This window comes from Verrucomicrobiota bacterium (genome assembly GCA_037139415.1).
Lineage (GTDB): Bacteria > Verrucomicrobiota > Verrucomicrobiia > Limisphaerales > Fontisphaeraceae > JBAXGN01.
The window spans coordinates 1-57,671 of the sequence record JBAXGN010000004.1 but is presented as its reverse complement, the minus strand read 5'-3'; the positions used below and the strand labels follow the sequence as shown (position 1 = coordinate 57,671).

Annotated in this window: 44 protein-coding genes and 1 pseudogene (1 of these 45 running past the window's edge); 28 read left to right on the top strand and 17 right to left on the bottom strand. The window is 57.0% G+C overall.

The window, feature by feature from the left end:
• The 7 genes from WCO56_01445 to WCO56_01415 form a co-directional block, all read left to right on the top strand.
• Window positions 1–900, top strand: partial view of an arylsulfatase gene (locus WCO56_01445; protein MEI7728202.1) — the 3' portion only. Its footprint begins 684 nt before the window's first position; the window shows 900 of its 1,584 coding nt (coding positions 685–1,584); the start codon falls outside the window, past its left edge; the stop codon is at window positions 898–900.
• Between the two features lie 76 nt (window positions 901–976).
• Window positions 977–2,434, top strand: coding sequence for a hypothetical protein (locus tag WCO56_01440; protein ID MEI7728201.1), 1,458 nt, complete (start codon window positions 977–979; stop codon window positions 2,432–2,434).
• Window positions 2,435–2,436: 2 nt separating this feature from the next.
• Window positions 2,437–3,351, top strand: a complete 915-nt coding sequence (gene miaA, locus WCO56_01435) for a tRNA (adenosine(37)-N6)-dimethylallyltransferase MiaA (protein MEI7728200.1) — start codon at window positions 2,437–2,439, stop codon at window positions 3,349–3,351.
• Window positions 3,352–3,680: 329 nt separating this feature from the next.
• Entirely contained in the window at window positions 3,681–5,249 is a 1,569-nt protein-coding gene (gene cimA / locus WCO56_01430) for a citramalate synthase (GenBank protein ID MEI7728199.1), read from the top strand.
• Window positions 5,250–5,284: 35 nt separating this feature from the next.
• Window positions 5,285–5,743, top strand: a complete 459-nt coding sequence (locus WCO56_01425; protein MEI7728198.1) for a hypothetical protein — start codon at window positions 5,285–5,287, stop codon at window positions 5,741–5,743.
• Window positions 5,740–6,147, top strand: a complete 408-nt coding sequence (locus tag WCO56_01420) for a PIN domain-containing protein (GenBank protein MEI7728197.1) — start codon at window positions 5,740–5,742, stop codon at window positions 6,145–6,147. Before WCO56_01425 ends, WCO56_01420 begins: the two co-directional genes overlap by 4 nt.
• A gap of 64 nt (window positions 6,148–6,211) precedes the next feature.
• The gene (locus WCO56_01415) at window positions 6,212–8,884 is read left to right on the top strand and encodes a valine--tRNA ligase (protein MEI7728196.1); all 2,673 of its coding nucleotides are present in this window, start codon (window positions 6,212–6,214) and stop codon (window positions 8,882–8,884) included.
• On the opposite strand, the gene WCO56_01410 is transcribed toward WCO56_01415, so the two are convergent.
• On the bottom strand, window positions 8,881–9,891 hold the full coding sequence (locus tag WCO56_01410; GenBank protein MEI7728195.1) for a LacI family DNA-binding transcriptional regulator: 1,011 nt from the start codon (window positions 9,889–9,891) through the stop codon (window positions 8,881–8,883). The genes WCO56_01415 and WCO56_01410 overlap by 4 nt on opposite strands.
• Window positions 9,892–9,951: 60 nt before the next feature.
• Complete coding sequence (locus WCO56_01405) at window positions 9,952–10,650, bottom strand: hypothetical protein (protein ID MEI7728194.1); 699 nt, start codon at window positions 10,648–10,650, stop codon at window positions 9,952–9,954.
• A 64-nt stretch (window positions 10,651–10,714) separates the two neighbouring features.
• Between WCO56_01405 and WCO56_01400 the strand changes: the two genes are divergently transcribed.
• The 7 genes from WCO56_01400 to WCO56_01370 all read left to right on the top strand — a co-directional run bounded on the left by WCO56_01400 (window position 10,715) and on the right by WCO56_01370 (window position 19,086).
• Entirely contained in the window at window positions 10,715–12,769 is a 2,055-nt protein-coding gene (locus WCO56_01400) for a PAS domain S-box protein (protein ID MEI7728193.1), read from the top strand.
• Between the two features lie 199 nt (window positions 12,770–12,968).
• Window positions 12,969–14,021, top strand: coding sequence for a phosphate acyltransferase (locus tag WCO56_01395; protein ID MEI7728192.1), 1,053 nt, complete (start codon window positions 12,969–12,971; stop codon window positions 14,019–14,021).
• Between the two features lie 116 nt (window positions 14,022–14,137).
• Window positions 14,138–15,274 (top strand): AAA family ATPase, encoded by a 1,137-nt coding sequence (locus WCO56_01390; GenBank protein MEI7728191.1) that lies wholly within the window; start codon window positions 14,138–14,140, stop codon window positions 15,272–15,274.
• 48 nt (window positions 15,275–15,322) lie between these two features.
• Window positions 15,323–15,796 (top strand): acetolactate synthase small subunit, encoded by a 474-nt coding sequence (gene ilvN, locus WCO56_01385; protein ID MEI7728190.1) that lies wholly within the window; start codon window positions 15,323–15,325, stop codon window positions 15,794–15,796.
• A gap of 150 nt (window positions 15,797–15,946) precedes the next feature.
• Window positions 15,947–17,380, top strand: a complete 1,434-nt coding sequence (locus tag WCO56_01380; protein ID MEI7728189.1) for a hypothetical protein — start codon at window positions 15,947–15,949, stop codon at window positions 17,378–17,380.
• Complete coding sequence (locus tag WCO56_01375; protein ID MEI7728188.1) at window positions 17,367–18,956, top strand: tetratricopeptide repeat protein; 1,590 nt, start codon at window positions 17,367–17,369, stop codon at window positions 18,954–18,956. Before WCO56_01380 ends, WCO56_01375 begins: the two co-directional genes overlap by 14 nt.
• 25 nt (window positions 18,957–18,981) lie before the next feature.
• Window positions 18,982–19,086: a hypothetical protein gene (locus tag WCO56_01370; protein MEI7728187.1), complete on the top strand. Its 105-nt coding sequence runs from the start codon at window positions 18,982–18,984 to the stop codon at window positions 19,084–19,086.
• Window positions 19,087–19,273: 187 nt separating this feature from the next.
• Here WCO56_01370 and WCO56_01365 read toward each other — a convergent pair whose 3' ends face one another.
• The 12 genes and pseudogenes from WCO56_01365 to WCO56_01310 all read right to left on the bottom strand — a co-directional run bounded on the left by WCO56_01365 (window position 19,274) and on the right by WCO56_01310 (window position 32,790).
• Window positions 19,274–19,927 (bottom strand): response regulator transcription factor, encoded by a 654-nt coding sequence (locus WCO56_01365; protein MEI7728186.1) that lies wholly within the window; start codon window positions 19,925–19,927, stop codon window positions 19,274–19,276.
• Window positions 19,928–19,936: 9 nt separating this feature from the next.
• Entirely contained in the window at window positions 19,937–21,652 is a 1,716-nt protein-coding gene (locus WCO56_01360) for an MASE1 domain-containing protein (protein ID MEI7728185.1), read from the bottom strand.
• Window positions 21,649–22,422 (bottom strand): class I SAM-dependent methyltransferase, encoded by a 774-nt coding sequence (locus tag WCO56_01355; GenBank protein ID MEI7728184.1) that lies wholly within the window; start codon window positions 22,420–22,422, stop codon window positions 21,649–21,651. Before WCO56_01355 ends, WCO56_01360 begins: the two co-directional genes overlap by 4 nt.
• A 133-nt stretch (window positions 22,423–22,555) precedes the next feature.
• Window positions 22,556–24,742 (bottom strand): hypothetical protein, encoded by a 2,187-nt coding sequence (locus WCO56_01350; GenBank protein MEI7728183.1) that lies wholly within the window; start codon window positions 24,740–24,742, stop codon window positions 22,556–22,558.
• Window positions 24,735–25,742 (bottom strand): NAD-dependent epimerase/dehydratase family protein, encoded by a 1,008-nt coding sequence (locus WCO56_01345; protein MEI7728182.1) that lies wholly within the window; start codon window positions 25,740–25,742, stop codon window positions 24,735–24,737. Before WCO56_01345 ends, WCO56_01350 begins: the two co-directional genes overlap by 8 nt.
• Window positions 25,733–26,848, bottom strand: coding sequence for a glycosyltransferase family 2 protein (locus tag WCO56_01340; protein MEI7728181.1), 1,116 nt, complete (start codon window positions 26,846–26,848; stop codon window positions 25,733–25,735). Before WCO56_01340 ends, WCO56_01345 begins: the two co-directional genes overlap by 10 nt.
• A gap of 4 nt (window positions 26,849–26,852) precedes the next feature.
• Window positions 26,853–27,437 carry a hypothetical protein gene (locus WCO56_01335; protein MEI7728180.1) on the bottom strand — a complete coding sequence of 195 codons (585 nt, stop codon included), beginning with the start codon at window positions 27,435–27,437 and terminating at the stop codon, window positions 26,853–26,855.
• 301 nt (window positions 27,438–27,738) lie between these two features.
• Complete coding sequence (locus tag WCO56_01330; protein MEI7728179.1) at window positions 27,739–28,365, bottom strand: YceI family protein; 627 nt, start codon at window positions 28,363–28,365, stop codon at window positions 27,739–27,741.
• A 54-nt stretch (window positions 28,366–28,419) separates the two neighbouring features.
• Entirely contained in the window at window positions 28,420–29,823 is a 1,404-nt protein-coding gene (locus tag WCO56_01325) for a Gfo/Idh/MocA family oxidoreductase (GenBank protein MEI7728178.1), read from the bottom strand.
• Between the two features lie 364 nt (window positions 29,824–30,187).
• A complete protein-coding gene (locus WCO56_01320) occupies window positions 30,188–31,921 on the bottom strand; it encodes a matrixin family metalloprotease (GenBank protein ID MEI7728177.1) in 1,734 nt (577 codons plus the stop codon).
• Complete coding sequence (locus tag WCO56_01315; protein MEI7728176.1) at window positions 31,918–32,478, bottom strand: hypothetical protein; 561 nt, start codon at window positions 32,476–32,478, stop codon at window positions 31,918–31,920. Before WCO56_01315 ends, WCO56_01320 begins: the two co-directional genes overlap by 4 nt.
• 60 nt (window positions 32,479–32,538) lie before the next feature.
• Window positions 32,539–32,790 (bottom strand): annotated as a pseudogene (locus WCO56_01310) (DUF933 domain-containing protein).
• A 570-nt stretch (window positions 32,791–33,360) separates the two neighbouring features.
• Between WCO56_01310 and WCO56_01305 the strand changes: the two are divergent.
• From WCO56_01305 to WCO56_01270, 8 genes are all read left to right on the top strand, one after another.
• Complete coding sequence (locus WCO56_01305) at window positions 33,361–36,606, top strand: family 78 glycoside hydrolase catalytic domain (GenBank protein MEI7728175.1); 3,246 nt, start codon at window positions 33,361–33,363, stop codon at window positions 36,604–36,606.
• Between the two features lie 252 nt (window positions 36,607–36,858).
• The gene (locus tag WCO56_01300; protein ID MEI7728174.1) at window positions 36,859–40,254 is read left to right on the top strand and encodes a hypothetical protein; all 3,396 of its coding nucleotides are present in this window, start codon (window positions 36,859–36,861) and stop codon (window positions 40,252–40,254) included.
• A gap of 234 nt (window positions 40,255–40,488) precedes the next feature.
• On the top strand, window positions 40,489–41,679 hold the full coding sequence (locus WCO56_01295) for a Gfo/Idh/MocA family oxidoreductase (GenBank protein ID MEI7728173.1): 1,191 nt from the start codon (window positions 40,489–40,491) through the stop codon (window positions 41,677–41,679).
• A 271-nt stretch (window positions 41,680–41,950) separates the two neighbouring features.
• Entirely contained in the window at window positions 41,951–43,087 is a 1,137-nt protein-coding gene (locus WCO56_01290) for an Lrp/AsnC family transcriptional regulator (GenBank protein MEI7728172.1), read from the top strand.
• Window positions 43,088–43,180: 93 nt separating this feature from the next.
• Window positions 43,181–43,975 (top strand): adenylate kinase, encoded by a 795-nt coding sequence (locus tag WCO56_01285; protein MEI7728171.1) that lies wholly within the window; start codon window positions 43,181–43,183, stop codon window positions 43,973–43,975.
• Between the two features lie 175 nt (window positions 43,976–44,150).
• Complete coding sequence (locus WCO56_01280; GenBank protein MEI7728170.1) at window positions 44,151–44,987, top strand: vWA domain-containing protein; 837 nt, start codon at window positions 44,151–44,153, stop codon at window positions 44,985–44,987.
• Window positions 44,988–45,047: 60 nt separating this feature from the next.
• Window positions 45,048–45,806, top strand: coding sequence for a hypothetical protein (locus tag WCO56_01275; GenBank protein MEI7728169.1), 759 nt, complete (start codon window positions 45,048–45,050; stop codon window positions 45,804–45,806).
• Window positions 45,807–45,811: 5 nt separating this feature from the next.
• Window positions 45,812–47,254: a hypothetical protein gene (locus WCO56_01270; protein ID MEI7728168.1), complete on the top strand. Its 1,443-nt coding sequence runs from the start codon at window positions 45,812–45,814 to the stop codon at window positions 47,252–47,254.
• A gap of 11 nt (window positions 47,255–47,265) precedes the next feature.
• Here the strand turns inward: WCO56_01270 and WCO56_01265 are convergent, their stop codons facing one another.
• Window positions 47,266–48,543: a nucleoside transporter C-terminal domain-containing protein gene (locus WCO56_01265; GenBank protein MEI7728167.1), complete on the bottom strand. Its 1,278-nt coding sequence runs from the start codon at window positions 48,541–48,543 to the stop codon at window positions 47,266–47,268.
• 92 nt (window positions 48,544–48,635) lie between these two features.
• Window positions 48,636–50,006 (bottom strand): hypothetical protein, encoded by a 1,371-nt coding sequence (locus WCO56_01260; protein ID MEI7728166.1) that lies wholly within the window; start codon window positions 50,004–50,006, stop codon window positions 48,636–48,638.
• 119 nt (window positions 50,007–50,125) lie between these two features.
• Between WCO56_01260 and WCO56_01255 the strand changes: the two genes are divergently transcribed.
• From WCO56_01255 to WCO56_01245, 3 genes are all read left to right on the top strand, one after another.
• Window positions 50,126–52,282 (top strand): prolyl oligopeptidase family serine peptidase, encoded by a 2,157-nt coding sequence (locus tag WCO56_01255; GenBank protein MEI7728165.1) that lies wholly within the window; start codon window positions 50,126–50,128, stop codon window positions 52,280–52,282.
• Window positions 52,283–52,317: 35 nt separating this feature from the next.
• Window positions 52,318–53,658, top strand: a complete 1,341-nt coding sequence (locus tag WCO56_01250; protein MEI7728164.1) for a POT family MFS transporter — start codon at window positions 52,318–52,320, stop codon at window positions 53,656–53,658.
• Window positions 53,659–54,011: 353 nt separating this feature from the next.
• Window positions 54,012–54,305, top strand: a complete 294-nt coding sequence (locus WCO56_01245) for an HU family DNA-binding protein (protein MEI7728163.1) — start codon at window positions 54,012–54,014, stop codon at window positions 54,303–54,305.
• A gap of 94 nt (window positions 54,306–54,399) precedes the next feature.
• Here WCO56_01245 and WCO56_01240 read toward each other — a convergent pair whose 3' ends face one another.
• Window positions 54,400–54,936 (bottom strand): shikimate kinase, encoded by a 537-nt coding sequence (locus WCO56_01240; GenBank protein ID MEI7728162.1) that lies wholly within the window; start codon window positions 54,934–54,936, stop codon window positions 54,400–54,402.
• A 219-nt stretch (window positions 54,937–55,155) separates the two neighbouring features.
• Between WCO56_01240 and WCO56_01235 the strand changes: the two genes are divergently transcribed.
• From WCO56_01235 to WCO56_01225, 3 genes are all read left to right on the top strand, one after another.
• Window positions 55,156–56,310 carry a tyrosine-type recombinase/integrase gene (locus WCO56_01235; GenBank protein MEI7728161.1) on the top strand — a complete coding sequence of 385 codons (1,155 nt, stop codon included), beginning with the start codon at window positions 55,156–55,158 and terminating at the stop codon, window positions 56,308–56,310.
• A 17-nt stretch (window positions 56,311–56,327) separates the two neighbouring features.
• Window positions 56,328–56,918, top strand: a complete 591-nt coding sequence (locus WCO56_01230; GenBank protein ID MEI7728160.1) for a hypothetical protein — start codon at window positions 56,328–56,330, stop codon at window positions 56,916–56,918.
• 414 nt (window positions 56,919–57,332) lie between these two features.
• The gene (locus WCO56_01225; protein ID MEI7728159.1) at window positions 57,333–57,509 is read left to right on the top strand and encodes a hypothetical protein; all 177 of its coding nucleotides are present in this window, start codon (window positions 57,333–57,335) and stop codon (window positions 57,507–57,509) included.
• Window positions 57,510–57,671 lie beyond the last annotated feature (162 nt).

Below are 57,671 nucleotides of genomic sequence, written 5' to 3'. Positions count from 1 at the left end.
CGCATTGGCTGGATGACCGGTGGCAAGGCGGCACGCTGGAAGGATGAAGACATGGCCGATACCTATACCCAAAAGGCGATCAGCTTTATTGAAAATAACTCACAAGGACCGTTTTTCCTCTACCTGGCCACCCATAATATTCACGTGCCACGCGTTCCCCACCTGCGGTTCAAGGGCGTCAGCCCATCCGGCACGCGCGGCGATGCCATCCAGGAACTGGACGCCATCGTCCAACGGGTGCTGGACACCCTGGACCGGCTGAAATTATCCGAGAACACCCTGGTCATTTTCACCAGCGATAACGGCGGCGTCATGGACGACGGCTACGAGGATGTCGGCAGCTTTAACTATCACCCCAACCAACCACTGCGCGGCTATAAAGGCTCCATCTGGGAAGGCGGGCACCGGGTGCCATTCATCGCCCGCTGGCCCGGCAAAATCAAACCCGCCAGCGCCTGCGACGCGCTTATCGCCCACTTGGATATGGCGGCCACTTTCGCGGCGATCACTGGCGTGAACATTCCCGCCGGACAATGCCGTGACAGCTTCAACGTGTTGCCAGCGTTGCTGGGGGAAAAGACCGACCGGCCGGTACGACCTCACTTCGTCGCCCACAATGGCGGAACTACGGGACCGTTTGCCATCCTGGCTGGGGATTGGAAATATCTGGAAATTGCCCAACCGCTGCGGGCGGCGGATACTCGGGAAATCCCGGGCGTCGGCAAAGAGCCCGCCCCCATGCCCAAAGCCAAGGGCAAAGGCGGCAAGGCACCGCCCGTGCTGATTCACCTATCGGAAGACATTTCCGAGGCGCACGACCTGCTGGCCAAGGAACCGGCCAAGGCCGGTGAGTTGAAGGAATTGCTGGAAAAAATCCGTGCCGGCACCCGCTCCAATTAACCTGTATGCGAGTGGTGACAGGCATCTCCTAGCGCCGCCACTCCTCGCTGACGAGCGCCCGGGTTCCCCATCGCTCGTGCCTCGGGATACTGGTGTCTTTGTCTTCAATCCTTTTGCCGAGGGGTACCTTGCCCAAGGCACGGCCTTTACCCCGGTAAAGCACCAGGCGATGCTGGCCGGGGACTTGGCCAACCTGCCGCAATTCCTCTGCCGCCCGGATGACGTCGTGCTGTTGGCGAAACGACCGTCGGTGGACTTTCTCGAAAGCCTCCAGCAAGCCGGATTTCCGCCGCCGGAGTTCGTCGAGTTTCGCGAAGGGCGGCTCGATCTGGCCCACCAGCTCGCGCAGCGGAAGCTGGGCGGTTTGCGCCCTTGGGCTTGGGGCCCCGATAGCCTCAAACTGCTCGCCCCGCTCTTTGCCCAGGTGGCCGAGGGACCGCGCAGCGCCGACCGATATTTCAACGATGGCATCGCCCGGCTCTATTCCAAGGCTTGGAGCGCTGGCTTCCTGCGGCAAGTCCTGGCGCACGGTGGCACAGGGGACGCTGCCTGGCTTTGTTCCGAGCAGGAAGTCGGCACCCCGGTGGACACCCTGACAGACGCGCTTGCGGCCATTGCCGCCATTCGCGGTCGCGGCCACCATCGGGTGGTCGTCAAAACCGCCTACGGTTTGGCGGGCCACAATGCCATCCGGCTCTGGGAACCCGAGCTGTTGCCAGCCCAGCGCCAGTGGCTGATCCATACTTTGAGCCACGGCCAGTTATTGGTGGTTGAACCGTGGTTGGAGCGCGTGTTGGATTTTTCCATCCAGTTGGAAATGGGGCCGCGCGGCCTCGACCTCTGCGGCTACACCGGCCTGGTCAATGATCGCAAGGGGCAATTCCTGGCCAACTGGGCGGCGGACGATTACACCCGAAGCCTGCCCGCAGCCGTGGCGGGTTTATTTTCCTCACGCCCGGACATTTCCACGCACCTCCACCGGCTTTACAGCGAAATCTTCTCGTTGCTCGCCGAGGAACTGCAACGCGTCGGCTTTGTCGGCCCGATCAGCCTCGACGCGTTCGTGTATCGCACGCCTCAGGGTGACTGCCGGCTGAAGCCCGTGGTCGAAATTAACCCTCGCTACACCATGGGCCGCCTGACCGTCGAGCTGATGCGCCATGCCAGTCCTGGAACCTGCGGGCTGTTCCGCCTCGTCAACCACGCCCAGGCGCGCGCCGAGGGTTGCGCCGATTTTTCCGCCTACGCCCGGTTCCTAACCACGCGCCTCCCGCTGCGCATCGAAGCCGAACCCGGGGCTGAATCGGTTTCCAGTTCCGCGCGTGGCACCGACGTCCCGTCGGCGAGTTCACTGGACGTCCCGCCCGATGTTTCGCTTCCGCGCGCCCGTGAAATCCCATTAAGCATTCGCCACGGAGCCATCTGCTTGAATGATCCCGCGCAGGCCCAGGTGTGCCTGGCCACCTTTGAAGTCGGCCCCACGCTGACGCTGCCCGCTTCGTTGCGCGGCAATGCCCTTCAGCGCTTCCTTTAACCATGCAAAAGCTTGTCGTCATCCTCGGAACCAATGCCTCCGGCAAGAGCGAACTCGGCATTCGCTTGGCCGCCCACTTCGGCAGCGAAGTCGTCTCCGCCGACTCCCGCCAAGTCTATCGCGGTCTGGACCTGGGCAGCGGCAAGATCACGCCCGCCCAAGCGGGCAAGGTTAAACATCACCTTATTGATGTCGCAGACGTGGCCGAGTACTACTCCCTGGCGCAATACCAACAGGCCGCGTACCGCTCCATTGACTCGCTGGCGGCCGCCGGAAAACTGCCCTTCCTGGTGGGCGGCACCGGCCTGTACATCAACGCGATCGTGGAGGGGTATGAATTGGTGGATGTGCCGCCGAACGACCTGCTGCGCGCCGAGCTGGAAACCCTTTCACCCGCGCAATTGGTCGAACGGCTGCAAAAAGCCGACCCGGAGGCTGCCCGCCAGACCGACCCAAACAACCCGCGCCGGCTCATCCGCGCGCTTGAAATCGCCGCCGCCGGCCACGCCCACTCTGCCGCCCGCAAACACTCCCCGCGCTACAACTGCCTCCAGTTGGGCTTGACCTGGCCGCGGGAAATCCTCGAACAAAGAATCGAACACCGCCTGCGCGAGCGCCTGGCCAACGGCATGATTGAGGAAGTCGCCGGCCTCCGCGCCCGGGGCGTATCCGACCTCCGGCTCGAAAAACTCGGCCTGGAGTACCGCTATGTCACACGGTACCTCTGCGGCGAACTGGCCAGCCTCGACGACCTGCGGCTGCAACTCGGCATCGCCATCCGCCAATTCGCCAAAGACCAACTCACCTGGTTCAAGCGCGACCGCCGGATTATCTGGCTGGACCCCTTTAGCGATTATTTCCAAGCCGCCTGCGCCCGCATCCGCGAATGGCAGGAAGACCTCCCATCGGCACGCTGACCGGCGTTCGACTACCGGTGTAGCGCATTACGTTAGTGACAGTTTCCTGGTATCTCTGCGGTTTATGAGGCACGCCGTCGAAGAGTCCACCCGGCAAGGACAACGTTATTCGCGCAGGCTTAAGGAGCGGCAGCGAAGTTCCCGTGGCCGACCTTCCCTTGCGATTCTGCCTGAGCACGTTCCTTGTTTTCAAAACCGGTTAAACGCAGTTTGGCAACCGATCTGACGTTGGTTTTTAGGCTTCGTCGAATTGACTGATTTGTTTTTGGAGTTTGCATCGTTTGAGCGGATGGAGTAAAAGTGTTCTTCCCGCCGAGGCGGGTGAAACTATGAAAACCGTGAGACCCAAAGTCGAAATCTACGATACCACCCTGCGCGATGGCAGCCAGGGTGAAGGCATCAATTTCTCGGCCATGGACAAGTTGCGCATTGCCGAGCGTTTGGACGCTTTTGGGGTGCATTATATTGAAGGCGGCTGGCCGGGCAGTAATCCCAAGGACATGGAGTTCTTTAAACAGGCCAAGCGGCGTCGTTACAAAAACGCAAAGATCGCGGCTTTTAGCATGACGCGGCGCAAGGGTATTCCGGTGGAACACGATGAACTGATGCTCCAGATGCTTGAGGCTGGAACCCCGGTGATCACCTTGGTGGGCAAAACCTGGTTGTTGCATGTGACCGAAGTGCTGCGGGTGACGCCGGATGAAAACATCGCCATGATCGCGGATAGCGTCCGGTTCTTCAAAGATCACGGGAAAATCGTATTTTACGACGCGGAGCACTCGTTTGACGGCTTTAAGAATGAGCCTGAGTATGCCTTGGCAACCTGGCAGGCGGCGGAAAAAGCTGGGGCCGATTGCATCGTGCTTTGCGACACCAATGGCGGCTGCTTGCCGAGGGAGATTGCGCGTATCACCTCCGTGGCCAAAGGCAAATTAAATACCAACGTGGGCATTCATACCCACAACGATTGCGGTTTTGGCGTCGCGAATGCCATTGCGGCAGTCGAGGCTGGCGCCACCCAAGTGCAGGGGACGATCAATGGCTACGGTGAACGCACGGGAAACTGCAACTTGATCAGCGTCATTCCTTCACTGCATTTTAAACTTGGCTTGAGCAATGTGCCGGCAAAGTCCATGCCCAAGCTCAAGGAACTGTCACAGTTTGTGGATGAGATTGCCAACCTCAGGCCGGATACGCGCCAACCATGGGTGGGAGCAACTGCCTTTGCGCATAAAGGCGGGATGCATGTTCATGCGGTGGAACGCGTGGCGCAGAGCTACGAACATATTAACCCGGAGACCGTGGGTAACGCGCGCAAGGTGTTAGTCAGCGATATGTCCGGGCGCTCGAACATCTTTTGGAAAGCGCGCGAGTTGGGATTCAATATTTCTCAGGATACTCCCGAATTGAAAGCCGTGCTGGTCCAGATCAAAGAACTGGAGAGCCAGGGGTATGAATTCGAGGCGGCTGAGGCGTCCCTGGCCTTGCTGATTCGCAAGCATCTCAAACATCAGGACTATCCCTTCAAGGTGGAGGGATATCATGTATCAATTCGGGGCAATAATGGCCACTCGGTGTGCGAGGCCACCGTCAAAGCACGCGTGGGGGATAAAACCTCCCATACCGTCGCTGAAGGCGATGGTCCGGTAAATGCCTTGGACGGCGCGCTCCGAAATGCACTCGCGGAGTTCTTTCCGCAACTGAAAAACATCAAACTGATTGATTACAAAGTACGCATCATTGATAGCGGCACTGGGACGGCGGCGAAAACCCGGGTGTTGATCACGTCCAGTGACGGACACCGGGAATGGGGCACGGTGGGTGTCAGCGAAAACATCATCACGGCTTCCCTGAAAGCGCTGGTGGACAGCATGGAATATGCGCTTATGAAAAAATAATTTGACACACATACAGCATGATGTATATTGGGTGTGTGAAAACTAAAAAAATACGATACAACTTGCCACTGTCATCCAGCGAGCCCTTGGAGATGAGAGAGCAAATGATGCCCGTGATGGATGCGGTCGGGGCTGCGGAAGCCATGGTGCGCACGCAGATATATCTGAGCCGTGGCGAACATGAGTTTTTGCAAGTGGAAGCGTCGCGGCGCAGCGTTTCCATGGCGTCGGTTATTCGCACGTTTATTGAAGAAAAAATGGCGCCGCCAAACGAAGCTTGGGAAAATAATCCATTGCTGGATGCGCCTGCTGACCCTGAATTCACCGGACCAGAGGACGGGGTTATTAACCATGACCATTATGTTTATGGGAGCCCTAAGAAATGGGTCAAGCAAGGGAAGGCATGGACAGAGGCACCGCCCCTTCCAGATGACTATTTTACCAAACAAGACAGTGGTTGCGGCAACGAACGCATCGCCCGGGGAAAAATATGAATCAGCGTGTACTGCTTGACGCTTCCTTCTGGATTGCCTTGCGAGATCGCCGCGAACCCTGGCACAGTCGGGCGCGTGGTCTGGCCAGGCAATTGCTGGCCAACCGCCACGGGCTCGTTTTCACCAGCCTGATTCTGGCGGAAACGCACGCGTATTTCTCCCGTTCGGAACTGATCCGGAACCAGGTGCTGGACGACGCGCAAAACAATCCGGTGCTGCAATGGGAACCAGTGAGCCATGCCGATGAGACGGAGGCCATTCGCGTGTTGCGGTTGCACAAAGACAAATGCTATTCGCTTTGTGACGCTATTTCTTTCGTGGTAATGCGCCGGCTTGGGCTACGCAAGGCGGCTACCTTCGATGAGCATTTTCGGCAATTTGGTGAGTTTGAAATCATTACTTAGCCGTTTTCGGAGAAAACGTGGTGGGTTGACGGAATCATTTGGTTATTCATAACAAGAACATTTTATGCGTGAAATCTCAAAGGCATACGAGCCACAGTCGGTGGAAGACAAATGGTATCAATTTTGGACGCAAAACCGATGTTTTGTGGCGGACGAACACTCCAGCAAACCAGCCTACTCCATTGTTATCCCACCCCCGAATGTCACCGGGGTGCTGACGTTGGGCCATGTGCTTAATAACACCATTCAGGACATCCTGGCGCGCAAGGCGCGCATGGATGGGAAGGAAGTACTTTGGCTGCCGGGCACGGATCACGCCGGGATTGCCACCCAGACGGTTGTTGAAAAAACACTACGCAAACAGAATGTCATCAGGCATCGTGACGATCTGGGGCGCGATAAATTTCTGGAGAAGGTCTGGGAATGGAAAGACAAGCATGGGGGGATCATCATTCAGCAGCTCAAGAAGCTGGGGGCGTCCTGTGATTGGACGCGTGAGCGATTCACGATGGATCCGGAATATTCAAAGTGTGTGCAGCGCGTGTTTGTGGATCTCTACAAAAAGGGGCTGATTTATCGCGGCAAACGCATGGTGAACTGGGACCCGGCGGCGCGCACGGCCTTGTCTGACGAAGAGGTGAACATGATTGAGGAGCGCGGGCATTTGTGGCATTTGAAATATCCGATGCTGGATGAGCAAGGCAACCCCAAAGCGGATGAATTCCTAGTCGTTGCCACGACCCGTCCGGAGACGATGCTCGGCGATGAGGCGGTCGCGGTGAATCCCACAGACGAGCGTTATAAGAGCATCATCGGGCGCAAAGTGCTGTTGCCGCTGCAAAACAGGCCCATACCCATCATCGCCGATGAACTGGTGGATCCGAAATTCGGGACTGGCTGTGTGAAGGTGACACCCGCGCACGATCTGGCTGACTACCAGATGGCTTTGCGTCACAATTTGCCATTTACCGTTGTCATTGGCCCGGATGGAAATATGACTTCGGAGGCGGGTGAGGATTTTGCCGGCTTGGATCGCATGGAGGCGCGCAAGGCCGTGGTGGAAGAACTCGAAACGCAGAAGTTGCTCTTCAAGATTGAAGATTACGTGCATAACGTGGGTTATAGTGAACGCAGCCACGTGCCGATTGAACCGTATCTTAGCGAGCAGTGGTTTCTCAAATATCCGAGCCAGGAAAATTCCCGTGGAGTGGTTGCCACGGGAGCCATGAAATTTTATCCGGATCGGTGGGCCAAAGTCTATGACCATTGGATGGGTAAACTGCAGGATTGGTGCATCAGTCGCCAGTTGTGGTGGGGGCATCGCATCCCGGTTTGGTATCACAAGCAGACTGGAGCGGTGCATTGTGATGTGACGCCGCCACCGGATGCTGATAACTGGACGCAAGATTCCGATGTGCTCGACACATGGTTCAGTTCCTGGCTTTGGCCATTCGCCACCATGGGCTGGCCGGACTCCACCGCGACGGTCAAAAAGTTTTATCCCACCACCGACTTGGTCACCGGGCCGGACATTATTTTCTTCTGGGTCGCGCGCATGATCATGGCGGGTTACGAGTATATGGGCGAGATGCCCTTCAAGAATGTTTATTTTACCGGCATTATTCGCGATAAACTCGGACGTAAGATGTCCAAAAGCCTGGGTAATTCACCGGACCCGCTGGACCTGATTGCCAAATTTGGCGCGGACGCATTGCGGTTCGGCATCATGCGTTCCGCGCCGCAGGGCCAGGACCTGTTGTTTGATGAGCAGGCCGTCGAGCTGGGCCGTAATTTCTGCAATAAGCTGTGGAATGCCTGTCGGTTCCGCCAGATGCAGGGCGGGGAGACCGAAGGTGAAATCAATCCGGCTAAACTTACCACCGATGATCGCTGGGTTCTGGGGCGGCTGGATCTCGCCATCCGTGAAGTCACCACCGCGCTGGAAGACTACAAGTTCAATGAAGCTGCCCAAGTGTTGTATCGTTTCTTCTGGAACGAATATTGCGATTGGTACATTGAAAGCACCAAGGCCGTCCTGCAAGGTCAGGACGCGGGAAGCAAGGCCAACACGCTGGCGGTGATTGACTTTGTTCTCTCAAATACCATGCGGTTGTTCCATCCGTTTTTGCCTTTCATTACGGAGGAACTCTGGCAGGGAATGGGCTTCAATCAAGAGTTGCCGGCGGGGCAGGGTGGGCAGACCATCATGTATGCCAACTGGCCCAAGCCATTGGATGAGGACTTCAACTCGCACTATGGTCTGCTGCCTGAGATTGCCGAATTTAATGAGCAAAAGTATGAACTGGTGCGGTTGGGGCGCAACTTGCGCCGGGAAGCTGGTATCCAATCCGGAAAGAAAGTGCGTTTCATTTTCAAACCGGTGGCAACGCTTGGCGATTATGAAGTCGAAGTGCTGAAAATCCTGTTGGCGGCTGAGACGCTGGAACTCGACGCAAATTATCAGGCAAAGAAGGGCACGCCATCCGCCCGTTCACCGTTGGGAGAGCTTTTCCTGCCGCTGGAAGGCCTGATTGATGTGGACGCTCAAAAGGCCCGTCTCAATAAGGAATTGGAAAAGATCAACCTCGAGATTGAGAAAGTTCGACAAAAACTCAACAACCCGAGCTTCACGTCGAAGGTGCCGTCTGCCGTTTTGGAGGAGCACCGTCGGCGTCTTGAAGAGTGGCTGGGTAAACAAGCCCAGGCGCTAAATGCGCTCAAGGCGTTGGAAGCTTAAAGCGGTGGCGCGGCCACACTTTGCCGGACGAGCGGTTCCGAGGGTAGGCGTTTGGATCCCGGCACCTGGCCAGCCAGGAGATTGAGCATCGCTTCAAAGGCTGCGGTGCCTAATCGGTATTTGGGCTGGCTGGTGGTGGTGAGCGGCACTTTGAAGTATTCTCCGACCATAAAGTTGCCAAAGCCAGCCACGCTCAAATCATTTGGAACGTGGCGGCCGGCTTTCGTAAAGGCATTTATGGCGCCAATGGCCACCAAGTCGTTCACGGCCAGCACCGCGGTGGCCTGGGTGGATTCTTGTAACATCGCGGCAGCGGTTTTTTCACCTTCTTCAATGGTCATGCCCGCTTCAAATATCAGGCGGTCATCCAGCTCCAAGCCCGCATCACGCAAGGCGTGCCGGTACCCTTCCATGCGTTCTTGGGCGATAGGCGAGAGGGAGGGGCCGGCAAAGAACGCGATGCGCCGATGCCCCAAGCCGATCAGGTGCTGGGTTAGCTTGATGCTGGCGGTCAGTTCATCGGTCTCCACGCCGCAAAACTGACTGCAGAACGGCGCACGATGCCCCAAGATAACTGTCGGGACTTGCCGCGTCTGGATTTCGCGGTATGCCGGGGCGCTGTTGCCGAAACGGTACACCGGCGCAATGAAGATGCCGTCCACTCGGCGGGCCAGCAAGCGGCGGATAACCGCCTCTTCCCGTTCCGGCAACCCCAGAGTGTGAGTGATCAATAGGTCATATCCGGCATCAAACGCCTTTTCTTCGAGCGCCAACACCAACCGAATAAAACCTGGATGGGTAATCGTTGGAATGGCGAGTCCAAACAGTTTCGTGGTTCGGCTTCGCAGGCTGCGGGCCATCGTGTTGGGAACATATCCCATTTGCTGTGCCAGGGCGCTTACGCGCGCTTTGGTTTCGGTGGAAATGTCAGGAGCATCATGCAAGACTTTGGATACCGTCATGATGGAGACGTCCGCTTTTTCCGCAATATCCTTTAACGTTACCATGTGGCGGTGACTTTAATGCAGTCCATGAAAACTTACCATGAGAAAGTCATGCGGCCCAATTCATCGTGGTGGCTCGACTACTTGGGGTGCCGATGGATTGGTGGACATCATCATGTAGGGGCGAAAACTGGACGGAGTGCGCATGGGGCGTTGGAAATTCATCGGCGGCGCGGTCCCGTTTGGATTCTCGGGATTGACCGCTCCTGGGACGGGCGCCGCACCGGGGTTGGCGGGCTGTCCAGGCGGTGCGGCGGGTGGCACGATTTGCCCGGGGATTGGAATACCGGGCGCAGGCTGGGGTTGGGTTGTCGGTTGGGGCGGGGCAGGGGGTGTCTTCACGCCATCCTTGACCATGTTCAGGGTTACCTCTTGGTCGCCGTTTTTGATTTTAACGGTACCTTCATCCGGGTCAATGGCCAGTACCTCAACCGGGCCGGAAGTTTGCTGTTCCGTAAGCACTTTGGATTCTGGCTGTTTACCCTGCTCCTGAATCAGCAGCACGGCCCGCCGGTTATTATTGAGTTTGATGATGCCGGTCAACTTGACGGTGGTGGTGGGGGCCGGTGGTGGTGGGGGCGGCGGCGGCTCCGGTGGCGGTTTTAACCCAAACGCGTTACGCTGGGAGATCGTATTATAGCGTTCTTCCTGGGATTCCGCCCCGAAAGCGACTAAACCCACTGACAGCCATCCGATGGCCATCCACCTTCGCGTCCATGTTCCAGTCCATTGCACAACATCACTATAACGTTGCTGTTTCAAAAAGACCACCATATTTTCACTCGTGCCTTGACGCATTATCAGTATGGCGTGCATAGTACAACCCATGGTTAGTGCCACCGAAACCGGCGAGAATGCCAGCCTGCAAACGCAGGTGGAATCGGTGCTGCAAAAAAGCGAGGAGCAATTCCGCGCTCTCTTTGAGAACGCGCCGATCGGTATCGGCATTGTGGATGCGGCAGGCAATCTGTTGGTTTGGAACGCCGCGCTGTTGGAACCCGGCGGTTACAGCCGTGAAGACCTTCGGCGGATTGGCAACCTCGCCGCGCTTTATCACGATCCCAAGCAGCGCGAGGAGATATTAGGACGTTTCCATAAGCAGGGTGTGTTCAAGAATTATCCGGCGCAGTTCAAACGCAAGGATGGCTCCCCCTATGATGCCCTGCTTTCCATGACTCGCACGATTTTCAACGGGCAGCCGTGTAACCAGGTGATGATCGTGGACATCACTGAGCACAAAGGGATTGGAGAAGTTCAAACCTTTTTGGCTCAAACCAGTCGAGGGACCACCGAGGAACCGTTCTTCAACGCGTTGGCCCGTTATCTGGCCAAGAGCCTAGGCATGGACTTCGTTTGCATTGACCATTTGGAGGGGGATGGATTGAATGCCCGGACGGTGGCGCTCTGGCACGATGGCCATTTCGAGGACAATGTGACCTATGCCTTGAAAGATACTCCTTGCGGCGATGTGGTGGGCAAGGAGGTCTGTTGTTTCCCGGCCAGCGTGTGCCAATTCTTTCCGCGCGATCAGGTCCTGTGGGATTTGCACGCGGAGAGCTATGTCGGCGTGACCCTCTGGGGCCATACCGGTCAACCGATCGGTTTGATTGCGGTCATTGGACGAAAGCCGTTGGCGAACCGCTCGCTGGCCGAAGCCATGCTGAAAATGGTGGCTGTGCGCGCCGCTGGCGAACTGGAACGGTTGGCGAGCGAGGAAGCGCTGCGCGAGAGCGAAAACTTACTCAGAGAATCGCAGGTCATCGCGGGTCTGGGCAGTTACGTTTTAAATGTCGCCACTGGCTTGTGGAAAAGTTCGGAGGTGCTGGACAAGTTGTTTGGGATAGATAAGGCATACGACCGCTCGGTGGCTGGCTGGACAGCACTGATTCATTCTGAGGATCGTTCCATGATGTTAGATCACTTTAAGAATGAAGTGCTTGGCCGGGTGCGGCCTTTTAACAAGGAATACCGTATCATCCGGCACAATGATCAGGCCGAACGCTGGGTGCATGGATTGGGCAGACTGGAATTCGATGCTCAGGGGCGTCCCCTGAAAATGCACGGCACGATTCAAGATATCACTGAGCGCAAGCAGGCTGATGCGGAGAAGGAAAAACTGGAAATCCAAAACCGTCAGTTTCAGAAGTCTGAAAGCTTGGGTCGCATGGCTGGGGCCATTGCCCACCATTTCAACAACCAACTCCATGCGGTGATGGGATACCTGGAGATGACCATGAGCGAGCTGCCTCGTGACTCGGAATTCTACGATAATTTGAACGAAGCCATGCAGTCTGCCCGGAAAGCGGCGGAAGTGAGCCGTGAGATGGTAACCTACCTTGGGTTGACACCGGTCAATCGGACGCGGCTGGATTTTTCCGAGGTTTGTCAGCGGCATTTGCCGGTGTTGCGGTTCAGCCTGCCGCAAGGCATGATTTTGCAGGCCGTTTTGGCCTTGCCCGGTCCTGCCATCCAGGCCAATGCCAACCAGATGCAGCAGGTGCTGACCAACCTGGTCGTTAATGCGTGGGAAGCCATGGGTGACGCCCGAGGAGTAATTTGTCTGACCGTCAAGACGGTTTCCGCAGCGGATATTCCGGCCGCTGGCTGTTTCCCCATAGACTGGCAGCCGCAATTCACGACTTATGCCTGCTTGGAAGTGGCGGACGCGGGTTGCGGAATTGCGGATCAAGATATCGAAAAGCTTTTCGACCCGTTTTTCTCCAGCAAATTTGCTGGCCGGGGGATGGGGTTGGCGGTGGTGCTGGGGATTGTGCGGGCCCATAACGGGGCGATTACGGTTGAGAGCAAACTGGGCCAGGGAAGTGTTTTCCGGGTGTTTTTGCCACTGTCCGAAGAAGCAGTTGTCCAGCCGCCACGCTAGCTGCGCTGGAGATAACGCGGGGGAACTCTCTGAGACGTGGTGCAGTTCAGCTTATCCAACTGATGGTTTCCCATGTTCTGGCGCTTCATTTCTGCAAAATTTTGGGATGCACTACGCTTGTTCTGGTTTTAGCCTGCCTCCCGTTTTATTATAACCTTGGCTTGCAGTTTCCCGTGGGGGACCGCATACTTACGACGTTATGAGATTCATTGGGAGCATGATCGAGAAGCTGCAGCGGCACCCCAAGCGGATTGTCTTCCCGGAAGGGACGGAACCGCGGGTGTTGCAAGCGGCCAGGCAATTCCATTCCTTGCGATTGGGCGCCCCCATTCTGTTGGGCGAACGCACGCGCATCAAAGAGGCGGCGGAGCGGTTGAACGTCAAATTGGACGGTATTCGCATCATTAACCCCGAGGAGAGCGAGGAACTGCCCGGTTTCGCGCAACGGTTTGAGATGTTGCGCCGCTCCAAAGGCATCAAGCTGCACGAGGCCCGCGAGGCCATGATGAAGCCGAATTATTTCGGCGCGATGATGGTGGCGATGCATCAGGCCGATGGCTTGGTGTCGGGCACCAATGAGATTTCCGGCAGCGTGCTCCGGCCCCTGTTTCAGATTATCAAGGTGGCGCCCAACACCACCACCGCCTCCAGTTGCATGGTCATGGAGGTCGAGGATACCCGGTTTGGCGATCAGGGCGTGATGTTCATGGCGGATTGCGGTGTCATCCCCGAGCCGGATGTGGATCAACTCTCGGATATTGCCGTGACCACGGCGCAACTGGCCCAGAAGCTGTTGGGCACCCGGCCCCGCGTGGCCTTTCTATCCTTTTCCACCAAAGGCAGCGCCTCCCATCCCTCGATTGGCAGAGTGCAGGCCGCTACCGCGCTGGCTGAGCAAAAGGCCAAGGCGAAAGGTTTGGAGGCGGATTTCGATGGTGAATTGCAGTTGGACGCCGCGTTGGTGCCTGAGATCGCCATGCGCAAACTGCCGGAAAGCCGCGTGGCTGGCCGAGCCAATGTGTTGGTTTTCCCCGACTTGAATTCGGGGAACATCGCCTATAAATTCGTGCAGCATGTGGCGCGTGCCAATGCGTATGGGCAAATCCTGATGGGACTGGGGCGTCCGGCAGCGGATGTTTCGCGCGGTTCCAATGCGCACGATATTCTTGGTGTGGCGGCGATTGTCGGGGTGGAAGCCATCGAGTTCAGAAAACTGTATCCGGAAGCGGAGGATACACTTCCGGGGGAATAAGCCCGCGGTTGGCGGTTGCGTTTGAACGCTGTATCCCAAGCCGTACCGGGTTGGCTTGGTGCATAAGTGGTGGGAACCCGGCGGCCATAAACCCAGGCTGACAACCATTATTTTACATGACTGACAAGAACGGAAATCATAACAGTAAATCCGGGCTGAAGAATCTTTCCACGCCTCGGGTGTTCATTGCCGCCACGCGGCAGAACGACGGCAAAACGACCGTCTCCCTGGGGTTGCTGGCCGCGCTGAAAAAGCATTATCCCCGCGTGGGCTACATCAAGCCCGTCGGCCAGCGTTTCGTCGAGATCGCTGAGCATAAGATTGATGAAGATACCGTCCTGATGGACAGCGTCTATAAGCTCAATTGCCCCTTGGTGGATATGTCGCCCATTGCGGTGGAGCCGGAATTCACGCGCCGTTACCTCGAGGCGGAGAACAGCGGCGAGTTGACCGGTAAAATCCAGCGCGCCTTTGATCGCGTGGCGTGGGAGCGCGATTTCGTGCTGTGCGAAGGCTCGGGTCATGCGGGCGTGGGGGCGGTGTTTGATCTCTCCAACGCGCAGGTGGCCAAGGCGCTCGGGGCCAAGGTCATCATTGTCGCGCGCGGCGGCATCGGCAAACCGATTGACGAAGTCACCCTCAACCAGGCGCTGTTCGAGAAGGAAGGCGTCGAAATCATCGGCGTGATCATCAATAAAGTGTTACCGGAAAAGCTCGGTTACATCACCGAGTTCACCCGGCGCGGGCTCAAGCGCAAAGGGCTGAACCTGCTGGGAGTGCTGCCATACCTGCCCATCCTGACGCGGCCCTCTTTGGGTTCCCTTCAGGAGGAACTTCACGCGGAGTCCTTGAACCAAAGCCCGCAGATGAATAATCTGGTGACGGATATTGTCATTGGCGCCATGAGCGTCCACCAGGCGTTGCCCTGCTTTCAGCCGGGCGTCCTGGCCATCGTTCCGGGCGACCGCGAGGACATCCTGCTCTCCACCGCCGCCGCCATTGGCACGGGTGGCATCGCCGGGTTGGCGGGGCTGATCCTCACCGGCAATGAACGGCCCGGCCCGTACCTGATGGGCCTCATTGCCAAACTGCCGTTCCCGGTGCTGCTCGCCCGGGGCGACAGCTACGAAGTGACCTCCCGCGTGCATGACCTCACCGTCAAGACCCGCCCGGACGACACCGAGAAAATTTGCGCCATCCGCGACCTGATCGCCGAGCATGTGGATGTCCCCAAAATTCTCGCGTCGCTGTGAAAATCATAATTGCCCCGCCTCCGGATCGCTGGTAACCTACTGCACGTTATGCGACATACGATCTCAGTGCTCATGGAAAACAAATTCGGCGTGCTCACCCGCGTGGCCGGCCTCTTTAGCGGGCGCGGTTACAACATTGACACGCTGAACGTGGCGCCCACCTCCGACCCCAAGGTCTCCCGGATGACCATCGTCACCCGGGGCGACGACGCCACCATGGAGCAAATCACCAAGCAATTGGATAAGCTCGTCAACGTCATCAAGGTCACCGACTACCGCGAGGGCGAATACGTGGATCGCGAACTGGTCCTCGTCAAAGTGGGTGTGAACTCCGAGACCCGCTCCGAGGTGATGCAGATCACCGACATCTTCCGCGCCAAGATCGTCAACGTCGAGCCCCAGAGCCTCACCATCGAAATCACCGGCGGAGAAGTCAAGGTGGACAAATTTCTGGACCTCATGAAAGCCTTCGGCATCCAGGACCTCACCCGCACCGGCAAAGTCGCCCTCCCGCGGCATTAATGGGTTAGCTGGCCCGCCCGGCCGCTGTTTGGTTGATGACGGGCCGAAGTTTTGAAGCCTTTTTTGCCATTGCCTTTGCGGTGATTGGAATATAGCTTGGCTCATGTGCCGTGTTGGTAAACAAACAAAGGCAATGCGGTATCAGTGATTATGTTTACGACCGCGACAAAACTGGAAGATGTTTTTAAAAACTTAACGCCGACACCTTTGGAAGACCCGAGGGAATATAAAGCGTTTTATTGCAAAGAACTCAATGAGTTGCGCGGCATGGATAAAATCGCTTTGCTGGCACGCGGACTGGAGCGTTCCTATCACGCCAATTTTTTCAAGGCTCTGGTAATGGGGCATGTCGGGGTCGGCAAATCCACCGAATTGACGCGGCTTGAACATCTCGCCGAAGAACAATATCGCGTTATCCGATTCAGTGCTGATAAATGCCTGGATCCATTGAGTTTCCAGCCCTTCGACGTGTTGCTGCTCATGATGATGGAGATTGTGGAACATACGGCCAAACCCATCGAAAAGGGCGGTGCCGGGCAACGGCCATCAGAGGAACGACTTAAGGAAATCTGGGATTGGTTTTCGAAAGAAGAAACCACCATCAAGCAAACCAACGCGACGGAAGTGGCTGCTGGTGCCGGGATGGATACTCAAGGGGCTCTGTGGTGGGGCAAAGCGCTGGGTTTGTTCGCAAAACTCAAAGGCGAGATTCGGTTTGGCAATGTGCGGGAGAAAGAGCGCATTGAATATCGGCTAAACCGGTTGGATACGTTGGTGGACATCGCCAATCGGCTCATCCAGGAATGCAATCAATCACTGCGTGATGCCGCGCGTAGGGAATGGCTTTTTGTGGGGGATGGGTTTGAAAAGGATTTCATTGCCGCGCGCACCGAACAGTTGCTGGTCACCTACGCCAACTTTTTCAAACGACTCGAAACCCACTTCATCTTTACCATTCCCATTGCGCTGGGCTACTCCCAACGGGCCAACCTGCTTCCAGTCCAACGCGAGTTGGTTGTCTGCATTCCCGACACCATGATCTTTGATCAAAAGCACGACCGACACCCCAAGGGGCGGGAGGTTTTGACAAAGGTGGTTGCGGCCCGCATGGACCTCGCGCTTTTTGCTCCCGATCAACTCGAACGGCTCATTGTTGCTTCCGGTGGTAATCTGCGCAATTTGTTCTCCATGATCAATCTTGCGTGCGACCTGGCCTTAGTGGGTGGTGCGAAGCAACTGGCGGCATCCTTCGTTACATCGGTCATCAAGGATTTGCGCAACGATTATCTGCGCCTTCTGGGCGAAGACCTCTATGATCGCCAAACCGAGGAAGGCAAGCCCCGCAGTGAACCGATCACCTACGAAAAAAAGGCCGCTCGTTTGCTGGATATTTACGCAGGCAAGCCGACCGCCAAGATTTTTGACCCGACCCTCAATTCTCTATTGCGTTCCCGCGCGGTTCAGGAATTTGTCAATGGCGATACTTGGTTCGGGGTGCATCCCTTGGTGGTGGACATTCTGATTTCACAAGAGAAACTCAAGCCTGCCCAAGGCGAAAGCATTGTTCCCGGTGGAACCACCTAACTCCAGCGCCGTTGGCAGCGTGGCGGAGATTCAAGCCCGCCTGCGGCTTTGGTGCCGGCACGCGCCCAAAGGATTTGCCCGGCTGGAATACACCACCGAGGCGGCGCGCAAAGCCCTGCTGCAATCTTTGCGCCTGGCGCTGGCGGAGGACCAGACGCCGTTCACCGAAATCGAACTGCCAATGGGGCTCTCTCCCACCGCCTTGGTGCGGCTCCTGGTGGAACGGTTGGAAGCCCTGCCGGATGGCGTCGTCTCCATTGCCAATCTTGGCAATGCCCTGCCGCAGGATGAACTCGAACTTGCCAAGGCCCTCTACGCCTTTAATTTCAACCGCGAGAACCTGGCCCGGCCCGGCCTGCGGCAAATCTGGTGGATGTCCCCCTGGTTCACGGATGTCTTTCTCCGGGCGGTGCCCGATTTGAACTCCTGGTTCATGGTGCGGCTGCAGTTGTTGGAGACGCTGGTCGCCCCGCCGTCTGAGAAACCGTCCGTGGCGGAGTTCAAACCCACCGTGCCGGTGGCCGATGCCCGCCGCCGCTCGGCTGACCTCATGCAACGCTTTGCCAACGCCCTAAAGGCCGGGGAAAACCCATGGACTGCCCGGGAGCAACTGGCCGCACCGGCCATTGACTCGCTGTTGGATGCCGGTTTGATTCGTGAAGCGTCTGATTTGCTGGATCAGGTCAACGCACGCATGGCCGAGGCCAAAGCGAGTTCCGAAGCTTTGGGAGAAAACCGCGCTCTCTCCAAAGCTGACGCGTATGTGCTGGGCCGCCGGGCGCGGCAATTACACCAACTGGGCCAATATGATGCCGCGGAGCCGCTGTACCGCTGCGCCTTGGAAACCATGGAGCGCGTGCTGGGGCCGGAGCACCCTGACACGCTTTCGAGCCTGAACAACCTGGCCATTTTGCTGAGTGGCAAAGGAGACGTGGCTGCCGCCGAATCGCTGTACCGCCGCGCCTTGGAAACGCGTGAGCGCGTGCTGGGGCCGGAGCACCCTGACACGCTTTCGAGCCTGAACAACCTGGCCATTTTGCTGAGTGACAAAGGGGACCTGGCCGCCGCCGAACCGCTGTACCGCCGCGCCTTGGAAACGAGCGAGCGCGTGCTGAGGTCGGAGCATCCGGACACGCTTGCTAGTCTGAACAACCTGGCTGTTTTGTTGCGTGACAAAGGGGACTTGGCCGCCGCCGAACCGCTGTATCGCTGCGCTTTGGAAACACGCGAACGCGTTTTGGGACCGGAGCATCCGGACACGCTTAAAAGCCTGAGCAATCTGGCCAATTTGCTAAAGGGGAAAGGCGCCCTGGCTGCCGCCGAACCGCTGTACCACCGCGCTGCGGAAACCATGGAGCGCGTGCTGGGGCCGGAGCACCCCGACACGCTTAAGAGTCTGGACAACCTGGCCATTTTGTTGAGTGAAAAAGGGGACTTGGTCGCCGCCGAACCGCTGTACCGTCGCGCCTTGGAAACGGCGGAACGGGTCTTGGGCAAGACGCATCGCGATACTCAGCGTTATCAGCGCAATTTAGCCGAACTCTTGGCGGCGGCGGCGAAAGCCAAGCCGGCATAAGGCTGGCCGACAGTATTCCTGCGGAATCACCGGCGGAGAAGTCAAGGTGGACAAATTCCTGGACCTCATGAAAGCCTTCGGCATCCAGGACCTCACTCGCACCGGCAAAGTCGCCCTCCCGCGTAATTAGGGGATTAGGCTCCCCGCCATCTCGCAGCCCGGTTTGGTGACGGGGTAGCAGCTTGAACAGTCTGGCTATTTGGTTGCGCGAAAAGGACGCACTGACTACCCGCTGAACCGCTCTGTCGCCGCGATGCTGAGACATCTGGTCGAGTAGGAATTGATGCCAACCGCTGGCGCGCATGTTCCCTGCGCATTCAGTTCTCTTTCAACCATCCTTGTCGCAGGGCAAAACGGACGATGTCGGTGCGGCTATGAAGTCCGAGTTTTTCACCGATGCGGGCGCGGTAAGTCTCCACGGTTTTTACGCTTAGCCCCAGGCGGACGCCGATTTCCTTATTGCTATAACCCCAGGCATAGAGGATCAGCACTTCTTTTTCCCGTTCGCTGGGCTCGGCGGTGCCCGGCTCGCCATTGGTGGAACCGCCCCCGGCTTGACTGGACAACGCCTTGCCTGCCAGTTGGCGGTCAAAATAAAGCCCGCCCTCCATGACGGTACGAATCGCCTGGACTAATTCATCGCCCGCTGACCGCTTCAGCACATACCCGCTGGCTTTGGCCTGACACAGTTGGCGCAGATAGGTTTCATCCTCATGCACGGTCAGGGCCACAATTTTAATTCCCGGCAATTCGTCCTTGATTAATTGCGTGGCCTGCAAGCCGTTCAATTCCGGCATGGTGAGGTCCATCACGATCACATCCGGCTGAAGTTTGCGGGCCAATTGCACGGCTTCCCGGCCATTCTGTGCTTCACCGACGACCTGCATGTCCGATTGACTGTTCACCAAGAGTCGTAATCCTTCGCAGACTACGCGGTGATCGTCGGCCAGCATGACGTGAATTTTTTTCATGGTGACGGGTTAATCTACCATCCGGGCGTCCAGGGGAACGCGGACAAACAAGGTTGTGCCCTGGCTTGGACTGGACTCAATCTCCAAAGTCCCCCCCACCAACATGACCCGCTCCTGCATTCCCATCAGCCCCAACTTCATATTTACGTCGGTGCTTTTCAATACCGTTTCGGCGTCAAAGCCACAGCCATCATCTTCCACAATCAAGGAAAGTTGATTATGCCGGCGTTCCAACAGGACGCTTACGCGTTTGGCGCGGGCATGGCGGCTGATGTTGGTGAGGGCCTCCTGGGTAATCCGGTACAGCATGGATTCGACTTTGGCAGGCAGCCGCACGGATTCCATTCCATCACTGTGGAAATCCCCCTGCACCCCATTTTGCCCGGCCCACTCGGTTACATAGCGTCGCAACGCGACATCCAGGCCGAAATCATCAAGAATGGCGGGACGTAATTCCCAGGCCAAACGATGCACGGTTACCATCAGACTATCCGCCAACCCGTCCAGCCGATGGAAGCCGGCCTGTACCGATTCGGCCATGCCCGTCTGCTTATTGAGCATTTTCAGGGAGAGCTTGATGGCGGTCAACTCCTGGCCCATGCGATCGTGCAACTCGTGCGAAATCCGGCGGCGCTCGATTTCCTGCACTTCCACCAAGCGGCGCAAGGCTTGCGAGTGGGCATCTTGCGCCTGTTGCCGCCGCACCATTTCTTTCTCCAAGAGGCGGTTGGTTTCGGATAATTCATTGGTGCGTTGCTGCACCCGGATCTCCAACTCATCGCGCGCCTGGCGCAGATCCTCGCGAATCTGGTTGCGCTGGACAATAATGGCGGCCACCAACAATGCCAGAATCGAGTTCACCGCCAGGAAAACCTGGAATACCAGCAGCGACTCCGCCGGCTGCGCCTTGGCAAAATAGCCGTATCCGTGAAACGTTCCCCATAACGCCAGTGCCCCCAGGACAAAGGTCGTAATGATCGTTTCGCGCGGACCAAAGCGAAACGCCGCCCACAGTAAAAACGGCAGGCAAAAATTGGGCATCCAATAGGCCCGCGCCTCGGGGGGCAGGAAATCGCCAAAGACGACTTCCCCAAACAGGATCAGCAGGCTGAGGAGCAATACGTATTCCAGCCTCTGGCGGCGAAGCCAGGCATGGCGCGGGCTGTCCCTCCAGATGACAATGAGCGGTGTGAATACCAGCACGCTGACCACCTCACCCAGCCAACAACTCAACCAACTATACGCACGCCCCGCCCAGAAAATATAGTGCTGCAGCGAAGGATATTGCACGCCGACCGGCGGACTCACCAAAGGGCATAGCATCCCTGCGAGCACTGCAAATTTCACGATGTCCCACGGATGTAAATAGAATTTCCGTCCGTTGGCGAACCGGTTCACCATCCAGGCCGCCAGCAGGCATTCCATCACCTTGCCTCCGGCGAGCAGGAAGGATAAGGCTGGATTCCGGGAAATTTCCAAATCCGCCATCAAGGCACCCACGTAAATTCCCGGCCAGAAGCGATATCCGGAAAGGATAACGATGGCGACCCCGATGCCCATAGGCGACCAGATGGGAGTCACTCCCGAACTGGCTTGCGACAGCACGTATCCCGACAACCCAAACAGCCAGAAAATTATCGCCACGCCCAAATTTTTGATCGGGTAAATCCATAACGCGGGCTCTTTCGGCGGCGGCGCCGCGCCAGATTGTACTGCATTCATCATGGCAGGTTGGACGGCTTTACAGTCGGATTTATTGAAACGCATTTGGAAAGCTTTTGTGCCGTCACAAACAGCGAACTGCCAAACGGTTTCCAGGGAAACCAGGCATTCTCCAATCGCGTCACTCGTTCCAACCAACGGTTTAGCCAGCTTGGTGGCAAATCCAGGTCTGATTGCGCTTCCTGGTCCGGCAGGCAACGAAGCCGAAGCCGCTGCCAAGCGCGTGCCATAAAAATCCCAGGCGATACGAGGCACGGCCAAAAGCGTGCCTGCACCCGTTCAAAGCGGGATGGGGGGAACAACCGGATCACGTCTCGCCGGGTGAACCGTTGCTGAATACCCACGCACCGGTCGTGGGCACCTCGGAATGCCGCCAAGGCGGGCAGGTTCATGATCAATAAACCACCGGGAGACAGCGCTTCGTGAAGCTGCCGGATCACCGTCATTTGTTCCTCGCGTGAAAAAAAATACAATGTGTCAGTGCTGATCAGCGCTTCGGCCTTTGTTCCCGGCCAGAACTGGCCAAGTTCGCGCAAATCCCGCTGTTCCACTGGCAATCCTCGTTGTCGGCAGATCCGAACGGCCTCGGGAGAAATATCGCAACCTTGCATGTACCGATAGCCTTGATGTTGCAGAAATAATAATAAGCCTCCCGTGCCGCAACCGGCATCCACAATCCGGGTGGCGAACCGGCTTGGACAGGCGTCCAATGCGTCCGCGACCTGCTGATGGAGTGCGCGATACCACCATAGGTCGCCTTCGACTCGCGCCATTTTCTGATATTCTTCCGGGCGGTTTAGCATGTGGCACCGTCCATAACAAACACTCGGGCTAAATCGGCCACCCACGCCCGGTTTTTGGCGGATGGCCGGACTGTGAGGCTGGCGGGCATCTGGAGTTCAGGTTTCATGGTTTGGGTGGGCGTGCTCGATACGTTCCCTCGTGTATCACTCTGGTGTACGCCAGGAAGATTTCATTGGAATAGGCGAGCTGGTACATATTGGTGGTGGGTATCAGCCCTGACTTTAGTTCTTGGATGGTCAGAATGAACACGTCGGGACAATCGGCAATTTTGGTTTCATTATATAAAATCGAAGCGTACTTATTGACCAATCGCTCGTTTTCGCTGCGCGGCATGACCAGTAAAAACGGGGATTGGCTCGGCATTTTTTTCACCACCTCCAGTGCGGCGGTGGAATAATCTTCTTCCCGGGAAAATTTATAATCCATGGTACACCAATATTTGGCGCATCCCAGCCAATAGTTCATGACATGATTTTGCTCGATGAACGCTCCAAAACACTCCGGACTTAAGCTGAATATCTTCAGCACTTCGCAAAGCCGGTGTTCCAGTTCCGCGTCGCTTAACGTGGAATAGGCGTTATCGGGCAGGAAGGTTCGTTTGTCATGAAACGCCGTGAGCAGAAAGTACACCTCATTACAAAAAGTGGCGAACGAGCGGGTTCGCTGCAATTCCGGGTTCACCCTGAACTCACGGTCCAACGCCCGGAAATTTTCCCGATAACGATTTCCTGAATCCGCCCAGGGAACCACGGTTTCCTGGCGGGAAAGTTTGGTGAACCCCACCGCCGCCAACGCACTCTCGCTGCCCAACAACACTGTCATCGCCAGCATTGCCCCCACCACGCACGCCCCCGGCCCCCCCGGTGCATGGCCAAACCGATCCAGCCAGCCCGCCAATTCGCGCGGGGTGCATACTGTGACCAGCCGCCCCGCCAGGATCAATAATGCATACGAATAAAAGAGCGGGAGTGTGGCAATGAGATAATGGTAGATCTGAGTGCTGGTACCGAGCAGGAATAATTGGACGGGCTGCGCCAACCACGCTGCAACGACCATGCTGAGACAGAACAGCGCGAGATCGCGCTCTGCCTGATAGTTTTCCATGGTTGTGGGCAGCGGCGTGGAACCTGCATCCCCTTCCGCAGGTTTCCGGTGGTCGGTTGGTGTTCCACTGCCAGGCTGATCGCGATCTTCTCCGGTCACCTTGGTGCGGTGGATCAACGTTCGGGCCGCCCAAATGACACAACTGGCCAGCAGACATACAACCCCTAAACGCAACCAGGGCGCATAGCCGGGCAGCAGCCAGAGTTTTGACCGCGAATAGGTGGCCATCCCAATGCGCAACGCGCTGTCCGGACTTTCAAAATAGCGTTGCATCAGAAAATACCAACCGAACAGCAATGCCCCGAGCATGGCTCCCCCAAGGAACCGCCATGGACCGCGGCCATGGTTGGCCAGCATGGTGCGAGTGAGCACTCCGAGCAGCAACAAACCCAGTGCAGAAACTGAATACGGGTCGCCCTGAACCAATAAGACCAGCAAAGCGCCCACGGCGATCCCCTGTTTCACGGATGGCAGGTGCAACTCGTGCCATTGCCGAACCATCCAGTAGAGCGCCAGTACCACGAATGGTTCTGTGCCCATGGGGCGTGGGATGCGTTTGGCAAAAATATGCAGATCCAACAGCGCGGGAAAGGACCATTCCATGGCGGTGGTGTTAAACAGTTTTACCAATTCGGCCAGGCTGCCACCCAACTTGCCGCACAATGCCTGAAGCGCGCCGGTGGCCAGGAGCGTCCCGAGTAACAAACTACTGAATTTGCCAAAGCGACACTGGCGCAACAACAGCACCACGGAAAGAAAATATACCAGCGATAGCAGCACGTCCGCCACCATGTAGCCGGCCTCTCCAAATACGGCATAGGCCAGCGCGTTCGGCAACAAGATCACCACCTGGGTACCAGCGATCCCTTTCCCATGGTTGACAACATCAGCGGGATCCCCAAAATTGAGCTGGCTCAGGGCGGTAATAACCGGCCAGACCTGATTATCACCCTGATGCCGATACATGATGATTTCCGCCCAGGATGCCTCGGGCCAGCGCACGAATGACCCGATCCAATACGCCAGCGCGGTTAAAATCACCACCCCATGAAACGCATAATGCCATTTCCGTTCAGGAATCAGCACCGCGCGGAGATCGGTTAAAAACCCTGGGGTGGCGGTCTCCACTTGCGCGGGTGCCGACTGCACACTGGCGGGATGTTTGGTCTTCCTGCGCTCAAACATACTGGTTCAAGTTGGCCCGGAAAAAGTCCAGTGTAAGCGCCAGCCCCTTCGGGAGTGGAACGTGTGGTTGCCACCCCAGCACCTTACGGATCAGGCTGAAGTCGGCATAGTAATTGCCCACGTCAATCTGCTTTCGCTCGGGGGGAAACGCGCATTGCACGAAGTTGCCGCCGGAATTAATCCGCACCAACATTTCGGCCAGTTCCTGCAAGTTGATCACTTGGTCGCCGCCCAGGTTGAAAATTTGTCCCGTGGCTTGGTTACTGATAATCGCCATGAGCAGCGCATCCACCGCGTCATCCACATAGGTAAAATCGCGCTGCTGCTGGCCTTCCCAAACCTCAAAGGATTGTCCTTCCAGCAACTGCCGAATCCATAATCCCAAGAATGTCTGTCGGGCATCTTTGACGCGCATGCGCGGACCATACGTATTGGTAAGGCGCAACGCGCTTGTCGTTAGTCCGTAACGCCGGTGATAGAGAATGTGATACCACTCGCCGGCCATTTTATTGATGCCATTCACGTCCACCGGGCGCAGGATATGTTTTTCATCCACCGGCAGATAGTCGGGTTCGCCATAGACTTGGCGCGTGCTGGCAAAGACCACCCGGATGCCGGGGTTGTATTTGCGGCACGCTTCGAGGATGGATAGTTGAGCGCGACAATTAATTTCCATGTCCGTGTAAGGATCATGCATCGAATCCAGATGGCTGGTTTGTCCCGCCAGATTGAATAGGAAATCCTGTCCGCGCACCAGGTATGACAGGCTATGTTCGTCCCGCACGTCCGAGATATTGACCAGCACGCGGTCCTCAATGCCGGCCAGGTTGAACAGATTGCCACCATATTCGGGAATCAGGCTGTCCACTAACGTGATCCGGACCTCATGCGCGGCCAACCGGCGGGCCAGACTTGAACCGATGAAGCCCAACCCGCCGGTGATTAGCACTCTCCGTTCGGAAAACTCCCGCGCCATCAAGTTCTCCAGGCTCAATGGCATAATACGCTTTCGCCGACGATGGCGGCCTCCTTGCGGGATTTGCCATTCACTCGCGCGACCATGGGTTTCGCGGAAAATCGGGCCCCGTTGCGCACCGGTCCTGATAGCATCTGCCGGATGATGTATTGCGGTGCGCTGTTCAGATGCATGTAAATGCGCCCCACGTATTCCCCCACAATACTCATGACCAGCAGGGTGCATCCGCGAAAGAACCACATTGACGCATTCAGCTTTTGATACTCGCCGGGCTCCGGGATGTCCGGAATGGCCCAAATAACCAAGGTGTAAAGACCATACAACAGCCCCAGCGCCGCCATGATGAAGCCAAAGGTGCCCACCAGCCGCAACGGGTATAAACTGAAGGCGACCACCATATTTCCCCAAAGCGATACCAGTTTGGCCAGCGTGTAGCCGGATTCCCCCTGCTGGCGGTTGTGGTGCTGAACTGTGACCGCGCCAATATTGCGGGTGGTGCGCAAAATAATCGCATCCAGATAAGGATCGGGGCCGGTGTATTGAATGACCTGTTGAACCACAAAGCGGGACATGACTTTGAAGCTGGATAAATACAGGTCGGCCGGCTTATTCAGGACCCAACTCGCCATGCGGTTGTGCAGGCGACTGGCCAGGTTTCTGAACGGATGATGCATTTTTTCCTGATAGCGGGAATACACCACATCATACCCCTTGGCAATTTCCACCAGCATTTTATGCACCTCGGAAGGTGGATTTTGAAAATCATCATCCATGATGACACAGTAGTCGCCATCCGCGTAGTTCAGTCCGGCCATCACCGCGTTGTGTTCGCCAAAATTCCGCGCAAGTTGGATAAAGGTAATCCGTTCGCCATGCGTCTCGCGCAATCGTTGGCACGCCGCCGCCGAGCGATCCGTGCTGCCATCATCCACCAGCACGATTTGAATGCGCCAGAACCCGGTTAGCTCGTCAATCAATCGATCACAAAGCGATTCGATGCTCCCCTCGGCGTTGAACACCGGAATGACTACCGAGACAAGTGGCAGCGGAGATTCTGGCTCATTGAACCCAATGGGAGGGGGGGGCTGATGTTCTGGATTCCAGCGGGGTTGTTCGTTGGTGTATTTCATACTACTACGTATTATTTGAATGGGCGTTGGAAGCGGGATGCTTGCGAAACTCGGAACAAAATTCCAGATGCGCCTTGTCCGCCACCGCGCGCAAATATTCCGATACCGCATCAAAATGAACGTGTGGCGGGTCGGAGACGGTGACGAGCGCCAGCATGGTCCCCCCCGTTACGGTTCGTAATGCCACCCAGTGGTCCACCCAGGCGCAAAGCGATACGGGCCATTTATTCTCTCCATATACGGAAACCACGATAATATCTGCTGCTGCTGCTGCTTTTATCGCCGTTGTGGAAATTTCATAAAGTTTTGCGTCAGGTACGTGCCACCAATGAATCTCCGCATGGTCGCCGCCCACCAATTCCGTCACCCGGGCGCAAACGGTGGCTGCCCATGCGCGCGTCAATTCATCCTGATAGGCAATGGTGATCAACAGCCGTTGCGTTTTATCTTCCAGTGCTTGTGCGGTTGGCGCGCCTTGCTGGCACGTCACCACCAGCTTATCCATGGCATTCTGTTCCTGGGTGCCCCCAGATGGTCCGGCGTTTAACGCGTTTCCTGGCTCACTCGTGTTGGTGATTGAATGGTTCACTGTGCAGACAGTGCCATATATGAGATTCTCCCGGCAGTCAGGAAGATGCCGCTAACTGTGTCAGGGATTTCCCTGACAAGCCCGTCAAGGATGGTAAAGCGCTTTGGAGCCGATAACTATGGTTTTGGTTTCCAACCTTGGTTGTCCGCCTGAAATAAACGTACGATCAGGTGCATGAACCATTCAAAGCGACATAGCCACCGCATGATGCCCTTCTCCAAAGAAAAACCGCGATGAATGAGACATTCATCGCGGTGGTCTCGCCCGTTGGGGTGGAAACGGGCAAATGGGTTATGGCAGGTTACTTGGCAACCGGAGCGACGCGCCAATTGACAATGACTTTGATATCGTCACCGGTCTTGATCAAGCCCATCGCCAAGGCAGGGCTGGGCGGTTTGATGCCGAACTGGGTGATTTTAAGGGACACCGTGCCGCTGATTTTCAGGTTATCTTCCTCGACCTTTTGGATCGTAATCGGCATGTCAATTTTGTTGGTCACACCGTGAATGACGAGGCTGCCCTTGGAATCACATTCCGCCGCCGTGGTGGCGGTGGCGGGTTTCTTGACGGTCAATTCTTCGAGCAGGTACATGATTTTACGGAACTCGGGTTGCTTCTCCACTTCCATGTGCTCATACATCACGTCGTCCATTTTCGCGCCACTGCTGCTATGCAGGGTGTTGATCGGGATGATGACCTTGGCTTCGCCGGCGACCTTGCCGACCTTGGCGAGCGCGGCGTCGTCCAGTTTGAGCAAGCCGCTGATCAGTTTGCCTTCCACCCACCAGTCGTGGATGTTGGAGGTGCCCTCGACGCGGGCCTTGGTGTCTTCGCCGGGCTTGGACTTGAAGTCCCGGACTTGGGCGGAGGCCGTCAGGGCGGAAACCAGCGCCAGACTCATGGTGATACGAATGATTTGTTTTTTCATAAATAGTTATTTTGGTTGGGTTATGATTTATGTTTGTTGTTTAAATGATTTTGCTTACACTTCGAACCATTCCTTTGAATAGGTAATGCGCTCGCCCTTGATGGTGGCTTCGTTGGCCTTAATGACCATCACGGTGGCTTCATAGGCCTCCTGCCAACCAGCGGCGGGCAGGCGCACTTTTTTGAGGGTATCCGCCAGGTATTCGCGCAGGGCCTTCTCATCCTTCGGATCGAAGGCATCGTCGAAGTTGGTGACTTCCTGGCCGAGGACCACACTGTTGCGGACGAACGATTCCATGGCCGTAGCCAGCGAGGTGATGGCGTACGGCAATTCCTCGACCTTGACGGTAACGATCTTGGTGGCGTTGGCAGCGAGGGAGATGCCGGCTTCCTTGTAGGCCACGCCTTCTTCCTTCTTGGCATAGACTTCCCAGCCCAGCAGCGGGGCGTCCGCTTCCTTGAACATCCAGGCTTTTGACCCGCGAGTCACGACGGCAGCATCCGTGCCGTGCAGCACCTCGTATTCACTTTCGTACGAGTTGCCCAGTGTGGCATCGTAATAAAACCCTACCTTGTTGGGGAATTCAAACAACGCCTGCACGGTGTCGAAGGCCGTGCGATCATCGTTATCCTTGTTGCTGTTGTACAACGCGACATTGCCGAACCCGTACACGGATTTGGGCTTGGCTTTGAGGAACCAGGACAGCAAATCCACCTGGTGAATGCCCATTTCCCCGATCAGACCCAGCGAGGTTTCCTGATACAACCGCCAGTTGAGGTCCTTTTCGCGGTCGGGATTCGGCGAGGTGCGGCGTCCGCTGGTCTTCTTGGCCCACTGGGCGCGGGCTTTGAGGATCGTTCCGGCGGCACCGCTACGGATGAATTCAATGAGTTTGTAGTTCTGGGGATCGGCGCGCTTCTGCAAACCGGTCTGGAAATTGGAGCGGGGCGATTTTTTGGCGGCTTGGGCAATGGCGCGGGCATCTTCCAGCGACCAGGCCAGCGGAACCTCACAATAGACATGCTTGCCGGCGGCCAGCGCGGCTTCCACAATTTCGCGATGCTTATGGGTCGGCGTGGCGATCACCACGGCTTGGATGGCTTTGTTTTCCAGTACCTTCTTGTAATCAGGGTTCGTATCTGCTTCCGGGGCCAGTTCCTTGCACCGTTTGACCATGGGCTCGTAGGTGTCGCAGATGGCCGCCACTTTGGCGGAAGGCATCTTGGAAAGGGCCGTCAGGATATCCCGCCCTTGCAGACCAAGTCCGATCACGGCCACTTGCAGCGGCGGACGCCCGGTCTTCTTTTCCGCAGCGGGGGCAGGGGCGGCGCTATCGGCTGCCAGAATGGGTACACCTCCCATGAGGGTCAACAAGCTGGCGGCGGAGGTGCCGCGTAAAAAATCACGTCGCTTGAGGTCGGAACCCCAAGTCATCACTGGCTTTTTAGGCAATTTCATAACCATTTTATTTTACTTTGAGCCTGCCAAAAATTATTCGCAGGCCAGTCTTCACCCTACCGGGCAAACATCTACTATTTAATGGGCGCAGTTCCCTACCAATTTCGGAGCCATCATACTTGCCATAAATTGTCATTCAATCAACATTCCATGGCTAATGCACTTTTTTCCACCTCATGGAGGAGGCCATAACCCGTGCTACTGATATGACGGTGAGCGCGGGGTAGATATTCAGGTAAACCGGGAATTGATGTGGCGATTCAGGTTGTCAAATGGTCGCGTGGGATGGTCCCGGGCAGTCTGAGCCGGGCTCAACGCAAACGGTTGTACTCTGCAAATCGTGCTGCTAATGGCAAGCACGTCACTACGGCAACACTTGGATTCGGTAAAACTTGCGTCCCGTAGGCGCCCCGGCGTCGAAGTACTGCGCCCCGGCGTTGGTCGCGGTGACGGGTGTCCCTAGCGGGGTCCAATTCCCAGCGGGGGAAGGTCCGGGGCGGCTGAACAGTTGGTACTTTTTCCCGGCCACACTCTGCCACTTGATGGTGGTGCCGCTGGCGGAAATGGTGGTGCTCAACACGGATAAGACTGAAGCTTTATTGGTTGGATTGGTGCCGGCGATGTATTCCTGCAGGTTATTGAGGCCGTCGTTATCCGGATCGGCGTTCGGCCCGGCCTGCGGATCGGTGAACACGGGAAAGTATTTTCGCTGAAAGAGGTCGTTTAAACCGTCAAAATTCTGGTCGGGAATGGCCGGGGGAATTTGCAGGAAACCAACGGCGTGTGCCAGTACATTATCGTTCGTGCGGAGAATAATCAGGCTGCGCACGCCCGGCGTGGCATTGGTGGCGACGGAAATCGTCACGGAAATCGAGTTCAAAGGCCCAGCCAGGTTAGGCTCGATGACGGTAGGGCCAATCGTGAGGCCATCCCCCAGGATTTGCAGCACCGCGCCATTGGTAGGCAGGTTGGTGGACATCACCCCCACGATGACATTGTTATCCCCGGGATTCACACTAATGGCCCCGCCGCCGTAGCTATAATTATAGCGGATATATTGGATTCGGAATGGTGGCGCGCCGTTGGTGACACTGATGTTAAACCCATTCGTCACGCCGGCCGTCAGGGTGACAGAATAATTGGTGGAGGGATAAAAGTTCGTCTGTGGACTGCTGGTAAAAAACGGCTCATTAAGCATCGCCGGGTTGACCAAGCCGAACCCATCCATCGGCGTCACCCGCAACCAGGCGGGACCTGGCGGCAGCAGGGGCACGGCATAATAGCCGTTGCTCCAGGTCAACGTGGAGGCCAGCACGGAACCATTGGTGCTTTCCACGGTGACAATGGCTCCCTTGACACCGCTACCGGCCAGGGTGACGTAACCGGTCAGGCACCCATAATTGGCCGCTGGGTTCGTGGCGGCGTAAAAGCTGCGGGCAAAGGCAATTTCATCGGACAACAATCGAATCTGCCCTTGAATGCCGCGGCCCATGGTGGGAAACATGATCTGGCCGCCAATCGGCGAATGCGCCATGCCTAGGCCGTGTCCCATCTCATGCATGACCACTCCCTCAACGAAGTAATTGGTGTTAGCGGCATCCGTAATATCCGTAAACCAGGATTTATTGATGCCGTTGAGGGCGATATCCGCCTCGGTGATCGTATTGCTCGAATAGGAATAAAAACAGATGCCCAGACTTTGGGAAATATCCGTGGTGCCATTCAACAGGCTCGTGTCCTTCTTCCAAAAAATAACATTGGTTCCGTCCGAAGGGTTGACGTTGGTGATGTTGCTCAACAACCCGGCGAATTCAAATTTGATGAGGGTATTCGGGATGGCCTGCCATTGCCCGAGCGCCGCCTTGATGGCATTGATCTCAGCCGTGGTGTTGCTGGTGGAGAACGCTTCCGCCCCGATATAAAAACGAATCGCCTTGGTGCTGCGGCTGAATGAGTTGGTGGGGACACTGACCGGTGGATTGGTCAGGTTCCATTGCAACGGCTGGGCGTACGCATTGTAGCGGTCCACATATGCCAACGCGGAGAAGCACGGCAGACCAACGACCAACACCCAAAAGAATCGTTGCCACCGTTTCATTTGGCCTCCTGAACGCTCTTTTTTAAATCGCCCACGGTTAACGGCGAACTTGCAGGGAGGGCAACTGTCCCTTTGGAAAGCGAGCTGATTGGCAGCAACTCCTGCCCTTGCCCATGAAACGGATTGTGGACCAGCTTCTGCGCTTTATCCGGCCCTGGCTGCACCTCGAATTTACCTTGGGACATTCCCACGCAAACCCAGGCATTTTCAGGCGCTTGGAGCAGGAACACCACTGCCTCCTCGCCCACGTTGAACTCGACTTCGCTAGTGACATAAAGACCCTGCTCGCCCAGGATGCCGCCGGCATAACGGATTTCGATATGATTGGTGCCAAGTTGACCGCGCCACACATCGTCCACTTGGAAATCCACCGCCGTATAAATCACGCCCGCCGGGTTGCGCTGAATGGTTAGGCTTAAGGCCCGACCTTGAACCACGAGTTGGGCGTTCGTGGACAGTTTCTCGATGTCAGCCGGAATCATTTCCGCCGCCGGGCAGGCGAACGCGGCCAACCACCAACCAACCATTGTGATGGTGAACAACCTTATAACTACCATACGCGAAGTTAACACGAGATTTGACATCGGCAACCGCGCCCAGAATTTTTCTGGCCCCCGCTATTTATTGAACCGGAAATTCACCACATCATAATCCTGCATCACGTACGTCTTGGTTTCCAGCCGCTGTTTGCCGGCGCGCTTGGCTTCCGTCTCTCCGCCCGCCGCCTCAAAGTCCGCGAAACTGATGATTTCCGCGCGGATAAAGCCTTTCTGAATATCGGAATGGATGCCGCCAGCGGCATCCCAGGCGGTCGCGCCCTTGCGAATCAGCCAGGCCCGGTTTTCCTTGCCGCCCACCGTGAGGAAACTGATGTAGCCGCCTTCCGCCACGGCGCGCAGCATCAACGCATCCGGCTCGGCCAGCTCTTCCGCGCGCGCCACGACAATCGGACGATCCGTGACGAAATTATGCACCGTTACTGCTCCCCGCTCCTCGGGCGACAGCCCAGCCTGGCTGACAAATTTTTCACCTTCGAGGGCAGCCTTGATTTTCAGCAATGCGGCACGCTCAGCCTCTGGCGGAGTGCGCTCTAGCCGGGTTTCCACAAACTCCAGATCCCGGAGGATCAGGTCTGCCTTGCCCTCCTCATTGGTCAACACCGCATCCGAGGTCACGAGGTCTTCCTCCCCCACCGCGTCCACTTGGGCATAGGCTTTTTTCTTCGCCTCAACCAGCTTATCGGCCAGATCCAGCCGCGGATCCTTCAAATTCACTTTGCCAGCTTTGACTTCCGTAATGCTAATCAGACAAATTTTCATGTGTATGCTTGGTTAAATCTGGGCCTAGCATAGGCGTCCGTTGCCTCCGTGGCAAGTGTTTCGAAAATATCATTTACGCTTTTGGTCGGGTTGTCTTTATGGCATCAATAGCACAAATTTATGCTTTCATATCAAACTAGTTTGCCAACTACGCCCAAGTCCCGCAACTTTGGCGCTTGGAGCGTGGGTATGCTCATTCTCCTCGGCGGGTGGGCGGCTGCCCAAGCTCCCGATTCCCTGGCCGTCATGGATTTGCGCTGTGAATATGCCGTCAACCCGTTGGGCGTGGACACGGCGCAACCGCGAGTATTCTGGAAACTGCAGAGCAGCACACGCGGTCAAAAACAAACCGCCTATCAGGTACTCGTGGCAACCACGCAAAACACTTTGGCACATCACCAAGGCGATCTGTGGGATAGCGGCAAGGTGATTTCGGAAAGCAGTATTCAGACTCCCTACGCCGGTGCGCCCTTGAAGTCTTCCCAACGGGTTTTCTGGAAAATCCGGGTTTGGGACAAAGATGGCAAGCCTTCCACTTGGAGCCAGCCGGCTTCGTGGACGATGGGTATATTGCGCGAAACCGACTGGCAGGCGCGCTGGATCAGCGCCGAGGGCGCACAGATATCCCCCCGCAAGGCACGTGGCTATCATGCCAGCGAGGCAGGCCATGCCGACGACACCAAGTGGGTACAGGTGGATTTGGGCCGGGCCTTGCCAGTGTCCGCCTTCCGGCTGCATCCGATGCGACACGAGAACAAAGATGGTTTCGGATTTCCCATCCGGTTCAAGGTGGAAACTGCGACGGATGCAGAATTCACCAAGCCCGATGTGGTGGCCGACCATACCGGTGCGGATTATAAGAATCCGGGTTATCGGTCCGTGACGCTCAAGGCCAAGGAGGTCACGGCCCGATATGTGCGGGTGACGGTCACCCAATCATGGCGGCGCGACACCAAGTTCTGTTTTGCGCTGCAACAGTTGGAAGTGATTTCGGGCAATACCAACGCGGCGGTGGGTGCCAAGGTCACCGCCAAGGACAGTGTGGAGAATTACGGTTGGGGCAAAGATTCCCTGACGGATGGCTTGGGTCTCATCGGCGGCGCTTCGGCAAAATATCAAACGCTACTGGTCCGACATGAGTTCTCGTTGAAACCCGGTTTACAACGTGCCGTTGTGCATGTATGCGGCTTGGGCCAGTATGAGCTGAGTGTCAACGGTCAGAAAGTCGGGGCCGACCTGCTTGCTCCCGGTTGGACGAAGTATGACAAAACCTGCCTGTACGACACTCATGACATCACTCCAATGTTACAGACCGGACGCAATGCGGTGGGGCTGCTGCTGGGTAACGGAATGTATAACGTGTCCGGCGGACGCTATACCAAGTTCAAAGGTTCGTTTGGTCCGCTGAAAGCCATCGCCCAACTGCACCTGGAGTACGCCGATGGCACCAGCCAGATCATTGGCACCGGCCCGGAGTGGCAGGTTGCGTCCGGCCCCATTACGTTCTCCTGCATTTATGGTGGGGAAGACTATGACGCCCGCCTGGAACCCAAAGGCTGGAGCCAGCCTGGTTTTGCCGCCACCCAGTGGTTTCCCGCCCTGTGCGTCACGGGGCCGGGTGGTACGCTGCGCGGACTCAGCAGCGCGGCTCCGCCGCTGCGCGCGTTCGACGTGTTGCAACCTGTGAGTGTCAAGGAACTGTCGCCCAGGGTGACGGTCTATGATCTGGGCCAGAACGCACCTCTCATGCCGCGATTTCGGGTTCACGGCCCGCCTGGAACGTCGATAAAAATCACCCCGGCAGAACTGCTGAAGAAAGATGGTCCTGTGGATCGTGGTTCCGTCGGTGGTGGCGAGGCCTATTGGAAATACACGCTGTCGGGCGACACCAGCGAAACCTGGTTCCCGAAATTCTGGTATCACGGCTGCCGTTATTTGCAGGTGGAACTTGAGCCGGCAGCCGGCAATGACGCGTTGCCCGCAGTCGAATCCCTCGAAGGTGTGGTGGTGCATTCTGCCTCGCCGCCCGCGGGTGAATTTTCCTGCTCGAATGAACTGTTCAACCGCATCCGCACGCTCATTCGGTGGGCGCAGCGCGCGAATATGGTCAGTGTGCTTACCGACTGTCCGCATCGCGAACGCCTTGGCTGGTTGGAAGAGTATCACCTCAACGGCCCCTCGCTGCGTTATGAATGGGACCTGGCGCAACTTTTCACCAAAAGCATGAATGACATGGCTGACTCGCAGACAGAAGCGGGTTTGGTGCCCGACATTGCCCCGGAATATGTCGTTTTCAACGGCGGATTCCGTGACTCGCCGGAATGGGGCAGCGCCTTTCTGCTGGTGCCCTGGCAACAGTATGAATGGACCGGCGACCTCGCATTACTGCGCCGCCATTATGCGGGCATGAAGCGTTATGTGATCTACTTGGGCAGTAAAGCTACGGATCACATTGTCAACCACGGCTTGGGTGATTGGTATGACATCGGTCCCAAGCCCCCCGGCGAGGCGCAGTTGACGCCGCGTGCGCTCACCGCCACCGCGTTCTATTTCAAGGGTGCCTGGGTGATTGCGCAAGCCGCCAAACTGCTTGGGTACCAAGAAGACGCTGAAAAATATGCGCTTCTGGCGGATACGATTCGCACCGCTTTTAATACAAAATTCCGTAACCCGGACACCCACCAATATTCGACCGGATCGCAGTGTGCGAACGCCATCCCGTGTGTGCTGGACCTGGCGGATCTGGCAGAAAAACCGGCGTTGGTCGCGGCATTGGTCGCCGATGTGCGCGCCCGCACCAACGCACTCACCGCCGGCGATGTTGGTTTCCGATACCTCGTGCGTGCCCTGGCTGACGGCGGGCATTCGGAGGTGCTGTTTGATATGAACAACCAGTCTGAGCGGCCCGGTTACGGCTACCAACTCAAGCAAGGTGCCACCAGCCTCACCGAGGCCTGGGATGCCCGTCGAGGATCGTCGCACAATCATTTCATGCTGGGCCATATTCTGGAGTGGTTTTATCAGGACGTCGCGGGAATTGGCGGCGATCCTGCCGGCCCGGGCTTCAAGAGAATCCTCATCAAACCCCAACTCGTTGGGGATCTCACCTGGGCTCGCGGCAGTTACGATTCGATCTACGGAGGCATTCGCACCGACTGGAAGAAAACCGACGGTCAATTCACCTTGCAGGTGACCATCCCGCCAAACACCACTGCCACCGTATTTGTCCCGGCGAAATCCGCTGCCGAGGTGCGGGAAAGTAACCTCGCGGCGCAAGCAAGTCCCGGGGTGCAGCTCCTGCGCCAGGAACCGGGATATGCGGTTTTCCAGATTGCGTCCGGTTCCTACCAGTTCCAGGTGCGGTAAAACCCGGTCTTTGACAGCCCCGGCGATTTGGTAAGGTGAAGACATGCAAATACTACATGCGCATGGCGGATTGAATATGGTTGCGACGCGTTCCGATTGCGCCACCAACAACCTGTCCTATTCGTTTGACCGGATGCCCGTTTGCCGTTATGCTATCTCAATTGACTTGCATTTGATAATGAACTGGTTATGAAGCCGGACCATAATTTGAGAAGTATTGGAGAGCGTCTAATTCGGGGAATGATCATCTGGATGCTCATTTGCCAAATGGCGTTGCCCGCTTGGGCGGCGCCGATGATTAATAACATGCAGGGGCCAGGTCAGATGGGTATGGGCATGGGCGGGCCGGTTTTTAGTAATTTGCGCGTGGGCAAACAGTCTGCCGATGGCACCGAGGTGGTGGTGACGGTGGATTTTAACTATGATGGTGTGGCCGGGTCTTCCGCCAAACTGGTTCCCGTGGTGCGTAAAAAAGATCAGCCGTCGGTCTCTGTTTGGTTTGGGGCGGATTCTGTTACCATCGGGCGGGGGCGTGCGCCGGTTTCATTTACCATCAGATACTTCAACGATGAGCCGGGGGTTCCGCCGCAATTGACCACGGACCGTATTTACCTATATTTGACCGACATCAATGGCTATTCCGTTGTTTCAGTCACTACTTTTTTGAAGACCGTCAAGTGGGGAAGTGCGAATGCCAAGGCTGTACCCATGCCGGAAACTCCCCAAGAGTCCACCTTTGATCCAGCCCGTGCCAAGGAACTGGCGCAAAAAGCCGCCGAAGAGGAAAAACGAGCCAAGGAGGCCGCACGGCAAGCGGCCGAGGCGGAAGCCAAGGCCAAAGCGGAGGCGGAAGTGCGCGAGCAAGCGCGGCTGGCGGCCGAGGCGCACGCCAAGGAACTCGCTGAAGCCAAAGCCAAGGCGGACGCGGAGACCCAACGATTGGCGGAAGAAAAAGCGCGTCAGGAAGCTGAACTTAAGGCGCGGGAAGAAGCGCGGATGAAGGCCGAAGAAGAGGCTAAACGGCTGGCGGAAGAGCGGCGCTTGTCTGAAGAAAAAGCGGTGGCGGAAGCCAAAGCACGGGAAGACGCGCGGTTGAAAGCGGTGGAAGAGGAGCGGCAGCGGGAGCTGGCGCGGATGAAGGCCGAGGAAGAGGCCAAGGTGCGTGCTGAAGCACAACGCAAGGCCGAAGCAGACGCCAAACGCCTGGCCGAGGAAAAACGGCTGGCGGAAGAAAAAGCGGTGGCGGAAGCCAAAGCACGGGAAGACGCGCGGTTGAAAGCGGTGGAAGAGGAGCGGCAGCGGGAGCTGGCGCGGATGAAGGCCGAGGAAGAGGCCAAGGTGCGTGCTGAAGCACAACGCAAGGCCGAAGCAGACGCCAAACGCCTGGCCGAGGAAAAACGGCTGGCGGAAGAAAGGGCGGCGGCGGAAGAAAAGGCGCGGGTGGCGGCGCGTTTGAAGGCAGCGGAAGAGGATCGGCAGCGCGAAATGGCACGCTTGCAAGCCGAAGAGGAGGCCAAGGCCCGTGCGGAAGCGCAGCGCAAGGCAGAGGCTGAAGCCAAACGCTTGGCTGAGGAAAAACGGCTGGCGGAAGAAAAAGTGGTGGCAGAAGCCAAGGCACGGGAAGAGGCGCGCAAGCAGGCCGAGGAAGCAGATCGGCAGCGTGAGTTGGCGCGGCTGAAGGCTGAAGAAGAGGCTAAAGCCCGCGCGGAAGCACAGCGCAAGGCGGAGGCCGAAGCCAAACGCCTGGCCGAGGAAAAGCGGCTGGCCGAAGAGCAGGCTCGCACGGAGGCGGTGGCCAAAGAGCGTGAACGTTTAGCCGAGGAGGCCAAGGTGCGCGCGGAAGCGCAACGCAAAGTCGAGGCCGAGGCCAAACGCCTGGCCGAGGAGAAGCGGCTGGCGGATGAGCAGGCGGCGGCGGAAGCCAAGGCACGGGAACTGGCGCGCAAAAAGGCGGAGGAAGAGGATCGGCAACGTGAGTTGGCGCGGCTGAAGGCTGAAGAAGAGGCTAAAGCCCGCGCGGAAGCACAGCGCAAGGCGGAGGCCGAAGCCAAACGCCTGGCCGAGGAAAAGCGGCTGGCGGAGGAAAAGGCCGTGGCGGAAGCCAAGGCCCGCGACGAGGCGCGCAAAAAGGCCGAAGAAGAAGAGCGACAACGAGAGTTGGCGCGGTTGAAGGCCGAGGAGGAAGCCAAAGCCCGCGCGGACGCCCAACGCAAGGCCGAGGCCGAGGCTAAACGCTTGGCCGAGGAAAAGCGGTTGGCAGAAGAGCAGGCGGTGGCGGAAGCCAGGGCCCGTGACGAGGCGCGCAAAAAGGCCGAAGAAGAGGATCGGCAACGGGAACTGGCGCGGTTGAAAGCCGAAGAGGAAGCCAAGGCCCGCGCGGAAGCCCAACGCAAGGCGGAGGCGGCAGCCCAACGGTTGGCGGAGGAAAAACGGCTGGCGGAAGAGCAGGCGGTGGCGGAAGCCAAGGTCCGGGAAGCGGCCCGATTGAAGGCCGAGGAAGAGACGCGGCAGCGGGAACTGGCGCGCGCAAAAGCCGAAGCGGAAGCCAAGGCACGCGCGGAAGCCCAACGCCTGGCTGAAGAAACCGCCCAACGCCTGGCTGAGGAACGCCGACTGGCGGCAGAGCAAGCGTCCGCGAAAGCCAAAATTCGCGAGGAAGCGGAGCGCAAGGCCCAGGAAGAGGTCAAACGGCTGGCCGAAGAAAAACGGCTGGCTGAAGAAAAGGCGAAAGTGGAAGCCGAGGCCCGGGCCATTGCGGAAGCCAAGGTGAAAGCCGAAGCCGAGGCGCGCGCCGCTGCCGAGGCCGTCGCCAAGGCCAAAGAAATGGCCCGCTTGCGGGCGGATCAGGCGGCCGAGGCGCAACCATCGAGCGGGCCGGTCATGGCCACCCACTTGAAGAGCAAGGTTACCAACGTGGATGTGGTCAATCGCAGTCTGGATCGCAGCCAGATGACCATTGGCGTTGAGTACGAGTACAAGGATGATATGACCTCGCCCATGCTGGGAGTCAACGTTACCCGGGCGCGCGAGCCCGAGGTCAGCCGTTTCTTCCAGGCTACCCCGGTGCAAATTGCCAAATCCCGCCGCAATTTCGCCCTCTTTCCGGTGAAATTCCATCCAGACAATCCAGAGGTTCGCGCCGTCACGACCGATAAGGTCTATGTCTATCTGTCGGAAGCGAGTGCTGGCAAACAGGAGAACATTTATCCCGCCACCATGCTCCTAACCTGGAAGGCTCCGGGGGCAGCAGCGGCAGATACCGCCAAAGGTAATTCAGAAGCGGATTCTTCCGCCAAAGCCCCGGTGGCTCCCAGCAGCACCATCGAGTTGGAAGATTTCCGGCAAAACGACTTGTTTCACGGCACCATTGCGGTGCGCTGTAACATGGTGGGTGGCGCGGGTAAACTGACCGCTAAAATATACGATTCCCGAAAACTGGTGACGGCCTCCTGGTTTGCCATCCCGCCCGCCGAGGTGACGGCCGGCCGCAGCCTGCAAGTGCTCCAGGTTGGTGTGGATGAAACGGCGAGTATTCCCCAGGACTTGATTCGGGTGGATACCCTCGAGATTGAGTTATTGGATGCTTCCGGGAAAAAAACCGCCTCGCTCAAAAAAGACATCATGATCGAATGGGCGCGGCCCAAATAAGTTTACCTTGCCTGCATCGGCTGGCGGAGTTTGCCAATTTAACCGGCACTATGGCCACCCCGGTGCGTCGTTTCAGAATCCTTGGCAAATTCGCCACAAATGTCTTGAAACCATGCGGCCAGCCTTTATGCTGGCCGCGCAATACCCAGTGGTCCTTGAGGGTGAAATCCTGCAAATGGGTTTCCTCAAGGGAAAATAAATGATAACATAGCAACAGCGAAAACATAAAAGACTATGGCTCAAAAAGTTCTTAATGTCGGTTTGGTCGGTGGCGGCAAAGGCGCGTTCATCGTGCATCCGCACCAAAAAGCAATCCATTTTGACGGCACCCGCCGCGTCGTCGCGGGCGCGTTGTTCCCCGATCCCAAGATCGCGATGGAAGAAGCGGAAAAGTGGCCGTACCCGATCAAGGGTTATGGTTCCTATGATGAGATGATCGCGGCCAACGCCAGCCTGCCGGAAGATCAGAAGCTAGACTACATCCTGATCGTGACGCCCAATTTTGTGCATTACGATCCGGCCATGAAGGCGATGAAGGCGGGCATTGCGGTGTTTTGCGAAAAGCCGCTGTGCCTGAACCTGAAGGAAGCCAACGACCTGGTGAAGACCTCGCGCAAGCTGAACGTGCCGTTCGGAGTGGCGCATACCTATTTGGGCCACTGGACCAGCCGTTTTAGCCGCTACATCGTGCAGAGTGGCTTGCTGGGTGACGTCCGCTGGGTGGATAGCTACTACATCCAGGGCTGGCTCGCCACCAAACTCGAAGCCACTGGCCAGCAGCAGGCGTCGTGGCGCGTGGATCCCAAGCGCGCTGGCGGCTCCGGTTGCGGCGGCGACATCGGCACCCACGCCCTCATGCAACTCCGCTATGTCACCGGCCTGGATGTCACCGAGGTTTCCGCGCAGCTCGAGACCTTCGTGCAGGGCCGCATGTTGGATGATCATTTTACCATCTACGGCAAGCTGAGCAATGGCGGCAAGGCCCTCGTGCGTGCCTCGCAGATTTGCATCGGCCACAAGAACGATCTCGGCATTGTGGTGGCTGGCACCAAGGGCACTTTGCGCTGGCGCCAAGAGGAACCCGAGAGCATCACGATCCACCTTGCCAATCAGCCTGACCGGGTCTATTGGCGCGGGGCGGTGACTGCGGGCGACGGTTTCCTGCCCAAGGAACTGCCGGCCGATCTCATGGCGGAACCCACCATCCCGGCGGGACATCCCGAGGCGTTCCACGACGCGTTCGCGCGCCTGCATCGCTGCTTTGAAGCCGATGTGCGTAAATGGAAGGCGGGCGAGAAGTTCAGCACGGACGGCAGCAAGTACGCCAACGTGGAAGATGGCTGGATGGGCATCGCGTTCATTGAGACGTGTGTCAAGAGTTCCGCCAAGAAGGGCGCTTGGACCAAGCTGCCCAAGAAAATCTAAGACGCCGATTTTATCGGAATCATCAAAACCGGCTTCCGTGGTCAACGGAAGCCGGTTTTCTTTTTTACCTGCCGCCCACCTTTTTTGGGCAAGTTGCTGCCCGCATTGTTTACCTGCCATTTTTATGCCTGCGCGCGTTTGCCGTTTTCGGGATTCGGCGTTCGGAGTTCTTTCGATTTTCGGTCCTTGGATTTCGGATTTAATTGGCTGCAACCGCGCCGCCTCGTGTTTCCCGGTCGCACCAGCACCAAACCGTGCTATTCTTCCGCACATGATGAGCGATGTGCCGGTAGCGGTGAGTGATCCCATCAACGCCCGCATTTTGGCGGTCAGTGAGGATCGGGTGAAAGGGTTCCAGCGGGACCCGTGGAACCAGATTGCCCGGGAATCCGGGGTGGGGGTGACGGTGGTATTGCAGCGAATCCGTGCCATGCTGCAAGCCGGAACCATTCGCCGGGTGCGCCAAACCCTGTTGGCGACCAATCTTGCCCAAGGGGCGTTGGTGGCGTGGGAGGTTCCCGAGGCTCGCTTGGAAGCTGCCTTTGAATTCATGTTCCAGCAAGATCCCTTTTCCGGTCATGTCGTGTTGCGGTCCACCGATCCGGCGGCGGCGGGCGCGCACTTCAAGTTATGGACGACGCTCAAGGTGCCGCAAGGCTATTCCCTTGGCAAACATGCCGACTATTTGAAGTCCCGTTCCGGCGCGTTGCGATATTGCCTGCTGCCGGCCCGCAAAGTATTTGTGTTGGGGGTAGGCCATGTGCGCCGGCGCACGCTGGAACTGGGCAGCCGGGCCGACGTGCCCGCCGAACCGGCTGATGTTTCCGTTGCCCGCCTGAGTGATTTGGAATGGAAAGTCCTCGTCGCCCTCAAACGCGAACTCCTGCCGCAGGAAGTAGTGTTGGATCACTGGCTTGGCCGTGCCCAGGAGGCTGGGGTTTCCCTGGCTACCTTTTATCAGGTGGCGGAAAACTTGAATCATCGGAAAATCATCGGCCGGTTTTCCACCTTTCTGGAACACGTCAAACCGCTGACGGACGGCGAACGGGTGACGCGGTTTAACGCCCTGTTTCATTGGGCGGTTGCTCCGGGACAAGAGGTCGAAGCCGGCCAGGAAGTGGGCCGCCACCATATCATGACTCACGCCTACTGGCGGCCTGCCGGGCCGGAGTTTCGCGGTGTGAATATCATGGGCGTGGTGCACGGCACGGATAAAGCCACGGTGCTGGCGCACAAGGCGGCCATTGACCAGCACCTGAAGGACGCGGGCATTTCTTTCAGCTACACCAATGTCTTCTGGGGCGGGCGCAGTGAAATCAAACCCTCGGAAATTTCGCCCATTGCCTACCGCGCCTGGTGTCAAAGCATCGGGCTTGATCCCGACACCATGCTGGAAAATAACAGTTAAAACGTGTCACTCCGGCAGGGGGAAAGTTGAGAGTATCAATAAATTAATTTTACCCACTTTCGCGTGCCATTGAGTCCGTTTCCCCAATTTGCAATGAGTCTCGAAAAACCGAAAAAGGGTTTGCATTTGTGTCCGGGAAATGCTTATAAGAATGACTCAGTCAGCGACGAGGAGAACCATGCCGTCCTGATTGGCACAGTGATGAGCGACAGCTTGAAACATCTGAAGGCAAACCGGGTTTTCCTGCTCATAGGAGCACCCGGTTCGGGTAAGGGCACCCAAGCGGAGGCTCTGTGCGATTTTTTCAACATGCACCATGTCGCCACCGGCGACCTTTTTCGGGAACATCTTAAGCGCGGTTCTGAACTGGGCAAGCTCGCGCGCACTTACATCGAGCGCGGCGGGTTGGTGCCGGATTCGGTCACGGATGAAATGCTGAAACAACGCCTCCAGCAGGGCGATAATTGCATCGGTTTTCTGCTCGACGGTTTCCCCCGAACCCTCGCGCAGGCGGAAGCGTTGAATGCAATCCTCAAGGAGTTGGAGATGCAATTGTGCGCGGTGCTCAACATCCAGGTCAGCGATGAAGAAATCGTCCAACGATTAGCGGAACGTTTTATCTGCCGCCATTGCCAGACGCCTTATAACCTCAGCGCCAAACCGCCGCGCCAGACCGGCATCTGTGATATTTGTGGCGATGAACTGTACCAACGTTCGGATGATCGTCCGGAAACCGTCCGGGCCCGCCTGGCCACTTTCCACCAACAAACGGAACCGTTGCTGGCCTTTTATCGCCAGGCCGGCCTGCTGCAAGTCGTTGAGGGCAAGATCGGAATGCATAATGTAACCAGAGCTTTTGCCCGGATTATTGCGGAAAAAATATGCTAACCTCATCATCGAACCATCCCTCTGACGCAGAGGTCGATAAATCACCAAAATATTCCATTGATTTTATCCCGCATTGGGGCTATCTGTTTCCCCTATGGGCTGTATGCAAAGAACATCGGGGGAAAACTCTCCCATCGAAGTAATGACGCTGACCCCTTGAAAAGGACAACGCTATATGCCTTATTCAGCCGAAATCAGCCGGGCCAATCCCAGTTGTTTTGTATTTTTAATTGACCAATCAGGTTCCATGGTGGAGCCGATTTCCGGGAGTGAAAACAAACGGAAGTGCGACAGCGTGGCCGACGCCATCAACCGTCTGCTGCACAACCTGATCATTAAGTGCGCCCGCGGCGACGGGGTGCGTAACTTCTACGAGGTGGCAGTGATTGGCTACGGCAGCACCGTGGCACCCGCCTTCAGTGGCCCGCTCGCCGGACGCGATCTGGTCCCCATTGCCGAAGTGGCTAGTTCCCCCGCCCGCATCGATGAGCGCATCAAGAAGACCGACGACGGCATGGGAGGTCTGATCGAGCAAAAAGTCAAATTCCCGCTTTGGTTTGAACCCACCGCCAAAGGCATCACCCCAATGGGCGGCGCGTTGACCATGGCCCACAAGCTGCTCTCCGAATGGGTGCAACGCCGTAAAGCCTCCTTCCCGCCCATCGTCATCAACATCAGCGACGGTGAAGCCACCGACTCCGGCCCGGTGCCTCAGGCCGAAGAACTGTGCAGCCTGGCAACCGATGACGGAAACGTGCTGCTGCTGAACTGCCATATTTCCAGCAAACCGTTGCAACCAATCGTCTTTCCAGACACCGACGAAGGGTTGCCGGATGATTTTGCCAAAGTGCTCTTTTCCATCTCCAGTTTTCTGCCGCCCACCATGCGGGACATGGCACGCGCGGAAGGTTTTGAGTTGGGAGACGAAGCCCGCGGTTTCGCCTTTAATGCCGACCTGGTGGAACTGATCCGCTTCCTCGATATCGGCACGCGTTCGAGCAACATGCGTTAAGGAATACGCTGCGTGGAGGCATCCATCACTGCTTTTAGGCTGCCCAAAAAGGGCAACACGATGGACGAGTGCGAAGACGCCTTCGACTTCTCGCTCGAACAACGGCGTGTGGCGTTGGCAGACGGTGCCACGGAATCGGCGTTTGCAGACCGCTGGGCGCAAAGCCTGGTCAAACAGTTTGTCCTTGACCCGCCGTTTGGCGTGCCCCCCTCTGAGGATGCCACCCAACTCTGGATTCTCCCGCTGCAAGAAGAATGGCGGTCAGGCATTAACTGGGCCGCGCTCCCGTGGTTTGCGGAGGAAAAAGCCAAGAAAGGGGCTTTCGCGACCCTGCTCGGACTGGAATTCGGTGGCACCGAAACGGTCTGGCAACGGGTCTTTTCCCGCAGTCTGCCCGCCGATGAAATGACCTGGAACGCCTTTGCGGTGGGGGACACCTGCCTCTTTCATGTGCGTGAGCAATCGCTGCTCTGCAGTTTCCCGCTCGATAAATCCGAACAGTTCAACAGCCGCCCCATCCTGCTGGCCAGCAATGTCATCAATAACATGTCGGCCTTGAAGGATATCCGGGCTGCCAACGGCATCTGTCATCCGGGCGAGACCTTTTTCCTGGCCACCGATGCGCTGGCCAAATGGATTCTGGCCAATAACGAAGCCGGACAACCGCCTTGGGATCTCCTGCGCGGTCTGAAATCAGAAGCCGATTTTGCCACCCTGGTCGCCGCCCAACGCGACAACCAATCCATGCGCAATGACGACACCACCCTGCTCATGCTCGAGTGGAAACCTGCGGCCACCAAAACCAAACAAACACGATAACCGGCATGAACTGGCCTAACCATACTGACTACCAGGACGCTATCCAAAACCCGGCGAGTTGTTTCGGCGAGGAGGAGTTGAAAACCGCGACTGTGGTCAGCGACATGCTAGGGATGCCCCGCGTGATGTCCGGTAATTTCGCCAGCGTGTACGAGTTGAACACCACGGATGGCAAGCATTACGCCATCCGTTGCTTTGTGCGCCAGGTGACCAACCAACAGGTGCGTTACGGCATGTTGACGCGCCACTTGCAGTCTGTCCCCCTCAAACACTTGGTCGGATTCGATTTTCTCCTGCGCGGCATCCGGGTCCGCGGTGAATGGTATCCCATCGTGAAAATGGATTGGGTCAAGGGCACGCCGATGCACATGTACGTGGAAGACCACGTCAACGAGCCGGAAACCATGTTGCGCCTGGCCCAACAATGGCATGAACTGGTCAAGGAACTGAGCACCAACCAGATTGCCCATTGCGACCTGCAACATGGCAACGTGATGTGTTCGCCCGACGGCCAATTTGTACTGGTGGATTACGACGGCATGTATGTGCCGCCCTTTGGGCAAAGCCGCAGCCCGGAACTAGGACATGCCAATTACCAGCATCCGCGTCGCACTCCGGATAACTACGACCTGAATCTCGATAACTTTGCAGCGCTGGTCATCTACACCAGCTTTCTGGCGCTGGCCAAGGAACCCGCGCTGTGGCAGAAATTTAATACCGGTGACAACCTGCTCATGTTGTCCAATGATTATAAGGATCCCCGCAACTCCATTGTCTTTCAGCGCCTGAAACAAAGCCCGGACCCGCAGGTGCAGAAGCTAACGGCCGTGTTGGAACGCGCCTGCATCTGGCCGATTGCGCAAGTGCCGGCGTTCGAAGATACGCTCACCGCCCTGGCAAATGGCACTCTGCCGGAACCCGCTCCCTTGCCTCCGCCCCCGGCAGCCGCGCCGGATTGGCTTAAAGCCAGTGCGCCGGAAACCCCCGGCAGCCGGCCTGGTACGCGCCCGAGTCCAGGAACCCGTCCGAGCATGGGAACCCGGCCCAGTCCTGGAACCCGCCCGGCACCATCCGGCACACGTTCCGCCAGCGCCTATACCGCAACCCAAGCGCCCTCGGCCTATCGGGGCGCGGGCAGCGAGGTCAAAACCCAATCGCTGCAATCCTCCACTATCATCGCCACAACCAGCAAGCAGCAGGTTAAACTGCCGGAGGAAGAGGCGGGATTCAATATCTTCGGCTGGGCTTCCGCCGCACTGGCCATCCTGGCGTTTCTGCCCAACCCATTTCTGCACCTGTTGCTCGGGTTGCCTGCCGTGGGCTGCGGGGTCTTTGGCTGGATGCGGGCGGATACCAAGGACAACAGCCGCTGGGCGGCACTGAGTGGCATGGTATTGGGCTCCATCATGGCCTTGCTGGGCCTGTTGGGAATGTTGCACCGGAAATAAAGTCCACCCGGTTACATCAAAATCCCGGCGATGGCGGCGGAGAGGTAGTTCGTGAGGGTGCCGCAAATCATGGCCTTGAAACCAAGCCGCGCGAGATCATGCCGGCGTTCGGGGGCCAATTCGCCAATGCCGCCAATCTGAATGGCAATGGAGCTTAAGTTGGCGAAACCGCAGAGGGCAAAGCTGGCGATCACCAGGGCCTTGGGGGAGAGCGAAGCCTTAATGGCAGTCATGTGGCTGTACGCCACGAACTCGTTCACCACAAACTTGGTGCCCATCAAAGAGCCCACTTGCAACGAATCACTGCCGGGCACCCCCAGCACAAACGCGATGGTGGAAAAGAGCGCCCCAAAGATTTGCTTCAGGCTCAGGGTTTGCAAGTCCACGCCAATAAACGCGAGCGAAAGATGCTGATGGGCCGCCAGCGAACGCCCGACGAGCCCCAGCACCCCATCCATGAGCGCGATCAAGGCAATGAAACCAATCAGCATCGCGACGACATTCAGTGACACGCGCATCCCGCTGCCTGCGCCATGGGCAATCGCATCCAGCAGGTTGACATGCGTCTGCTTGATTTCGATTTTCACCAGCCCCTTGGTTTCCGACGCTTGGGTTTCGGGCATGACGATTTTGGCGATGACCAATGCCGCCGGCGCCGCCATGACACTGGCGGCCAGCAGATATTCGGCCTTCACCCCCATGCCGATGTACACCGCCATTACCCCGCCCGCAATGCACGCCATGCTGCCGGTCATGGACGCCAGCAATTCGGACTGCGTCATGCCTCGCAAATAAGGCTGAATCATAATCTGCGCCTCCACCTGCCCGACAAACGTACTGGAAACATTCGATAGGGATTCGCTGCCGCTAACCCGCATCGCGGCATGCATGAGCCGCGCAAAAAACGCCACCACCCGCTGCATGATCCCCAAGTGATACAGCACCGACGTGAGCACGCACACAAAAATAATGGTGGGCAACAGCATGATGGTGAACACCACTCCGGCCCCGTCCCCAAACACCTTGTTCAAGGCGGCATCGTTGCCGAAGATGCCGAAGACAAACCGTCCACCCTCCTTGGAATAATCCAGCAGCTTGGTGACAATCGCGCCCAGCACCGCAAATAACTTCTGCCCGAGCGGCACTTTTAAAATGAAGACCGCCAGCAACACTTGCAACAACATGCCGCTGAACACCAGCCGGTAATTGATGGCTTTGCGATTACTGGACATCCAGTACGCCGTGCCGAAAATCAACCCGATCCCAATCAAACCAATTAATCGTTCCATGATAGTCCCGCCATGGTGCCCCGCCTTAAGCGGCGTGGCAAGACCGGTTTAACTCATCTGGAAAAGACGGAACCCACAACCGGGCGCGACGTCTACCGCACCTCGGGCGCGGGCGTCTTCAGTTCCAACATTCGCAGGGCGGCGGCGTCCAACTGGATTTTGCCCAGGTTGGGGTTGAGGGCGACGACCTGCTGTTTCTCCCAGCTCTGCACTTTGAGCAGCAGCCGACCGCGCCGAGCAAACAGGGCAGTGCATTCGCCGCCAGCGTTCCTGGCCAACGATCGCCCCTGCTGGCTAAAGTGAATCTGTTCAATGCGCTGCAAGGGAATCTCCAGCCGTCCCGTGGCGTTCGAGATCACCACGTTGCCGCCGTGCAGGCCGATCACGTTGGCCGAGACGGTATCCCGATTCAACAGGCGCACGAAATCCAGCGCAGCATTCTGGTTGCCGGGCGATTGCATGTCCATGCGGCCATCCCATTCCGAGATGACCAGGTTGCTGAGTTTGAAGGGATTAGGCACTTGGTTCACAATGCGCAGGCAGGTCCCTTGACCCAGCGTGTCCACCGGATCGCGCCATTCCTTGGCCAACACGCCATCCAGGTAGAGATAGACGGCGCGGTCCGGCCGGCTGGCACGGACGGTGACATGCGCGGAGGTCTTGCTTTCCATTCCGGGAACAATCCCCATACCGAGACTGTTGAGCGGCGCGCCTTTTTTGACCGCCAGAATGTTGACCGTGTTGGCATTGAGTTGGAGACTGTAGAAACCGCCAAATTCCGGGGCCTCATCCTTGGTGGCCAGGTTCACCGGTTGCAGGGAATCAGCGTACAGCGCAATGGCAATCTGCAAATAGTTGGCCCAGGCGATGTCAAAATCCAGGCAGGCCAGATTCGGCAATTTCACGTCGCGGGCAATGGAGCCAGAGGAAACCGCCACCAGCGCGCCCTGGCTATAGACCCACGCGTTGGATTCCACACCCGGAATGGCGGAGTTACCCAGCGTCCAGCCCTCCAGCCCCGTGGGGCCTTCAAAGACGATTCGCGGGTTGTCCACGATCGGCTGCACGCAATCCACCAACCCGCGCGGCACTTGGAAGCGCCCCGCAAACCAGGTGTTCAAGACCAGGTTGGTGTCGTCAATCCCGATCACTTCGGCCTCAATTTCATCCCGGTTGGTAAACCGCACGATGCAGGCGTTCGTGGCCCGTGTTTCCGGAATCGGCCGCGCGCCCAAGCGCACCTTGAGAACGGAAGTGAGTGGAAAAGTCAGCTCCTCGGCGATTTCCGGGTGCCGCCACACAACGGTCTGATCCGGGCGAATGCCCAGCAGTTCGCCGCGCAAACGCTCGCCGCCGTCCAGCCAGAGCATATCATTAGTCTGGCTGGCTGCGGCTACGGCAGCCAGCGCACCCATCCACACCAACAGGGCCGGCAGCACACCGTTATGAAACAACTTCATCACGGGGCAAACTATAGCGTGCTCATGTGGTCTTAGCCAACACGAAAGGCAAATTGTGCAAACCAAAGCTTGGTTTTCACCGGATTTATGCTTTTTTGTGGGCTTACATTGCTATGCATCGCATGAATGACCTTGGTTTGTTGGGTGGTTGCCCGGCGGCAACCATCATCCTGGCCGCCCTGTGCGCGGCGTTGTTAAGCGGCTGCGCCTCGGCTCGCTATCACCTCGCGTACCCGGTCACCAAGACGATTGAACAGGCAGACGTGTATCACGGCGTCAAGGTGGCCGATCCCTACCGCTGGCTGGAGGATCCAGACGCACCAGACACGGTGGAATGGGTTAAGGCGCAGAACCAAGTCACCTTCGATTTCCTTGGTCAGATACCGCAGCGTCAGGCTATCCGCGAGCGGCTCACCCGGTTGTGGAATTATGAGCGGTACAGCACGCCGTCCAAGAAAGGCGGACGCTACTTCTATTCCAAGAACAACGGTCTGCAGAACCAGGCTGTGCTCTACACCGCCGAGTCGCTGACAGCGGAACCGCGTGTATTGCTGGACCCCAACACCCTCTCGAAAGATGGCACGGTGGCGCTGGCCGGTCTGGCGGTCAGTGAGGATGGAAACCTGCTGGCGTACGGCCTCTCCGGGGCTGGCTCGGACTGGCAGACGTGGAAGGTGCGCGATGTGCGCACTGGCCAGGATTTGCCGGATGAACTGCGCTGGATCAAATTCTCCAGCGCCTCCTGGACCAAGGACAACCTGGGATTTTACTATAGCCGTTATGACGAGCCGAAAGGGGCCAATGAATTCAAGGCCGTCAACCGCTTTCAAAAAGTGTATTACCACCGGCTCGGCACCGCCCAAACCGAGGACCGCCTCATTTACCATCGCCCCGACCAGGCCGATTGGGGTTTCAGCGCCGGGGTTACGGATGACGGGCAATACTTGATCCTTTCCGTTTCCCGCGGCACGGATACGAAGAACGGTTTGTTTTACCAGGATTTGCGGGCTCCCAATGCACCGGTGGTGGAACTGCTTAAGGACTTTGATGCGGACTATACGTTCATTGATAATACCGGGCCGGTATTCTGGTTTCGCACGGATTTAAACGCGCCACGCGGACGCCTCATGGCCATCAACGTCCAACAACCGGACCGGGCGAATTGGAAGGAACTTGTGGCGCAAACCAGTGATACTCTGGTTTCGGGTAACGTGCTGGATCAGCGGTTTGTGCTGAACTACCTGAAAGACGCGCACACGGCCGTCAAAATCCACCGTCTCGATGGCACTTTGGAACGGGAATTGCCGTTGCCAGGGCTGGGCACGTCGGGCGGATTCGGCGGCAAGCAAGACGATACGGAAACGTTCTATTCGTTCACCAGTTACACTACCCCGGCGAGCATTTACCGGCTGGATATGAAAACCGGGCAGACCACGGTCTTCAAATCTCCCAAACTGGATTTCAACCCGGCAGATTACGAAACCGAGCAAGTCTTTTTCCCGAGCAAAGACGGCACGCCGATCCCCATGTTCATCACGCATAAAAAGGGGTTGGTACGCAATGGGCGCAACCCCACGTACCTCTACGGTTATGGTGGCTTTAATATCAATCTCACCCCCGCGTTTTCTGTGGCCAGCCTGGTATGGATGGAGATGGGCGGCGTGCTGGCGATTCCCAACCTGCGCGGCGGCGGGGAATACGGCGAAGCGTGGCATCAAGCCGGGATGAAGGCGAACAAGCAGAATGTGTTCAATGACTTTATCGCAGCAGCGGAATGGCTGATCGCCAACCAGTACACCCGCACGGACAAGCTGGCCATCGGCGGCGGCAGCAACGGCGGATTGCTCGTGGGTGCGTGCTTGGCGCAACGCCCTGATTTGTACGGAGCCGCCCTGCCCGCCGTCGGGGTCATGGATATGCTCCGGTTCCATAAATTCACCATCGGCTGGGCCTGGGCAGTGGAATACGGTTCCTCGGATAAACCGGACGAGTTCAAAACGCTGCTGACCTATTCGCCGCTGCACAACCTGAAGCCCGGCGTGCGTTATCCAGCCACCCTGATCACCACGGCGGATCACGATGACCGTGTGGTGCCAGCGCACAGCTTTAAATTTGCGGCGCAAATTCAGGCCAGCCAGGCGGGCAAGGCCCCGGTGCTGATCCGCATTGAAACGCGCGCCGGCCATGGGGCGGGCAAACCCACCACCAAATTGATCGAGGAAGCGGCGGATAAATGGGCCTTTCTCGTAAAGGTGTTGCACCTCAAGCCAAACTGGTAACGTGCCAGAAAACATTCCCGAACCCACAAATACACATGGCGAACAACACTTACCCGACCAAGGCATTGGAGACCGACCGAATGCCGCCCGGCATTCCCTATATCATCGGCAACGAAGCCGCCGAACGCTTCAGCTTCTACGGGATGCGCACCATTTTGGTAGTGTTCATGACCAAGTGCCTGGTGGACCGCATGGGGCAGCCGGACCACATGTCGCCCGAACAAGCCAAGGCCTGGTTCCATACGTTTGTCTCCGCCGTGTATTTTCTGCCTTTCCTGGGGGCAATTGTGGCCGATGCGTTTCTGGGGAAATATCGGACCATTTTCTGGCTGTCGCTCGTTTATTGCCTGGGGCATCTGGCACTCGCGTTGGACGATACCCGGTTGGGTTTGACGGCCGGGCTGATATTGATTTCCCTGGGCTCAGGCGGCATCAAGCCGTGCGTTTCCGCCAACGTGGGCGATCAATTCGGCCTGCGCAACCAGCACCTGTTACCGCGCATCTTCAGTTGGTTCTATTTCTCGATCAATTTCGGTTCTTTTTTTTCCACGATGCTCACCCCCTGGCTGCTGGACAAATATGGGCCGCGCGTGGCCTTTGGCGTGCCGGGCATTTTCATGCTGCTGGCCACGATTATCTTTTGGCTGGGCCGAAATACTTATGTGCGGGTGCCCCCCGCCGGCAAACAGTTCGTGCGCGAATTATTCCGCGTGGATAACCTCAAATTGATTGCCGGGCTGATTCCCATTTACCTGGCGGTGGCCATGTTCTGGTCGCTCTGGGACCAAACGGGGTCCGCCTGGGTATTGCAGGCCGAGAAAATGAACCTCAGGTTTTTGGGATTCACCTGGTTACCCTCACAGGTGCAGGCGGCGAATCCCATTTTGATTCTGTTGCTCATCCCGCTCAGCACATACCTTGTTTATCCAATGATCTCGCGGGTTTTCCCACTGACTCCGCTACGAAAAATCGCGCTGGGTTTTTTCCTCACGGTACCGTCGTTTCTGCTCACCGCCTGGGTGGAACAGCAAATTTCCCTCGGGCACAAGCCAAACATTGGCTGGCAAATTCTGTCGTACATCATCATCAGCCAAGCGGAGATCATGGTCTCGATCACCTGCCTGGAGTTCAGCTATTCGCAAGCGCCCAGGGAATTGAAATCGCTGATCATGTCGCTGTACCTGGCCTCCGTTGGGCTGGGCAACGCCTTCACTGCGCTCATTAACGTGCTCATTCAAAAACCGGACGGCACCAGCCTGCTGAGCGGGCCGGCCTACTTCCTGTTTTTTGCCGGCTTGATGGCCCTGACCGCCGTGGCGTTTATTTTCATCGCCATGAAGTACCGTGAGAAAAAGTTTTTGCCGGTAGCAGCTTGATCCTCAGCCGGTGGAGGTTGCCCGCTATTTTTGGTGATGAAGCATAAAAGGACCGCGCGCCGTCAACGGATACAGTCCCTGACCGCATGCCATCGTTACCGCATTCCCGGTGATTTGAGGTCATTTACCCAGCAAATCTGGGCTTTGCCAAGGTGGCCGAAACTCCCCAATCTGCAAGCGGATGGTGTCATTTCGGTCGTTCAGATGCTCAGCCGGCAGTGACTTGGCGCATTGCATTGTAAAAAAACCCTGATTTTTCTGCATTTTCCCCTTGCACCGGACGCTTGTTACGATTAAATAACACCCAAGGTCTTCGGACTGAGTACGAAACAATAAACAAAATATAATAAACTATGGCTACACTCTCTAAGTCACAAATCGCGGCGACCGTCGCCGATAAGGTAGCGATCACCAAGAAACAGGCTGCCCAGGCGCTCGATGTCCTGGCTGAACTGGCGTACAAGAATGCCAAGAACACATTCACGTTCCCTGGCGTTGGCAAAGTCGTGGTGCAGAATCGCCCGGCTCGTGAAATGATCATGCAGTTCGGACCGAAAAAAGGTCAGAAGATCAAGGTCCCAGCCAAGCGCGTCTTGAAGTTCCGTTTCCTCAAGGCCGCCAAGGACGCGATCCTGGCCAAGAAGTAATTCGGTTTTTCGAAACAAAAGGCGCTCTGAAATTCAGAGCGCCTTTTTTGTCCAAACCAAAGACCCGGATGTCCCCCGGCCATCCCCGCTTACCTCAACTTTTCTGAACGACACTGCGAAACTCATAAGCCAGCAAGGACACCAAATCACGCGGAGACCGTGTATCGGTGCTGACCAGAATATCGGCCTGCCGATAATAGGGTTCGCGTAGGGCCAGCAATTCGCGAATTTTTCCCAATGGGTCCGGCGTGTGCAACAGCGGGCGATGCGCCTGATGGCGAACACGTTCATAAACGGATTCCGGCGACGCCCAGAGACAGACCGTCAGCGCGTGAGTTTTCAACTCGGCCAAATTATCCCCCAAGCAGGGCAATCCGCCCCCCGTGGCAATCACGGTATTGGAATACGTCTTCAACGCCTGCACCACTTGACGTTCCAATTCCCGGAACGTGGCCTCGCCGGATTTCGCAAAGATTTCAGCAATCGTATGCCCGGCCTGAGCTTCGATCAGTTGATCGGTATCCACAAAGCGAAAATCCAACTGCGCGGCCAGCAAGTGGCCGATGGTGGTTTTGCCGACGCCCATAAACCCAACGAGCGCCAGATTGCGGATGTTTCGCGTATCGGACATGGCTGTTTATTATCCCATTCTCACGGGTGGTGACAGAAAAATTTGAAACCGAACACGTGATTCTGCGAAGTGGCGGAGAGAGGGAGATTCGAACTCCCGGTTTGCCTTGGTTGTTCACAGTGCTTCAAATAAGCCTATTTTACAGGGTTTTGCGCGATAGTGAATTTCCTTGAAACATAATGCTTGCATACACTTGGCATACAGAGTACCTTAACGAGTATGTGGATATACAAACGCAAGAATTCGTCATATTGGTGGATTGGCTATCGCAAGAATGGCCGCCAGTACCTTGAAAGCACCAAAACCACCGACCGGGAAAAGGCGGAAAAGACGCTGGAAAAGTTAAAGCTACTGGCCGCCACCGAGCGAGCCGGGGCGCTAACCGATACTTTTTACCGGCATTTAACCGGCGGAGCAAGCAATGCGGAGTTGACGCTCAAGGCCGCCGTGGCTGGATGGCTAACCGAATGCGAGGGGGCGAACAGTCCGGGCACCGTGCGCGAATACCGCACCATTGCGGACGCCTTTCTGGAATTCATGCACGCCAGCGACACCGGCCCGGCCCTGGTCAAAATCGGCACGGAAGATGTCCGCGCCTTTCTGGCGCATTACCTAAAGGCCCGATCCGCCACCACCTGCAATAAAGCCCGAAAGATACTGAAAGTGCTATTCAGCCGGGAAATGGCAAACGGGCGACTTGATAAAAACCCCGTGGCGGCCATCAAACCCCTGAAAATTAAAGCCGAGGCAGGCAGCGAGCGCCGCCCCTTCACATTGGCGGAGGTTGGGCTCATGTACGCCAAGGCCCCGGATGACTTTTGGCGCTATGCCATCCTGGCCGGATTTTATACCGGCCTGCGGTTGGGCGACCTGATTTCATTGCGCTGGGGGGCGGTGGACTTCAACGCCAACTTTATCCGCACCATGATGCAGAAAACAGCCAAGCCGGTTGCCATACCGATGGCCGCGAAAGTGCGCGCCATGCTGCTGGCTCGCCATGCAGCGTCGGGAACCCTCAAAACAACCGACTTTATATGGCCCGACCAGGCCGCGCTATACGTCAAGCGAGGGGCAGGCCCGTTTTCGAATCAATTTTACGATGAAATTTTGCTGCCGTGCGGCTTGGTGCAGGCCCGGAATTATCGGCATGTCAAAGACGGCGTTGGCCGCGGCGGGAAACGCCAAGCAACCGGCGTTAGCTTCCATTGCCTGCGCCATACGTTTGTATCCGCGTTGAAAGTATCCGGGGGCAACCAAGCCGTTGCCAAGGAACTGGCCGGCCACGGTAGCGACGTCGTGAGCAACCTTTACACACATTTACCGGAAGAAACCCTAACCAAGGCCATTCAGGCCCTGCCAGAAGTAATCATATAACCAACACCCAAAAAAATATGAAACCAACACCGTTTGAACTCGCACAAATTGCCGCAACGCTGGCGCTAAAATATCCAACCGACCCGGAAAAGTTAATGACCATAGCGCACGATCTATGGAATACCGCCGCTGTCCATTTGGAGGGGCCGCGACACCCCATAAACACGTATCATGTTTTAAAACTTGATGACGTACTAGCCGAGCTTATGCCAAACGAGCGCCCGGCAATGCGAAAGAAAAAATTCCATCAATTCCTATTGGCCGAAAAGCGGGCATATATTAGCAGTTTTGGCGAGGGCCAATGGCTAATAACGGATGAGCTTGAACAGGAAAAGGCCATTCGAGAAATGGAGCAAGATTACCGTAAAAATGGCGTACTTTCCAAAATGCTTGAACTGTGGAAAACGGCATTTCCGATCTGGCGTAAGGCCAAAACCAAGGAGGGTAGAGTTAAAGCCGCGTTGGCCAGCCAGGAGCGCCAAGCCAAAGCAATAAAGGCCGCCAAGAAACAGCAAAAAGCGCCCCGCACGAGCCGCGTTGTCGTCGAGGCCGCCGATTGGGAGCAGTCCGCAACCGGAAAGACGCCGATCCGAAGCCCAAAGGAATAAACTTGGCACGCACTTTTTGCTGACTGTAAACCACTCTAAAAAGTGGATTTGCTCCAACCGGACGCCCAAACGCGCCCGGTTTTTTCTTTCCAAAAGGCTTCCCGCGCTCGTTTGCTGATGCAAAAAGCCGCCTTTCCGCTCGTTTGCTGCCCACAAAAACGCTGTTTTTCGCCATTTTTGGCACCTGCCCGCCCCATTGGTGAATATGAGCGCACTAACGCCAAATATGATGCAGGGGAGCAGCGAAGCACAAAACTTCGATCTGTTCCGACTAACCAAGGCAAAAGAGGTCGTTGACCTTTGCCCAAACACTCTCCGCGCCTACGCAAAAACCGGGCTGCGGATTTACAAATGCGGAAAGGCTGCTTTTGTGAGCAAGTCCGAGTTGGCCGCGTACATCCGGGGGGGCAGCGTATGAGCCCGCAAAGCATCCCACTCACCCCGCCGACCGCCGAAAGCGCCGCGCGCGAAATCGCGGAAATTATCCGCGCCACCCTGCCGGAAACACGCTGGCGAATTGCGGATGACCTTTTAGAAACACGTTGCCGGGCTTTCCTCGAATCGTTTCGCGAGCAGGAGGCAAGCCAATGAAAGCCAAAAACGGTTGGGCCAAACTCACCGGCACCGAAAAACAGAAAATTGACCGCGCCATCCGCCGTGGTTGGCACCCTGGCAAGCCATTGTGTTTGTTTCTGGGGTGCCGGAAAAAGAGAAAGGAGTTGACCTGTGAAGCCGAATAATTCACACGCCGAT

Coding starts and splice junctions, on each gene's coding strand:
- miaA (MEI7728200.1), top strand. CDS start 2,437: ATGCAAAAGCTTGTCGTCATCCTCGGAACCAATGCCTCCGGCAAGAGC.
- cimA (MEI7728199.1), top strand. CDS start 3,681: ATGAAAACCGTGAGACCCAAAGTCGAAATCTACGATACCACCCTGCGC.
- WCO56_01420 (MEI7728197.1), top strand. CDS start 5,740: ATGAATCAGCGTGTACTGCTTGACGCTTCCTTCTGGATTGCCTTGCGA.
- WCO56_01415 (MEI7728196.1), top strand. CDS start 6,212: ATGCGTGAAATCTCAAAGGCATACGAGCCACAGTCGGTGGAAGACAAA.
- WCO56_01410 (MEI7728195.1), bottom strand. CDS start 9,891: ATGGTAACGTTAAAGGATATTGCGGAAAAAGCGGACGTCTCCATCATG.
- WCO56_01400 (MEI7728193.1), top strand. CDS start 10,715: ATGGTTAGTGCCACCGAAACCGGCGAGAATGCCAGCCTGCAAACGCAG.
- WCO56_01395 (MEI7728192.1), top strand. CDS start 12,969: ATGAGATTCATTGGGAGCATGATCGAGAAGCTGCAGCGGCACCCCAAG.
- WCO56_01390 (MEI7728191.1), top strand. CDS start 14,138: ATGACTGACAAGAACGGAAATCATAACAGTAAATCCGGGCTGAAGAAT.
- ilvN (MEI7728190.1), top strand. CDS start 15,323: ATGCGACATACGATCTCAGTGCTCATGGAAAACAAATTCGGCGTGCTC.
- WCO56_01380 (MEI7728189.1), top strand. CDS start 15,947: ATGTTTACGACCGCGACAAAACTGGAAGATGTTTTTAAAAACTTAACG.
- WCO56_01365 (MEI7728186.1), bottom strand. CDS start 19,927: ATGAAAAAAATTCACGTCATGCTGGCCGACGATCACCGCGTAGTCTGC.
- WCO56_01360 (MEI7728185.1), bottom strand. CDS start 21,652: ATGATGAATGCAGTACAATCTGGCGCGGCGCCGCCGCCGAAAGAGCCC.
- WCO56_01355 (MEI7728184.1), bottom strand. CDS start 22,422: ATGGCGCGAGTCGAAGGCGACCTATGGTGGTATCGCGCACTCCATCAG.
- WCO56_01350 (MEI7728183.1), bottom strand. CDS start 24,742: ATGTTTGAGCGCAGGAAGACCAAACATCCCGCCAGTGTGCAGTCGGCA.
- WCO56_01345 (MEI7728182.1), bottom strand. CDS start 25,742: ATGCCATTGAGCCTGGAGAACTTGATGGCGCGGGAGTTTTCCGAACGG.
- WCO56_01340 (MEI7728181.1), bottom strand. CDS start 26,848: ATGAAATACACCAACGAACAACCCCGCTGGAATCCAGAACATCAGCCC.
- WCO56_01330 (MEI7728179.1), bottom strand. CDS start 28,365: ATGAAAAAACAAATCATTCGTATCACCATGAGTCTGGCGCTGGTTTCC.
- WCO56_01325 (MEI7728178.1), bottom strand. CDS start 29,823: ATGAAATTGCCTAAAAAGCCAGTGATGACTTGGGGTTCCGACCTCAAG.
- WCO56_01320 (MEI7728177.1), bottom strand. CDS start 31,921: ATGAAACGGTGGCAACGATTCTTTTGGGTGTTGGTCGTTGGTCTGCCG.
- WCO56_01315 (MEI7728176.1), bottom strand. CDS start 32,478: ATGGTAGTTATAAGGTTGTTCACCATCACAATGGTTGGTTGGTGGTTG.
- WCO56_01305 (MEI7728175.1), top strand. CDS start 33,361: ATGCTTTCATATCAAACTAGTTTGCCAACTACGCCCAAGTCCCGCAAC.
- WCO56_01300 (MEI7728174.1), top strand. CDS start 36,859: ATGCTCATTTGCCAAATGGCGTTGCCCGCTTGGGCGGCGCCGATGATT.
- WCO56_01295 (MEI7728173.1), top strand. CDS start 40,489: ATGGCTCAAAAAGTTCTTAATGTCGGTTTGGTCGGTGGCGGCAAAGGC.
- WCO56_01290 (MEI7728172.1), top strand. CDS start 41,951: ATGATGAGCGATGTGCCGGTAGCGGTGAGTGATCCCATCAACGCCCGC.
- WCO56_01285 (MEI7728171.1), top strand. CDS start 43,181: ATGAGTCTCGAAAAACCGAAAAAGGGTTTGCATTTGTGTCCGGGAAAT.
- WCO56_01280 (MEI7728170.1), top strand. CDS start 44,151: ATGCCTTATTCAGCCGAAATCAGCCGGGCCAATCCCAGTTGTTTTGTA.
- WCO56_01275 (MEI7728169.1), top strand. CDS start 45,048: ATGGACGAGTGCGAAGACGCCTTCGACTTCTCGCTCGAACAACGGCGT.
- WCO56_01270 (MEI7728168.1), top strand. CDS start 45,812: ATGAACTGGCCTAACCATACTGACTACCAGGACGCTATCCAAAACCCG.
- WCO56_01265 (MEI7728167.1), bottom strand. CDS start 48,543: ATGGAACGATTAATTGGTTTGATTGGGATCGGGTTGATTTTCGGCACG.
- WCO56_01255 (MEI7728165.1), top strand. CDS start 50,126: ATGAATGACCTTGGTTTGTTGGGTGGTTGCCCGGCGGCAACCATCATC.
- WCO56_01250 (MEI7728164.1), top strand. CDS start 52,318: ATGGCGAACAACACTTACCCGACCAAGGCATTGGAGACCGACCGAATG.
- WCO56_01245 (MEI7728163.1), top strand. CDS start 54,012: ATGGCTACACTCTCTAAGTCACAAATCGCGGCGACCGTCGCCGATAAG.
- WCO56_01240 (MEI7728162.1), bottom strand. CDS start 54,936: ATGTCCGATACGCGAAACATCCGCAATCTGGCGCTCGTTGGGTTTATG.
- WCO56_01235 (MEI7728161.1), top strand. CDS start 55,156: ATGTGGATATACAAACGCAAGAATTCGTCATATTGGTGGATTGGCTAT.
- WCO56_01230 (MEI7728160.1), top strand. CDS start 56,328: ATGAAACCAACACCGTTTGAACTCGCACAAATTGCCGCAACGCTGGCG.
- WCO56_01225 (MEI7728159.1), top strand. CDS start 57,333: ATGAGCCCGCAAAGCATCCCACTCACCCCGCCGACCGCCGAAAGCGCC.